This is a genomic window from Pokkaliibacter sp. MBI-7, assembly GCF_029846635.1.
GTDB lineage: Bacteria > Pseudomonadota > Gammaproteobacteria > Pseudomonadales > Balneatricaceae > Pokkaliibacter.
The window spans coordinates 1,247,962-1,305,632 of record NZ_JARVTG010000002.1 but is presented as its reverse complement, the minus strand read 5'-3'; the positions used below and the strand labels follow the sequence as shown (position 1 = coordinate 1,305,632).

Annotated in this window: 48 protein-coding genes (2 of these 48 only partly in view); 28 read left to right on the top strand and 20 right to left on the bottom strand. The window is 53.6% G+C overall.

What is annotated here, in order from left to right:
• A protein-coding gene (locus QCD60_RS25605; RefSeq protein ID WP_279789756.1) for an ABC transporter substrate-binding protein crosses the window boundary here: on the bottom strand, positions 1 to 531 show its 5' portion. It extends 486 nt beyond the left edge of the window; only the first 531 of its 1,017 coding nucleotides appear in the window; its start codon is at positions 529 to 531; its stop codon lies beyond the left edge, outside the window.
• 361 nt (positions 532 to 892) lie between these two features.
• Between QCD60_RS25605 and QCD60_RS25600 the strand changes: the two genes are divergently transcribed.
• A complete protein-coding gene (locus QCD60_RS25600) occupies positions 893 to 2,230 on the top strand; it encodes an aspartate aminotransferase family protein (RefSeq protein WP_279789754.1) in 1,338 nt (445 codons plus the stop codon).
• A gap of 127 nt (positions 2,231 to 2,357) precedes the next feature.
• On the opposite strand, the gene QCD60_RS25595 is transcribed toward QCD60_RS25600, so the two are convergent.
• Together QCD60_RS25595 and QCD60_RS25590 are read right to left on the bottom strand one after the other, a co-directional pair.
• Positions 2,358 to 3,650 (bottom strand): 2-oxo acid dehydrogenase subunit E2, encoded by a 1,293-nt coding sequence (locus QCD60_RS25595; protein WP_279789751.1) that lies wholly within the window; start codon positions 3,648 to 3,650, stop codon positions 2,358 to 2,360.
• 1 nt (position 3,651) lies between these two features.
• Positions 3,652 to 5,760 (bottom strand): transketolase C-terminal domain-containing protein, encoded by a 2,109-nt coding sequence (locus QCD60_RS25590; RefSeq protein WP_279789749.1) that lies wholly within the window; start codon positions 5,758 to 5,760, stop codon positions 3,652 to 3,654.
• A gap of 253 nt (positions 5,761 to 6,013) precedes the next feature.
• Here QCD60_RS25590 and QCD60_RS25585 point away from each other — a divergent pair, with 253 nt between their 5' ends.
• From QCD60_RS25585 to QCD60_RS25575, 3 genes are all read left to right on the top strand, one after another.
• Entirely contained in the window at positions 6,014 to 6,496 is a 483-nt protein-coding gene (locus QCD60_RS25585; RefSeq protein ID WP_104156954.1) for an Lrp/AsnC family transcriptional regulator, read from the top strand.
• 24 nt (positions 6,497 to 6,520) lie between these two features.
• Positions 6,521 to 6,925, top strand: coding sequence for a GFA family protein (locus QCD60_RS25580; RefSeq protein WP_279789746.1), 405 nt, complete (start codon positions 6,521 to 6,523; stop codon positions 6,923 to 6,925).
• Between the two features lie 126 nt (positions 6,926 to 7,051).
• Positions 7,052 to 7,639: a hypothetical protein gene (locus tag QCD60_RS25575; RefSeq protein ID WP_279789744.1), complete on the top strand. Its 588-nt coding sequence runs from the start codon at positions 7,052 to 7,054 to the stop codon at positions 7,637 to 7,639.
• Between the two features lie 53 nt (positions 7,640 to 7,692).
• Here the strand turns inward: QCD60_RS25575 and QCD60_RS25570 are convergent, their stop codons facing one another.
• Positions 7,693 to 9,858 (bottom strand): malate synthase G, encoded by a 2,166-nt coding sequence (locus QCD60_RS25570; RefSeq protein WP_279789742.1) that lies wholly within the window; start codon positions 9,856 to 9,858, stop codon positions 7,693 to 7,695.
• 260 nt (positions 9,859 to 10,118) lie between these two features.
• Here QCD60_RS25570 and QCD60_RS25565 point away from each other — a divergent pair, with 260 nt between their 5' ends.
• A complete protein-coding gene (locus QCD60_RS25565; RefSeq protein WP_279789740.1) occupies positions 10,119 to 10,484 on the top strand; it encodes a CidA/LrgA family protein in 366 nt (121 codons plus the stop codon).
• Positions 10,468 to 11,184 (top strand): LrgB family protein, encoded by a 717-nt coding sequence (locus tag QCD60_RS25560; RefSeq protein WP_279789738.1) that lies wholly within the window; start codon positions 10,468 to 10,470, stop codon positions 11,182 to 11,184. Before QCD60_RS25565 ends, QCD60_RS25560 begins: the two co-directional genes overlap by 17 nt.
• An 84-nt stretch (positions 11,185 to 11,268) precedes the next feature.
• Here the strand turns inward: QCD60_RS25560 and QCD60_RS25555 are convergent, their stop codons facing one another.
• The 4 genes from QCD60_RS25555 to QCD60_RS25540 all read right to left on the bottom strand — a co-directional run bounded on the left by QCD60_RS25555 (position 11,269) and on the right by QCD60_RS25540 (position 16,848).
• Entirely contained in the window at positions 11,269 to 12,168 is a 900-nt protein-coding gene (locus tag QCD60_RS25555; protein ID WP_279789736.1) for a LysR substrate-binding domain-containing protein, read from the bottom strand.
• Positions 12,169 to 12,408: 240 nt separating this feature from the next.
• Entirely contained in the window at positions 12,409 to 13,905 is a 1,497-nt protein-coding gene (locus tag QCD60_RS25550; RefSeq protein ID WP_279789734.1) for a CoA-acylating methylmalonate-semialdehyde dehydrogenase, read from the bottom strand.
• Between the two features lie 74 nt (positions 13,906 to 13,979).
• Complete coding sequence (locus tag QCD60_RS25545) at positions 13,980 to 15,137, bottom strand: iron-containing alcohol dehydrogenase (protein ID WP_279789732.1); 1,158 nt, start codon at positions 15,135 to 15,137, stop codon at positions 13,980 to 13,982.
• 97 nt (positions 15,138 to 15,234) lie between these two features.
• Positions 15,235 to 16,848 (bottom strand): BCCT family transporter, encoded by a 1,614-nt coding sequence (locus tag QCD60_RS25540; protein ID WP_279789730.1) that lies wholly within the window; start codon positions 16,846 to 16,848, stop codon positions 15,235 to 15,237.
• A gap of 786 nt (positions 16,849 to 17,634) precedes the next feature.
• Between QCD60_RS25540 and QCD60_RS25535 the strand changes: the two genes are divergently transcribed.
• Positions 17,635 to 20,148, top strand: a complete 2,514-nt coding sequence (locus tag QCD60_RS25535) for a CoA transferase (protein WP_279789728.1) — start codon at positions 17,635 to 17,637, stop codon at positions 20,146 to 20,148.
• Between the two features lie 169 nt (positions 20,149 to 20,317).
• On the opposite strand, the gene QCD60_RS25530 is transcribed toward QCD60_RS25535, so the two are convergent.
• From QCD60_RS25530 to QCD60_RS25510, 5 genes are all read right to left on the bottom strand, one after another.
• The gene (locus QCD60_RS25530) at positions 20,318 to 20,929 is read right to left on the bottom strand and encodes a hypothetical protein (RefSeq protein ID WP_279789726.1); all 612 of its coding nucleotides are present in this window, start codon (positions 20,927 to 20,929) and stop codon (positions 20,318 to 20,320) included.
• Between the two features lie 241 nt (positions 20,930 to 21,170).
• Positions 21,171 to 21,767 carry a hypothetical protein gene (locus QCD60_RS25525; RefSeq protein WP_279789724.1) on the bottom strand — a complete coding sequence of 199 codons (597 nt, stop codon included), beginning with the start codon at positions 21,765 to 21,767 and terminating at the stop codon, positions 21,171 to 21,173.
• 310 nt (positions 21,768 to 22,077) lie between these two features.
• Complete coding sequence (gene cydX, locus QCD60_RS25520) at positions 22,078 to 22,182, bottom strand: cytochrome bd-I oxidase subunit CydX (RefSeq protein ID WP_104156948.1); 105 nt, start codon at positions 22,180 to 22,182, stop codon at positions 22,078 to 22,080.
• Between the two features lie 60 nt (positions 22,183 to 22,242).
• Positions 22,243 to 23,370 carry a cytochrome d ubiquinol oxidase subunit II gene (cydB, locus tag QCD60_RS25515; RefSeq protein WP_104156947.1) on the bottom strand — a complete coding sequence of 376 codons (1,128 nt, stop codon included), beginning with the start codon at positions 23,368 to 23,370 and terminating at the stop codon, positions 22,243 to 22,245.
• Between the two features lie 11 nt (positions 23,371 to 23,381).
• The gene (locus QCD60_RS25510) at positions 23,382 to 24,965 is read right to left on the bottom strand and encodes a cytochrome ubiquinol oxidase subunit I (protein ID WP_279789721.1); all 1,584 of its coding nucleotides are present in this window, start codon (positions 24,963 to 24,965) and stop codon (positions 23,382 to 23,384) included.
• An 826-nt stretch (positions 24,966 to 25,791) separates the two neighbouring features.
• Here QCD60_RS25510 and QCD60_RS25505 point away from each other — a divergent pair.
• Positions 25,792 to 26,541 (top strand): TIGR00266 family protein, encoded by a 750-nt coding sequence (locus QCD60_RS25505; protein ID WP_279789719.1) that lies wholly within the window; start codon positions 25,792 to 25,794, stop codon positions 26,539 to 26,541.
• Between the two features lie 60 nt (positions 26,542 to 26,601).
• Here the strand turns inward: QCD60_RS25505 and QCD60_RS25500 are convergent, their stop codons facing one another.
• Positions 26,602 to 27,534: a helix-turn-helix domain-containing protein gene (locus QCD60_RS25500; RefSeq protein WP_279789717.1), complete on the bottom strand. Its 933-nt coding sequence runs from the start codon at positions 27,532 to 27,534 to the stop codon at positions 26,602 to 26,604.
• A 414-nt stretch (positions 27,535 to 27,948) separates the two neighbouring features.
• Here QCD60_RS25500 and fabF point away from each other — a divergent pair, with 414 nt between their 5' ends.
• The gene (gene fabF, locus QCD60_RS25495; RefSeq protein WP_279789715.1) at positions 27,949 to 29,187 is read left to right on the top strand and encodes a beta-ketoacyl-ACP synthase II; all 1,239 of its coding nucleotides are present in this window, start codon (positions 27,949 to 27,951) and stop codon (positions 29,185 to 29,187) included.
• Positions 29,188 to 29,282: 95 nt separating this feature from the next.
• On the opposite strand, the gene QCD60_RS25490 is transcribed toward fabF, so the two are convergent.
• From QCD60_RS25490 to QCD60_RS25480, 3 genes are all read right to left on the bottom strand, one after another.
• On the bottom strand, positions 29,283 to 30,425 hold the full coding sequence (locus QCD60_RS25490; RefSeq protein ID WP_279789713.1) for a PQQ-dependent sugar dehydrogenase: 1,143 nt from the start codon (positions 30,423 to 30,425) through the stop codon (positions 29,283 to 29,285).
• Positions 30,426 to 30,529: 104 nt separating this feature from the next.
• Positions 30,530 to 31,594: a succinylglutamate desuccinylase/aspartoacylase family protein gene (locus QCD60_RS25485; RefSeq protein ID WP_104151609.1), complete on the bottom strand. Its 1,065-nt coding sequence runs from the start codon at positions 31,592 to 31,594 to the stop codon at positions 30,530 to 30,532.
• A 114-nt stretch (positions 31,595 to 31,708) separates the two neighbouring features.
• On the bottom strand, positions 31,709 to 32,704 hold the full coding sequence (locus QCD60_RS25480) for an adenosine deaminase (protein ID WP_279789711.1): 996 nt from the start codon (positions 32,702 to 32,704) through the stop codon (positions 31,709 to 31,711).
• Between the two features lie 252 nt (positions 32,705 to 32,956).
• Between QCD60_RS25480 and QCD60_RS25475 the strand changes: the two genes are divergently transcribed.
• The 4 genes from QCD60_RS25475 (at position 32,957) to QCD60_RS25460 (ending at position 35,564) form a co-directional block, all read left to right on the top strand.
• Positions 32,957 to 33,889, top strand: a complete 933-nt coding sequence (locus tag QCD60_RS25475) for an adenosylmethionine decarboxylase (protein ID WP_279789709.1) — start codon at positions 32,957 to 32,959, stop codon at positions 33,887 to 33,889.
• A 110-nt stretch (positions 33,890 to 33,999) separates the two neighbouring features.
• Complete coding sequence (locus QCD60_RS25470; protein ID WP_279789706.1) at positions 34,000 to 34,314, top strand: BolA family transcriptional regulator; 315 nt, start codon at positions 34,000 to 34,002, stop codon at positions 34,312 to 34,314.
• Positions 34,315 to 34,414: 100 nt separating this feature from the next.
• The gene (locus tag QCD60_RS25465; RefSeq protein ID WP_110185511.1) at positions 34,415 to 34,645 is read left to right on the top strand and encodes a DUF465 domain-containing protein; all 231 of its coding nucleotides are present in this window, start codon (positions 34,415 to 34,417) and stop codon (positions 34,643 to 34,645) included.
• 451 nt (positions 34,646 to 35,096) lie between these two features.
• Positions 35,097 to 35,564: a glycine zipper 2TM domain-containing protein gene (locus QCD60_RS25460; RefSeq protein WP_279789703.1), complete on the top strand. Its 468-nt coding sequence runs from the start codon at positions 35,097 to 35,099 to the stop codon at positions 35,562 to 35,564.
• 71 nt (positions 35,565 to 35,635) lie between these two features.
• Here the strand turns inward: QCD60_RS25460 and QCD60_RS25455 are convergent, their stop codons facing one another.
• A complete protein-coding gene (locus QCD60_RS25455) occupies positions 35,636 to 36,229 on the bottom strand; it encodes a YecA family protein (RefSeq protein ID WP_279789701.1) in 594 nt (197 codons plus the stop codon).
• A gap of 91 nt (positions 36,230 to 36,320) precedes the next feature.
• Here QCD60_RS25455 and recQ point away from each other — a divergent pair, with 91 nt between their 5' ends.
• The 5 genes from recQ to QCD60_RS25430 all read left to right on the top strand — a co-directional run bounded on the left by recQ (position 36,321) and on the right by QCD60_RS25430 (position 42,468).
• The gene (gene recQ / locus QCD60_RS25450; protein WP_279789699.1) at positions 36,321 to 38,477 is read left to right on the top strand and encodes a DNA helicase RecQ; all 2,157 of its coding nucleotides are present in this window, start codon (positions 36,321 to 36,323) and stop codon (positions 38,475 to 38,477) included.
• Between the two features lie 48 nt (positions 38,478 to 38,525).
• A complete protein-coding gene (locus tag QCD60_RS25445) occupies positions 38,526 to 38,900 on the top strand; it encodes a DedA family protein (protein ID WP_279789696.1) in 375 nt (124 codons plus the stop codon).
• A gap of 130 nt (positions 38,901 to 39,030) precedes the next feature.
• Positions 39,031 to 40,689 (top strand): pyridoxal-dependent aspartate 1-decarboxylase PanP, encoded by a 1,659-nt coding sequence (gene panP / locus QCD60_RS25440; protein WP_279789694.1) that lies wholly within the window; start codon positions 39,031 to 39,033, stop codon positions 40,687 to 40,689.
• Between the two features lie 205 nt (positions 40,690 to 40,894).
• Complete coding sequence (gene purE, locus QCD60_RS25435; RefSeq protein ID WP_279789692.1) at positions 40,895 to 41,389, top strand: 5-(carboxyamino)imidazole ribonucleotide mutase; 495 nt, start codon at positions 40,895 to 40,897, stop codon at positions 41,387 to 41,389.
• The gene (locus tag QCD60_RS25430; RefSeq protein ID WP_279789690.1) at positions 41,386 to 42,468 is read left to right on the top strand and encodes a 5-(carboxyamino)imidazole ribonucleotide synthase; all 1,083 of its coding nucleotides are present in this window, start codon (positions 41,386 to 41,388) and stop codon (positions 42,466 to 42,468) included. Before purE ends, QCD60_RS25430 begins: the two co-directional genes overlap by 4 nt.
• A gap of 58 nt (positions 42,469 to 42,526) precedes the next feature.
• Here the strand turns inward: QCD60_RS25430 and ttcA are convergent, their stop codons facing one another.
• Together ttcA and gltA are read right to left on the bottom strand one after the other, a co-directional pair.
• Complete coding sequence (gene ttcA / locus QCD60_RS25425) at positions 42,527 to 43,432, bottom strand: tRNA 2-thiocytidine(32) synthetase TtcA (protein ID WP_279789687.1); 906 nt, start codon at positions 43,430 to 43,432, stop codon at positions 42,527 to 42,529.
• Between the two features lie 165 nt (positions 43,433 to 43,597).
• Positions 43,598 to 44,881, bottom strand: coding sequence for a citrate synthase (gene gltA, locus QCD60_RS25420; RefSeq protein WP_104151596.1), 1,284 nt, complete (start codon positions 44,879 to 44,881; stop codon positions 43,598 to 43,600).
• Between the two features lie 519 nt (positions 44,882 to 45,400).
• Between gltA and sdhC the strand changes: the two genes are divergently transcribed.
• The 10 genes from sdhC to hpaD form a co-directional block, all read left to right on the top strand.
• Entirely contained in the window at positions 45,401 to 45,778 is a 378-nt protein-coding gene (gene sdhC, locus QCD60_RS25415) for a succinate dehydrogenase, cytochrome b556 subunit (protein ID WP_104151595.1), read from the top strand.
• On the top strand, positions 45,772 to 46,119 hold the full coding sequence (gene sdhD, locus QCD60_RS25410) for a succinate dehydrogenase, hydrophobic membrane anchor protein (protein ID WP_110185522.1): 348 nt from the start codon (positions 45,772 to 45,774) through the stop codon (positions 46,117 to 46,119). Before sdhC ends, sdhD begins: the two co-directional genes overlap by 7 nt.
• A 3-nt stretch (positions 46,120 to 46,122) precedes the next feature.
• Positions 46,123 to 47,895 (top strand): succinate dehydrogenase flavoprotein subunit, encoded by a 1,773-nt coding sequence (sdhA, locus tag QCD60_RS25405; RefSeq protein WP_279789684.1) that lies wholly within the window; start codon positions 46,123 to 46,125, stop codon positions 47,893 to 47,895.
• 16 nt (positions 47,896 to 47,911) lie between these two features.
• Entirely contained in the window at positions 47,912 to 48,616 is a 705-nt protein-coding gene (locus QCD60_RS25400; RefSeq protein WP_104151628.1) for a succinate dehydrogenase iron-sulfur subunit, read from the top strand.
• A gap of 348 nt (positions 48,617 to 48,964) precedes the next feature.
• A complete protein-coding gene (locus QCD60_RS25395) occupies positions 48,965 to 51,796 on the top strand; it encodes a 2-oxoglutarate dehydrogenase E1 component (protein ID WP_104151592.1) in 2,832 nt (943 codons plus the stop codon).
• 59 nt (positions 51,797 to 51,855) lie between these two features.
• Positions 51,856 to 53,064, top strand: a complete 1,209-nt coding sequence (odhB, locus tag QCD60_RS25390) for a 2-oxoglutarate dehydrogenase complex dihydrolipoyllysine-residue succinyltransferase (RefSeq protein WP_279789679.1) — start codon at positions 51,856 to 51,858, stop codon at positions 53,062 to 53,064.
• 36 nt (positions 53,065 to 53,100) lie between these two features.
• Positions 53,101 to 54,537: a dihydrolipoyl dehydrogenase gene (gene lpdA, locus QCD60_RS25385; RefSeq protein WP_104151590.1), complete on the top strand. Its 1,437-nt coding sequence runs from the start codon at positions 53,101 to 53,103 to the stop codon at positions 54,535 to 54,537.
• Between the two features lie 192 nt (positions 54,538 to 54,729).
• The gene (gene sucC, locus QCD60_RS25380) at positions 54,730 to 55,896 is read left to right on the top strand and encodes an ADP-forming succinate--CoA ligase subunit beta (protein ID WP_104151589.1); all 1,167 of its coding nucleotides are present in this window, start codon (positions 54,730 to 54,732) and stop codon (positions 55,894 to 55,896) included.
• Positions 55,896 to 56,777 carry a succinate--CoA ligase subunit alpha gene (gene sucD / locus QCD60_RS25375; protein ID WP_104151588.1) on the top strand — a complete coding sequence of 294 codons (882 nt, stop codon included), beginning with the start codon at positions 55,896 to 55,898 and terminating at the stop codon, positions 56,775 to 56,777. The genes sucC and sucD overlap by 1 nt, the downstream gene beginning before the upstream one ends.
• A gap of 638 nt (positions 56,778 to 57,415) precedes the next feature.
• Positions 57,416 to 57,671, top strand: partial view of a 3,4-dihydroxyphenylacetate 2,3-dioxygenase gene (gene hpaD, locus QCD60_RS25370; RefSeq protein WP_279789676.1) — the start only. Its footprint extends 749 nt past the window's final position; 256 of the gene's 1,005 nt are visible here — the first part of the coding sequence; its start codon is at positions 57,416 to 57,418; its stop codon lies off the right edge, out of view.

The following is a 57,671-nucleotide window of genomic DNA, read 5'->3' as shown; positions in this document are numbered from 1 at the left end:
CGCGACCTGCAGATAGCCGGTGCCGGAGGAGACCGGGTTGGGCATCACCACTTCGCCCTTGTAGATCGGGTTGGTCAGATCCTGCCAGGAGGTGGGCACGGGCAGGTTCTTCTCTTTTAGCGCTTCGGTATTGACACAGAACGCCGCCATGTAGCCGGTGGCCGCAAACCATTTGCCCTGCGCATCGCGATCACTGGCGGGCAGGGTGTCTTCCCCTTTGGCCTGATAGGGGTCGAGCAGCTTGTTGATGCGCGGGTCCATCATGTTGGTCAGTGCCCAGCCCCAGATCACATCGTTTTGCGGATTACTGGCTTCAGCCAGGATGCGCGGGCCCAGATCACCGGTGGAAAGACGCAGCACATTGACCTTGATGTCAGGCAGATCCTGCTGTGCCTGCTGCAGATACTCCTTGATCTCGTCTTCTTCCAACGCGGTGTACACCGTGATCTCACCCGCGTGGGCCAGTGAAGTCATGCTGCTGACAGAGAGGGCGGTGTACAGGCTCAGACGATGAATGGCACGGCGTTTCATGGTGGTGCTCCTGAGAGTGCTGGGTTGCAGGTATGAGTATTTTAAGTGTGATTTTGCATAAATGTGCTTTTGTGTTTTTGCCTTTGCATGGCGTATGCCAATCTTAGGATTTAACTCGATAAATTAGTTAAATATCAGATTTGTATTGGTTTTATGGTGATTTCGTTGAGTTGTGTCTGTGTGGTTTTGCGTTTTTGTGTGCTCTATTTTGGTGTTTTAGGTGATCTATTTCAGTGCATAAAGTTGCGTATGTGTAAAAAGTTGCTTTTTGTTTGGATGCCTGATTAGACTGGTAGTCATTCGCCAGCGGAGTAACCCGGATGGCCTGCCAATGATTTTCAGAACACAAGGAGATATGCCCGTGGTGACGCGCTCAACCATCATGGATACCAACAGTTTCAGGGCTGAACATGCCGACGCATTGAGCGGAGACATTCGTGCTCTGGTCGAAAAGCGCAGCAGGCTGCTGGGGGATTCGTATCGTCTGTTCTACCGCAACCCGGTGCATCTGGTTCGGGGAGAGCGCCAGTACCTGTGGGATGCTGCGGGGCGTAAGTATCTGGATGTGTACAACAACGTGGCCAGCATCGGGCACTGCCATCCGGCGGTGATTGAGGCCGTGCACCAGCAGATGAGTGCGCTCAACACCCACACCCGCTATCTGCACGAACGCATCGTCAATTACACCGAAGACCTGCTGGCACTGGTGCCTGAACAGATTACCAAGGCCATGTACATGTGCACCGGCAGTGAGGCGAACGATCTGGCCATTCGTGTGGCGCGTGCCTACAGCGGCGGCACCGGCATCATCGTCACCCGCGAGGCTTATCACGGCACCAGTGAGCTGACCTCTGGCGCCTCACCGGCGCTGGGTAGCGGCCAGCCTCTGGCCAGCACCACCCGGCTGGTACCGGCACCGGACCCTTATCGGGTCGATGCGGAAGATCTGGGGGCCTGGTTTGCAGCCCAGATCCAGCTGCAGATTGATGATATGTCCGCACATGGCATCAAGTTCGCTGGCTTTCTGGCAGATTCCATCTTCTCCTCCGATGGTGTTCTGCCCGGCACGTCGGGCTATCTGCAGGCTGCCATTGATGTGGTGCATGCCAATGGCGGTATTTTTATCGCCGATGAAGTGCAGCCGGGCTTTGCCCGTACGGGTGAGGCATTCTGGGGATTTGCCCGACACGGTGTGGTGCCCGACATCATCACCCTGGGCAAGCCCATGGGTAACGGCATTCCCGTGTCTGCCATGCTGGCCCGCCCGGAAGTGCTGGCGGCGTTCAGCGATACCATTCCCTATTTCAACACCTTCGGTGGTAACCCGGTGTCCATTGCTGCGGCGCAGGCCGTGTTGCAGGTCATTCAGGAAGAGCAGCTGCAGGAACACAGCCGGGTGACCGGGGCGAAGCTTCTGAAAGAGCTGACCCTGCTGGGGCAGCGCCATGAGACGGTCGGCGATGTGCGTGGTGCCGGGCTGTTTATCGGCTTTGAGCTGGTCAGTCATCGCGGTGATAAAACGCCGGACAAGGCGCGGGCGCTGAACGTGATTGAACAACTTCGCGAGCAGGGAGTGCTGACCTCTGTGGCCGGGCCTCACGGCAACGTACTGAAGCTGCGGCCAACACTGGCATTTCAGGAGCATGACATCGACTGGCTGGTCGGTGCGCTGGACCGTGCGCTGACCCTGTCGGTATGACGCGGGCGAACACGGAAATAAAAAAGGCCGGTGACAGGACCGGCCAAAGGGAATCACACGCAGACATGCCAAACCTGTTTGCGAGTGAAGTCGTTCGTGAAGCGCCCGGAGTCCGGGCGCTGAATGGCTAAGCCCAGTTCTCCAGCATATCGACCAGCACACTGAGGAAGGTGTTGGTCTGATAACCATCCAGCGCGCGGTGATCAATGGTCAGAGTGACGTAACACATCGGGCGGATCACCATGGTGTCGATACCGTCCAGCTCTTTGACCACGACCCGTTTCTGCATCTTGCCAATACCGAGAATCGCCGTTTGTGGCTGATTGATGATGATCGGCGTGGCGACCAGCGAACCGCTGACGCCATGGTTGGAAATGGTAAAGGTGCCACCTTTCATGTCTGCCGGTTTCAGGCTGCCATCGTATGCGGCCTGGGTCAGCTGCTGCAGACGCCGGGCAATCCCCAGCAGGTTCAGATCCTGTGCCTGCCGGATAACCGGCACCACCAGACCGTCATTACCCAGTGCGGTACCGACGCCAATATTGCAGTCATGGAACAGCTCCAGCCCGTGAGGGTGAAACTGGCTGTTGACCTCGGGTACCTGCTGCAGGGCTTTAACGGCCGCGGCGACAAAGTAGGGGGTGAAGCTTAGCTTCACATCATGCCGGGCGAATTCGTCTTTGTGGGCGGCGCGGTGCCGCTGAATCGCCGTCATATCCAGCTCGAAAATACTGGTGACGTGCGGCGCGGTATGTAACAGGCTGTCAACCATATGCTCCGCGATGCGTTTGCGCATCGGTGTATGCGGACGCAGGCTGGAGGCATTGCCGGTCGCGGCAGGCTGATCCAGCGCAGCATGGGTTGCCGCGCGCTGTGGTGCAGTTTGCTGCACGGGTTGAGTCAGTGCAGGCATGGCCTGCTGCGGTGCGCTGGCGGCTGCAGAAGGTTGAGCCTGTGCGCTACTCAGGTAGTTCAGTACGTCACTCTTGGTGATCCGACCCCCTTTGCCGGAGCCGGACAGCTGATGCAGATCGAGCTGGTGCTGCTTGGCCAGCCTGCGCACGGCGGGGCTGAGCAGCGGGTGGCTGGTCGACGGCTCGACTACGCTGGCGACCAGCGTATCTGCCACAGCGGGTTGTGCTGCTGTCGGCGTTTCTGCAGCGAAGTCGTCCGCGTGCTGATCACTGAGAATGGCCAGAATACTTTCCATGGTGACTTCTGCACCGGCATCCAGCAGTAGTTGATCAACGAAACCGTCAGCGGGTGAAGCGACTTCCATGGTGACCTTGTCGGTCTCCAGCTCCACCAGTGGCTGATCCTTCTGCACTTTTTCACCGGGGCGAACCAGCCAGTTGAGCAGGGTGGCCGCGGTGCCTTCCAGCTGACCGGCAGGCAGCCTGACGTTAATCATCGAGCCCATCTCACACCTCCACCAGCTGCTGGATAGCAGCACAAATCACTTCGGGTGTCGGCACTACCGCATTGAGCAATGCCGGATGATGGGGGCTGGGAATGTCTGGCATGGTCAGGCGTCTGACCGGTGCATCCAGATCGAAGAAGCAGTCGTTGGCCAGCGTCGCGGCGATTTCAGCGCCGAACCCGGCGGTGAAGTTGTCTTCATGGACGATCAGGCAGCGGCCGGTCTTTTTTACCGATGTCAGCACGGCTTCTTTATCCCAGGGAGACAGGGTGCGCAGATCCAGTACCTCGACGCTGACGCCACTCATTTCGGCGGCTTTCAGGCAGCGGGGTACCATGCCACCCCAGGTGACCAGTGTCAGCCGCTCGCCCTGCAGCAGGGTGGCGGCCTTGCCAAAGGGAATGACGTACTGGTCGCCAGGGTACGGACGACGGGCGGACACATCATCGAGCAGGTTGCGATGCTCGAAGAAAATGGTTGGGTTGTTGTCGCGCAGGGCAAAACGCAGCAGGCCCACCGCATCCGCCGCGTTGGACGGCATGGCCACCTGCCAGCCGATGGCATGGGTCCATTTCACTTCGGCGGTCTGGCTGTGCCAGGGGTCGCCGCATTTGAAGAATCCACCGGGAATGCGCACCACCATGGGCGCGGCAAAACGGTTGTTGGTGCGCCAGCGCAGGGTGCCGCAGTCATTGAGCTGCTCTTCGGCAGGGTCGGCGTATTTGCGGAACTGGATTTCCGGCACCGGCAGCAATCCTGCCTGTGCCATGCCCAGTGCCCGGCCGATGATGCCTTCTTCCGACAGGCTGGTGTCGAAGACCCGTTCTTTACCGTACTTGTCCTGCAGGCCAAGGGTGACGGCATGGACGCCGCCTTTGGGGCCGACATCTTCACCAAACACCACCATGCGTGGATTGACGGACAGCTCGTTGTCCAGCGTACGGCGAATGGCGGTCACCATATTGATGCGCTGACCTTCTACCGCTGCAATGGTGCTGGCGGCCGGATAGCTCAGCTGGAACGGCGCAACACCCCCCTGACGTTGCACTTCGGGGATGCCCTGACAGTCGGCTTCAGCGAAGACGTGACGGGTAATCTGGGCAGCAGATGGTTGCGGACGGGCACGCGCGGCGCTCAGGGCTGTCGCCACATCGGCCTGAGCCTGCTGCTCCAGCTTCTGCCAGTCAGCCTCGGACAGAGTACCCGGCACCAGAAAGTGTTTGAGTTTGGGCAGGGGGTCGCGGGCCTGTTCGGCCTCGATGCGGGCTTCGCTTTTATAGCTCTGGGTATCCTGCGCAGAGTGCCCGCACAGACGGGGCACCGTCAGGCGGATCAGCGCCGGGGAATGGCCTTCACGTACCCAGCTGACGGCCGACTCAATCAGCTCAGCGGCGCCTTGAGGGTCAGTGCCATCGCCGGAGAAAATGCGCAGCTGTTTGAAGGATGCCAGATTGGCTGCGATATCGGCACCGGGAGTCTGATAGTCGGAGGTAGTGGAGATGCCATAGCCGTTGTCTTCGATGTAGAACAGCATCGGCAGTTTCTGCGTGGTGGCGATGGTCAGGGCTGACCAGAAACCGTTGGTGGCGCAGGAGGCTTCACCCCCGTGGGCTACGCCGATGCTGCCCTCGTAACGGCTGTCCTTGAGGACGCTGGCATGATAACGCAGTGCCTGTGCCCAGCCAGCAATGGGCGTGTACTGGGCGCCAACGCCACCGCTCATGGGCAGTCCGCAGGGGCCATCGAGATTGGGGAAGTTGTGTACCACGCCAATATCACGACCATCGCTGTAGCCACCGGCTTTCATCAGCGGACCACCAAGGGCGTCTTCAAGGCTCAGGCCCAGCGACAGCATCAGCGGGCGGGAACGGTAATAGCCGCTGACCGCATCGCGGGGATGTTTGAGCAGTTGGCCAAGAATGATTTGGCTGAGGTCATGACCACGGGCGGAGAACTGGTACAGCACTTCTTTGGCCGGTACCAGCGTCCCTTCTTCAAGATCATCCAGTGCCCGGGATACCAGTAGCTGATAAGCCACCTGATACCAGTCGATATGGGCCTGCGGGTGGAGGTCGGACGCAGCCACGCGGGCGGCATTGGATCGCGACATGGGATAACTCCTGCTCATCAAGCACCGCGTGGGCCGGGGTGCTGCTGTTGTTCTTATAAAGGCGTCGTCTATCCAGGCAGGGTGAGGGTGAACTCTAAAGTGTTACGTAAATCCTGCCTTGTGTGCGAAAAATTGTATTAGGTTGCGTTGGAAATGTGCTTGCTTTTGCAGGTCGGTTGGCGGATAAAACGAAAGGATTTTTGACCGGTCCGTCATTTAAAGAAAAATAATTTAGCGTTGCTGGAATCTCGTCATGTTTGATTCGTATGACCGCCATATTCTTAATCTGTTACAGGAAGATGGCCGTATTACCAACCTGGAGTTAGCCGAACGTGTCGGTTTGTCTTCCGCTGCTGCCTGGCGCAGGGTAAAAGCCCTCGAAGAGGCAGGCGTCATCCGCAAATACACGGCCTTACTGGACGCTAACAAGATTGCACGCGGTTTGCGGGCGATGCTCTCCGTGTCTCTGGTGCGTCACATGCCTGAGTGCAAGCAGGCCTTTGAGGACGCCGTCCGTTCCTATCCTGAAGTGCTGCAGTGTTTCGCCGTCACTGGTAGTGCTGACTTCATGCTGCTGGTCGCGGTGGAGGACATGACGGTCTATGACGCCTTCCTCAACGAAAAGATCTTTACGCTGGAAGGGGTGGGGCAGGCACATACCCATTTCGCCCTGCGTGAGATCAAGAACGATACGGTGTTTGCACTGGACGCCCGTCGGCAGGCGGGTGAGAAGTGATGCTGGCTGCCAGCAGGGGGGACTATGGGCATCAAACAGATAGGTGAAACGATCATTGCACCACGGCACAGGGCAAGCTGCCATTGCGGCGCCGTGGTGCTTGAGCTGGAACTTCCGGACGGCATCGAGCGGCCGATACGCTGCGACTGCTCCCTCTGCCGGCGCAAGGGAGCCATCATGGGGGCGATTCCCGTCCATCGGCTGCACGTTGTGCAGGGGCAGGAGGTGTTGCGCCTGTATCAGTTCCACAGTCACACCGCGAAGCACTATTTCTGCTCTGTCTGTGGTGTGTATACCCATCATCAGCGCCGCTCAGACCCCACTGAGTGTGGCTACAACATCGGTTGTCTGGACGGCGTGAATCCGTTTGAGCTGGGCGATGTGCCGGTCGCCAACGGGACTCATCATCCTTCTGATCTCAAGGGCTGAGAGAACACGTTCCCAACGCCATGGGCGACAGGGATGATGTCGCAAACGGCGATTTAACTCGCCTGCAGGCGTGTTACTCTGCTGCACTGTTTCCCTCTGAATACCACGGATTCCATGGAGCCCATCATGAGCCTCAAGGTGTTTTACAGCGCCCTGGCGATTGCCCTGACCTTTATTGCGTATCTTCCCTATATCCGCTCCATCCACGATGGCCGCACCAAACCCCATGTATTCAGTTGGATCATCTGGGGGATGACCACACTGGTGGTGGGGGTGGCGCAGTGGGTCGATAACGGCGGGGCCGGTTCATGGCCGATTGTCATTTCTGGCCTGCTGACACTCTATGTGGCGGTACTGGCCTTCACGAAGCGGGGGGATTTTTCGGTCAGTCGCAGTGACTGGGTGTATTTCTGGCTGGCGATGTCGTCGTTGCCGCTGTGGTATCTCACCGCTGACCCGTTAATTGCGGTCATCATCCTGACGGTGGTGGAAATCTTTGGCTTTATGCCGTCCTTCCGGAAGGCCTATTTGCTGCCCCATGAAGAACGTTTGAGCTTTTTCATGATTCTGGCGATTCGTAATGGCATCTCGTTACTGGCTCTGGAGCATTACTCACTGGTGACGATCCTGTTCCCGCTGGTGTCTGGCGCGCTGTGTGTGGCATTTTTTGCGCTGGTGGTAATGCGACGGCGTGAGCTGTCCCTGCCTCAGTGAAGACAAAACAGCCCGGATAATCCGGGCTGTTTTGTTTCCGTCAATCGCCGAACTCAGGCATTGCCTTTGAGCTGTTTGCGATAAGCATGCAATAGAGGCTCGGTGTAACCATTGGGCTGTGCGCATCCTTTGAATACCAGATCAGACGCGGCTTTGAAGGCAATGCCGTCATAGCCCGGTGCCATGGGCACATAGGCGCTGTCGTCTGCATTCTGCTGATCCACAATGGTAGCCATACGCTGCAGGGTTTCGACCACCTGCGCTTCATTGCAGATGCCGTGGCGCAGCCAGTTAGCCATATGCTGGCTGGAAATACGCAGGGTGGCGCGGTCTTCCATCAGGCCGACATTGTTGATGTCAGGCACTTTCGAGCAGCCTACGCCCTGATCCACCCAGCGCACCACATAACCGAGCAGGCCCTGCGCGTTGTTGTCCAGCTCTGCCTGAATGGCGTCGGCACTGAGCTGATAATTGCCCAGCAGGGGGGGGGTGAGGATGTCATCCAGACTGGCTATCGGCCGGCTTTTCAGCTGCTCCTGACGGGCTGCGACCGACACCTGATGATAATGGGTGGCGTGCAGAGTCGCGGCGGTCGGCGAGGGCACCCAGGCACAGCTGGCGCCTGCTTCAGGGTGCGCCTGCTTGCTGGCCAGCATGTCTGCCATGCTGTCGGGTTTGGCCCACATGCCTTTGCCGATCTGGGCTTTGCCCTGCAGGCCGCAGGCCAGGCCGACATCGACGTTGCGATTTTCGTAAGCCTTGATCCAGGGTTCAGCCTTGATCAGCTCCTTGGGCAGGAAGGGGCCTGCTTCCATGCTGGTATGAATTTCATCGCCGGTGCGATCAAGAAAACCGGTATTGATAAACACCAGGCGCTCTTTGACGGCGCGGATACATTCCGCCAGATTGGCTGTGGTACGGCGCTCCTCATCCATCACCCCGACCTTGACGGTATAGGCGGGCAGGCCCAGCGCGTCTTCGACCAGCGAGAACAGATCATTGGTCAGGGCGGCTTCGGCAGGGCCATGCATCTTGGGCTTCACCACGTAGATGCTGCCACTGCGGCTGTTACTCACCCGGCCCAGACCTTTGAGGTCATGCATGGCGCTGGCGACGGTGACCATGGCATCGAGCATGCCTTCAAAAATGTCATTGCCATCGGCGTCCAGCACGGCATCTGTGGTCATCAGGTGGCCCACATTACGCACCAGCAGCAGGCTGCGACCGTGCAGGGTGAGGGTGGAACCATCGACGGCGGTGAACTGACGGTCGCTGTTCATGCGTCGTGTCATGTCCTTGCCACCCTTGCTGAAGGTTTCCTCCAGATCACCTTTCATCAGTCCCAGCCAGTTGCGGTAGACCAGCACCTTGTCAGCTGCATCGACAGCGGCAACGGAGTCTTCGCAGTCCTGAATGGTGGAGATGGCTGATTCCAGCACGATGTCCTTGATGCCCGCATCACTGAGACGACCAACAGGATTGAGCGGGTCAATCTTCAGCTCGATGTGCAGGCCGTTGTTCTGGAACAGGAAGCTGTTGTCACCGTAACCGACCCATTGAGTGGGCGTTGCGAGCTTCGTCTGCTGGCCATTCTTCAGGGTGATCAGTAGCTGAGCGGTTCCGTCCGCATCAGTGCGGCTGTAGCTTTTGACATCCGCATGGCTGCCTTCTGCCAGTGGCAGGGCGGTATCAAGGAAGGCGTGAGTCCACTCAATCACGCGACGGGCGCGGACGGGGTTGAAGCCCTGATTACGTTCGCAACCCTGACCTTCATCGATCACGTCAGTGCCGTACAGGGCATCGTACAGGCTACCCCAGCGGGCATTGGCTGCATTCAGGGAAAAGCGGGCATTGCTGAGGGGGACCACCAGTTGCGGACCAGCAATAGTGGCGATTTCAGCATCTACCTGAGTCGTGCTGATACTGAACGGAGCACCGGCTTCGACCAGATAGCCAATCTCCTGCAGGAAGCTGCGGTAGGCTGCCAGATCAAATGGCTGGCCTGAACGAGCCTGCCACCAGGCATCAAGCCTGGCCTGAATATCATCACGCTGTTGCAGCAGATGGCGATTGACCGGACCCAGCGTGGTCACAATTCGCTCCAGCCCTGCCCAGAATTGCTCCTCGCTGACCCCGGTGCCTGGCAGTACTTCTGTGGCGATCAGGTCATCCAAAATAGCAGCGACCTGCAGGCCGCCCCGCTGAACCCGGTTATTCATACTCACCTCATGCTGATTGCCCGTAGCCTCTGTTCTGCTACTGCCCGGTCGCGACAGCGAGCGACTGGCAAAACAAAGGCGGTGGGCGATGGTTCGAGTCTGTCTGGATAAAATTTGTGCAGTTGCACCATACATATCTAGACCATGATCTACTTATCGTGCGAGGTGTAAATACGACATTATTGTCAGTCAGTGATAAGCAGGGCTGCGCTGATGCCCTGAAAGTTTTGCGCAAGCGTTGATAGCGGGGAGTGCTTCAGGTGCTGGGTGGATTTGTTATTTTGCTGGGGTGTCAGCTGATCGGGGAGTTGCTGGTGCGCTCGCTGGACCTGCCTTTCCCCAGTCCGGTGGTCGGGATGATCCTGCTGCTGGTAGGGTTGATGATCAATGGCGAGGTGCCGTCCGGGTTAAGACTGGTGGCGGAAGGGCTGCTGAAGCACCTGTCGCTGCTGTTTGTTCCCGCTGGTGTGGGGCTGATGGTGCATTTCAGGCTGATTCAGGCGGACTGGCTGAGCATTGCTCTGGCGCTGGTGATCAGCTCTGTGCTGACCATTGTCATCGCCTCACTGGTGATGGGGCGGATGATGGGTAAGGGTGAGGAGGGCAAACATGGACCGGCTGACTGATCTGTGGCTGTATCTGGCAGCCAGCCCGCTGCTGTGGCTGACCTTAACCCTGATCGTGTTTATGTTTGCACTGTGGCTGAACCGGCTGGCTAAGGGGTCTCCTTTACTGCACCCGGTGCTGGTGTCCATGGCGATCATCATCAGCATTCTGACCCTGACCGGTATCAGCTATAACCAGTATTTCGAGGGGGCGCAGTTTGTGCACTTCCTGCTCGGGCCAGCAACGGTCGCGCTTGCCGTACCCTTGTATGACCATCTGGCCAGAGTCAGAGAAATACTGGCCCTGCTGCTGGTAACCTGTGTCAGTGGCGCGCTGGTAGCCGCCATGAGTGCAGCCGGGGTGGCGCTGCTGATGGGCAGCATGCCGGAAACGGTGATGTCGATCATGCCCAAGTCGGTAACGTCGCCCATTGCTATGGGTATATCAGAAAAAATTGGTGGCTATCCGTCGCTGACCTCTGGTCTGGTGCTGATTACCGGAACGTTAGGGTGCTTTGTTGCTCCTCCTTTGTTCAGGTTGATGAACATTGAAGACCACAAGATAAGAGGCTTTGTACTAGGCGTCTCGTCCCATGGCATTGGCACGGCCCTGGCTTTTGAAATCAGTGCTCTGGCAGGGGCCTTTGCGGGGCTGGCCATCGGCATGACGGGCGTAGTGAGTGCGATTCTTATCCCTCTGATGGCTAGAATGCTGTCGTGACCCTGGCGGGATGAATGGCCATCGAACTGCAGAGTGCATTGATCTTCTGTCCGTTCCTTCTTGCCGTGGTGGCTGTTCAGCTGTTCAGCTGTTCAGGTGAGCATCGATGGCTTCCTGTACTAGCCAGGCTCTGAACTTCTCCGCATTGTGGGAAATACTGTGCTGTGAGGGATAAACCAGATAAAACGCCTCTTGCGTTGCAAACTGTTCTGCAAAGGGAGCAATCAGAAGCTGGCTCTGCAGCAGGTTGCTGATAAGTGATGTCCTGCCGAGAGCAATGCCATGGCCGAGCGAGGCCATCTGCAGTGCCGAAATGAGAGTGTCAAAATGGACATGGCTGGCTATAACGAGGTCGTCATTGCCAGACTGACTCAGCCAGTATCCCCAGCCTTCCTTGTACCCCGCAACATGCAGCAATGTGTAGTCTGCTAACTGCCCGATGTGTGCAGGTGGTGCTTTGCCGTTGACGTTGTGGCCACAGACCGGGACCAGATGATCCCACGTCAGGCGTTCTGATGTCAGTCCTTGCCAGTTACCAAGGCCATGACGGATATCCATATCAGAGTCCCATTTCCGTTCTTCAATCCAGATACTGCTGGGAAAGTTCAACCGCACATCTGGGTGCAACGCATAAAAGCGATGCAGACGGGGTGCCAGCCAGTGCGTAAAGAACACCAGATTGACTTTGACCGTGACAGCCTTGGCAACGCCCTGCCCGAATATTTCATCGGTGACTGCGGCCAGGCGTTCGATGGCGTCTCGTACAGGAGGGAGATAGGACTTTCCTGCATCCGTTAGTTCGAGCCCACGCGGCAAGCGTTTGAATAAGGTCGCGCCAAGTTGTGTTTCCAGCCCCTTCACTTGCTGGCTGATGGCGGCCTGCGTCAGGTTAAGCTCTGTGGCGGCGAGGGTGAAGTTGAGGTGGCGTGCGGAAGCTTCAAAAGAGCGTAGCCAATTAAGCGGCGGGAGGCGTTTTTTACTCACTTAAATACTCAACTGCTATGGCGGGTGCTGAAAAAATCAAGCGCCATATATCGCAATATGGCTGTGCTCAGGCGTGATTGTGACTGTCATTGACTGGTGCGCAAGGGCTGGATGAAACGAACGGCCGAGAAGCTGCTCATCCTGACACCACTTGAGTCGTGTAAGGCTGATCTGACTGCCAGCCAGATTCACTCTCGCGAAAGAGTTTTCTATCTGTCTGGCAGTCAAACTTCAATCTGCTTATTTCATGGTCGGCATGGAAAACTCAACACCCTCGCGAACGCCTGCACTGGGCCAACGCTGTGTAATGGTTTTACGTCGGGTATAGAAACGAACGGCATCGGGTCCATAAGCTGACAGGTCACCAAACAGTGAGCGTTTCCAACCGCCAAAACTGTGGTAAGCCACAGGGACAGGTAGAGGCACGTTGATGCCAACCATACCCACCAAAATGTGATCAGAGAAATAACGGGCCGCTTCACCATCACGGGTGAAAATACAGGTGCCGTTACCGTACTCATGGGCATTGATCAGATCCATTGCTTCCTGCATGGTCTTGACCCGAACGACCTGCAACACAGGGCCGAAAATTTCGTTTTTGTAGCTGTGCATTTCTGGAGAAACATGGTCGATCAGGGTGCCGCCGACAAAGAACCCCTGTTCATGATCACAGACCTCAATGTGCCGCCCATCGACGACAACATGAGCTCCCTGCTGCTCGGCGCTATCGATAAATCCCAGTACTTTTTGTTGATGCTCACGGGTTATCACCGGGCCAAAGTCATTGTGGCTGTCAGTATAGGCGCCGACCTTCAGGCTGCTCATAGCCGTCTGCATCCCGGCAATAAGCTTGTCGGCAGTGGCATCGCCCACGGCAACCGCCACAGACAAGGCCATGCAGCGCTCACCCGAGGAGCCAAAAGCAGCACCAATCAGCTGATTGACGGTGTTGTCCATGTCGGCATCAGGCATGACGATAGCATGGTTTTTAGCACCGCCTAATGCCTGGCAACGCTTACCATTGGCAGTGGCCGTTGCATAGATGTATTCGGCGATCGGGGTTGAGCCAACGAAGCTCACAGCCTGTACTCGTTTGTCGTGCAGCAAGGTGTCCACGGCTTCTTTATCACCGTTGACAACGTTCATGACGCCGTCCGGCAGCCCGGCTTCCTGCAGCAACTGCGCAATAAATAGTGTAGAAGAAGGGTCGCGCTCTGATGGCTTGAGAACAAAGGTGTTACCGCATACCAATGCCATGGGGAACATCCACAGCGGCACCATCACAGGGAAATTGAAAGGTGTAATCCCTGCCACTACGCCCAGTGGCTGAAACTCGCTCCAGGAGTCAATGTTGGGGCCGACATGACGGCTGTGCTCACCTTTGAGCAGTTCAGGGGCACCGCAGGCGTATTCCACATTCTCGATACCACGTTGTAACTCACCCATCGCGTCGTGGCTGATTTTGCCATGCTCTTCGCCGATCAGTTCAGCAATTCTGGTGGCGTTCTGCTCGAGCAGTTCCTTGAAACGAAACATGATACGAGCGCGTTTGATTGCAGGGGTATTGCGCCAGGCGGGATAGGCCTGATGGGCGGCTGCGATAGCGCTCTCGACGGTCGCCACGGAGGCCAGACTTACCTGTCGCGCGACTGCGCCGGTTGCTGGATTGTAGATGCTTTGCTGGCGCTGGCCTTCGTGCACCATGTGTCCATTGATCAAATGACCCAAGGTTTCCATTGTTATTTTCCTCAAGAGGGGTTGTTGTGCTGATTAATGCGCAGTGAACAGGTACTAACTGCTTCGCTTGTGACTCACCAAAGTTCGCTATAGAGAGCAATGATTTCTTCTGCACTCGGTACACGAGGGTTGTTGCCCGGAGAGCCAGATGCCAGAGCCTGCTCCGCCATGGTGGGCATCAGTTCAAAGAACTTATGCCGATCGATACCGAAGGCTTCGGGGCTTGGCACATGCAACTCACGATTCAGGGCGACCAGTTCATCAAGGAGCTTTTGATTGGCGGTACTGTCATCGTCATTGCTATCAGCAACGCCAATGGCGCGAGCACAGTCAGCGTAACGATCAGCCGCGGCGGGTATGGAATAGGCGGTCACACAGGGCAGCAGCATGGCGTTGGACAGGCCATGGGGCACATGGAAGAAAGCTCCAATAGGACGACTCATGCCATGCACGAGCGCTACAGAGGCATTGGAGAAGGCGACACCAGCCAGTGTAGAGCCAAGCATCATCGCCTCACGTGCTGTTGCATTGTTACCGTCATGATAAGCCTTGCGCAGATTGGGGCCGATCAAGCGCATGGCTGCCAGAGCCTGGGCGTCGCTGAAGGGATTGGCCTTTTTACTCACGTAGGCTTCCATGGCATGGGTCAGTGCATCAATACCTGTATCCGCCGTGATTCTGGGTGGCAGGCTCAGAGTGAGCTCGTAGTCCACAAGTGCTGCCATTGGCATAAAGCCAAGACCGACACAGAGCATTTTTTCATCTTTGGTTTCATCGGTAATGATGGTGAACCGGGTGACCTCTGAACCCGTTCCTGCCGTTGTTGGAATAGCTATGACTGGCAATCCTGCTTCATTGACAATACGGGGGAATTTGTAGTCCCGCATTCCTCCACCAAATTTGGCGAGAATGGCAATTGCTTTGGCGCTATCAATAGGACTGCCACCACCTAAAGCAATGATGCTGTCGTAATCACCTGATTTGGCTTTTTCTACACCAGCAAGAATAGATGCCATCGTAGGTTCGGGGACGGTGTCTGAAAATACATCAGCTGTAATATCGTGCTCTGTGAGTAGCCTCTCGATATGTGCCGCATATTCAAGTTTAACCATCATATTGTCAGTCACAATAAGAGGTCTGGAACAGTTTAATGAGTGGAGCGTGGATGCTATTTGCTGAATCGCTCCACCACCGATCTGCATAAGGCGCGGAAGAACTATTTGTGAGGACATGACCATTCCTTATAAGTGGATACGGCTAGTAGGTATAAGGTGCTGAAAAAATGCTGGTATTGTCAGGATGGATAAAACCATCCTGACACAACGTTCTTTATGCCGATGTCGTATTGATAGATTTGATTGATACGTCCTGGCTATCGCGTGCAGCTCTTTCGTTTTGAATACTTTCTTTCCTGGTCTGGCTGGTTTCTTCGTGTAGCGATTTCAACAAGCCATAGATAGCCAGAAGTAGCACCACTGAGAACGGTAATGCAGCAACAATAGAAGCCGTCTGCAAGGCGCTTAATCCTCCCGCCGCCAACAATACAGCTGCGACGGCACCGACCAGCGCACCCCAGATAATCCGGTAGTGAGAGGGAGGATTTTCATCACCCATACAAACCAGGGTGCAGATAACCAGCGTTGCCGAGTCAGCAGAGGTAACAAAGTAAGTCACTAGCAATACGGTGCAGATACTGGCCATTACAACGGTCATGACATGGCCGATATTCATCAGCTCGATAGTCTTGAATAACGACATGGTGACATCGCTGTTGACGGCTTCGACGATGCCTCTAGCCCCAAACAGCTGAATATGCATGGCGGTATTGCCAAAAATGGTGATCCAGAAAGCGGCGAGCAGAGTAGGGGCAATCAGTACGCCAATGACAAACTCTCTGATTGTTCTTCCTTTGGAAATTCTGGCGATAAAAATGCCACAGAAAGGTGCCCAGGCAATCCACCAGCCCCAGTAGAAAATGGTCCAGTCACCTTGCCATGTGTCTTTAGGATTGGGATTGACCCAGAAGCCGAGATTGACTGCATGGGTAATGTAATCGCCCAGATTGGTGAAGAAAGCACCGAGCAGATATACCGTAGGGCCAAAAACAATGAAGAGCGCCAGAATAACCACCGTCAGGTGCATATTCCATTCGCTGAGAAGACGAATGCCTTTGTTGACACCTGATAATACTGAGGCCGTTGCAATAGCGGATATCACAACAATCAGAACAATCTGGACTGGAGTAGATACTTCCAGGCCGAAAAGGTAATGCAGTCCGGTGTTCATTTGTTTGGCGCCCAGTCCTAGCGACGTGGCAATTCCAAATACAGTGCCAAATACCGAAAGCAAGTCGGCTGCATGGCCAATCGGACCGTAGATACGCTCACCGAAAATGGGATAGAGGCTGGAGCGAATAGAGAGGGGCAACCCTTTACGGTAGGAAAAATAAGCAAGAAGCATCCCGATGACTGCAAATAGTCCCCAGCCATGCAGACCCCAGTGGAAGATGGCAATACGCATCGCAACCTGAGCAGCCTCAACGGTTCCTTTCTGCGCATCAGTAATAAATGGATTTCCCTGAAGATGATAGATTGGTTCGGCAATACTCCAGAATAGGATGCCTATTCCAATTCCGGCGCCGAATAACATGGAAAACCAGGAAAAATTACTGAACTCAGGACGGTCCTCATCTTTACCAAGACGAATGCTGCCATAAGGGCTAATGATTAGCCAAAGAGAAAGTATAAGACAAAAACATATTATACCAATGTAGTACCAGGATAGCTCATTGGCAATGAATGCCTTCATTGAATTAAACAGCGATGAGGCATAGGTAGTGTTGATTATGGTAAATAGCACAAATGCCACTATTAGTGCTACCGACCCATATATCATTGTAGCAGAGTTGTTTTTTTGACTATGACGGCTGATATGAGAGCTCATTTATAGGCCTCCATCAACAAAATATGCGATTGTATTTGCGCACATAGTGAGTTAGCCGGTAAGTCAGTATAAAAACAGCACTGGTGAGGATTGCAGCCTCGATTACTTTTCATGATGTAGGCCTTTTGCTTTCATTTGACCTGGGAGTGGTCAAACGGGTTTGTTTTTATAGGAGGACCTTGTAGCGGAATGGTGGTAGTGCTTTCGCCCTATCTAGTGATTCACCCTCCGTACCAAAGCCATTGTTGGTAGATATCGTCCGTTTGGAAAGCAATAAAAAAGTGGTCTTAGGGTTGAAAATAATTATGGCTAGCTTGTCTCTGGGTATGACGATGGCGAGTTTTAGGTGAGTATTGCAATGCCTGAACCAGGCTTATTCTGATTACTCTGAGCCTTTTCAATACCGGTTTTTCTGCGCTTGCATGCAGTTGAAAAGGACTGCTGTGACGTATCTGTAGCGACAAGTCAGCACGACCTCCCCGGTACTATTATTTTTCTTTGCTTCAGCATACTAGGTAATGAGCTATTTCTTGGTATTTGGTAATAAGCATAGCTATAAAAAAAATTAGGCCTCAGGCATGTTTTAAATTGCTGGTCAATTTTCTGATGAGGCTTACTATTGAGCTAAATGCAGGGCTGTATGATTTTTATTTAATCTTTATTAGAAATGCACAATTCGTGGCTTCTTATTTAGGCGGCGTCTTATGAGCCTTCCGAAAAGAAAATAAGAATACAATGCTGTCTATTGAATCGTTGGCAGTATTAATTTGGAAAGGATGAGTCTATATGATTACTCGTAATCATTTACCCTTGGCTGGCGTAAGAGTTGTTGATTTTGGCCAGCAGATCGCGGGTCCGGCTGTTGCAATGGCAATGGCTGATCAGGGCGCTACTGTTATTCATATTGATCCGCCAGAAGGTCCATTCTGGAATGACCCTGCGAATGCGGTATTAAATAGAAATAAGATTTGTATCCGTCTGGATTTGAAGCAGGAAGAAGGACTGAATCAGGCCCTGGCATTGATTGCACAGGCCGATGTGGTTATCGAGAGCTTCCGCCCCGGAGTCATACAGCGACTGGGGATTGATTTCACTGCTCTACGTCAGGAGCGCCCTGAACTGATTACGCTGTCCATGCCAGGTTTTGCCAGCAATGACGCGTTGCGTCGTGACTGGAAAGCTACTGAGGCTGTGGTGGCCGCAACCTCTGGAGTCTTCACCGATATGGGATTTAATCGTGTGCTGATGGGGCTGAATCCCAGCTTTTCACCATTACCTTTGGGTTCTTCTTACGCTATTTCTTTGGGGGCAGCCGCCGTCGCTCTGGCACTGTACAGTCGTGAGAAGTCCGGCCGTGGCGACGCCATAGAGGTGCCCATTTCCAGTTCCTTGATGGAAGGGCTCTGCTATAACTCGATAGTTATTGATGAGATGCCCGAGCGATACAGGACAATGCGTGAACAGGAAATCGCCTACCGTAAGGCCAGTAACCTGCCTCTGGATATGTCCTACAGTGATTTGCAGGAGTTTCTCGATCCTTTCTACCGCACTTATGAGTGTGCTGATGGACGCATGTTCTATTGCGTTTGTCCTTCCCATCGCAACCACGCTCGACGTTGTCTGCAGGTGCTTGGCATCTACGATGAGCTGGTGGCAGAAGGCTTGCCTGATGTTAAGAATCTGTACCTGCCCGTGGATCAGTGGGATGGAGAAACGTCCATTGGGGTCTACCCGCTGCCTAAAGTATGGGCGGATAAGATCGCCGCAAAGATGAAAAAGGCGTTTTTACTCAAGACGTCTGATGAGTGGGGGCGTATTTTCGGTGAAGGGCAGATCCCGGGGGCAGCTCACAAAACGACCGAGGAATGGGTTCAACTGGAGCACACTAATAGCAGTGGTCTGATCGTCGAAGTGAATGATCCGGAGTATGGCCTCATGAAGCAGCCGGGACCATTGGCCTGGTTGGAAGGGTTAACAGACCCACTGCTGCACCCGCAAGCCCGTACGCTGGCGAGCGTAGATGAGGCGTTCGATGCGTTTAGTGCAGTGGATCGCAGTCTGACGTCAGACTTTGCTGCATTGCAAATGGTAGCCCCAGAGGGAACAAAAGGATGGCTTGACGGGCTTAAAGTACTGGATTTGACCAATGTCATCGCCGGCCCACATTCTGCCGCCTTCCTGACTCGCTTTGGTGCAGAGGTGATCAAACTGGATCCGGTGACACCGCTGTATGATCCATTAATAGGTACCATGTATACCTTCCAATGTGGCATGGGCAAGAAAAGTGCTCTGGTCGACATCACCACGGCACAGGGCAGAGAAGTATTTAACCGGCTTGTCCGTAGTGTTGATCTGGTGGTCATCAACGCGCCAGAGCGGCAAATTAGACAGCTGAAGCTGGACCATGAAACCTTACAGGCTATCAACCCTGGCGTGTTGTTCTGCCGACTCGATTGCCTGGGCGGGCCTGATCGGGGGCCGATGAGCGATTACATTGGCTATGACGACATTATTCAGGCGGTCAGTGGCATCATGAGTCGATTTGGCGGCATAGCCACTCCTGAAGAACATGCCCATATCGGCACGCTTGATGTGAATTGTGGCTTTGCTGCGGGATTTTCTATCGCGTTGGCGCTGTATCTGAAACATAAGACGGGGCAGGTGACCCGCGCCCGTACTTCACTCTCTGCGGTAACGAATATGGCGCAGTTGCCCTATGCCTACGATTTCAACGGGCGCGCTCCTTTCAATGAACCATCCGGCCGCAATGCATTGGGTAATCACCCACTGTCGTATTTTTATCCGACACAGGATGGTTGGATCTTTATTGATGCTTCGCCTGCTGAACTGGACAAGCTGCAAAGCATTGAAGGCATGAAGGGCATTTCGCAGGCTTCAGACCGGCATGCGTTTTTACAGGCCAGCTTTAAGTCAGCGACGACGAACTATTGGGTGGACGTTTTGCATTCGGCTGATATTGCTGCGGCTGAGCCACTTTCCATGCAGCAGCTGCGTGACAAGTACAGCCGTGTTGCAGACGGTGCGGTAGGTATCGACAAAGGAAGCTACGCCTTCTCTATCTACCCTGATCATCCCAGCGGCCACCGGGTAACTCAGATTGACCATTTTGCTATCCGCCCCAGTGAGGCAAAGATCAGAGCGGTGACTCCGGTTGAACGCTTCGGGCACTCAACCAGAGACGTACTTCTGAGTGTTGGCTATAGCATTGCAGACATTGAGGAAATGGAATCGTCGGGTATAGCAAGTATGGGATGGTGTGATCGACTACTGCCCAACTAATGATGGATGTCTGATGCTAGCTGCCTGTTGGAACTGATACTGGGATGCAGATGCCGTTCAGGCTGTGTCCTGAATTAATGCCCCGCATTGAGTAAATCACTCCAGACGGCTGCTAGATCTTTGGGCGCTCTCGAATTGAGATGCGCCCTTTTTTATTGCTACAGGGTGATCAGCGAACAATGATGATGGGGTCATCACCACCCACTTCGTGCAATTCACCTGAGCCGGTGTAGCCCGGCAGCCCCTGTGGCGCGCCATGGAAAGCTTCTCCGCGGCTGGCTACAAACTGGCCACGACAGCCAACGGTTTCATCCACTGGCGTGGTCTTGATGTAGCCACTGACGTGGTTGGAAGCGCTGTTGAATATACCGCTGATAACCAGATGCCGCTTGCTGGTAAAGATAGGCAGGCTGCCATCGACAAACCACTTACCTCCTGTGACATCCACTGCGCCATAGAACTCGCCAGTTGTGCTGACGGGCACCCTGAAGGTGAGTGGCTGAGCAGTGCGCATGGTCGCCGTTACCCAGCCGTTGCTGACGTTGAGGCTAAGGTCGTCAGCGAAGCGATCACAATAGGTTCTGACCGTTGAACCCATGTTCATATGCTGGATATCGGAGCTGCTGGTTGACCAGGCCTGACCCAGCCATTGGCCGTCGAACTGGCCAGAGTTGTCACGCATGTCTTCAGCGACGGGTTTGGTTAGTTGCTGCTGGCAGCCTGTCAGCGCAAGAAGGCTGGCAGCGAGACACGCGGTGATGAGTGAGTGGCGGTAACGCATAGATGTGTCCTTAGAGGGAGTAAGGTCGCCAGATGCAAAGTTCGTTGCTTCACTGTGCTGGTTAAGTATTGCCATGGTAAATGTCTGGGGATGGTAACCTGCAGTCACAACAAAGGAATGAAAGAAAGTTTATGGCTTTCTGCCAGCTGCAGGGGTGATGCACATCAGAAGTAGGCGTCATCAGTGAATGTAAAAACGGCCGGTGATGATACCGGCCGTTTGCGCTGTATTTTCGTGGGGGTCAGTAAGGTGACATTGCACTGTCACCGGAGTAGGGCGGCAGGTCGGGGTAGCCGGTGATGGTGCCGTCTTTGGCCATCGCAAAATCTCCCTCGCAGCCAGCCTTGTCATTCATCGGTGCGGTGCGGATCGAGCCATGGGCCATGCTGGTTTTTGGATCAAGAATGCCGCTGATGATCACGCGCTTCTGGTAGTCGAAAATGGGTAGGTGGCGGCTTACTCCCAGACTGCCCTGCACGGGTACCGAGGCATAGAAACGGCCTTCGCTGTCAACGGGGACGCGGAAGGTGACCGGTTCGTTGGCTTTGAAGCTTCCATCGGCCCAGCCTTTGATCACAGATAACTTGAGATCATCGGTAAAAGGGGCACAGTTGGAGATGGCACGGTCGTTGAGGCTGGTCGGTGTGACCTGAGGCGTCTTGGTCAGCCAGGCCTTACCTTCCCAGTTGCCATCGAATTGTCCGCTGGTATCCCGTTCGGTTGGATTCAATGGGTCGGTCAACGGTGTCGTACAACCGGTCAGACCCGCCGCTGCTAACACTCCAACCAACAGAATAACGTGACGCTGCATGTGTAATCCCTCTATCAACTTGATCATTCCACCCACATGGCGATGTATGGGCTTTCCTGTATCTACCAGTCCTACTCTGTGATTTGAAACGCAAATCCTGCATAGCGTAACAGTGTGCTTACAAGCAAAGCCTATCGTTTCAAAGTGTAGTCAATGACATGCTGAATCGGCACCGAAGATTTGCAACTTTTAGTAAAGCGTGTTTTGCGCTGTGTATATCCGAGAGGGGGCGGGCGATGATTTCGAGAGAGATGGGTGAGGCGAGCTGATACGCAGACAGCACAACGCCGGCACAGGGCCGGCGTTGTGCAGAGAGCGAGTAGCACGCTGCTGAATATCAGTCTTCTTCGTTGCCGTTGAAGTGGCTTTCCAGCCACATGGCATTGATGATGCCGAAGCTGCAGGCAAGCAACACGCCGAGGATCCAGGCGAAGTACCACATTTCTAGCTCCTTCTGTCTTATGACAGGGTTGGGATGTCAGTCTCTGGTGTTCAGCACAACTCAGTAGCGGCTGTGGCTGTAGGCCTGAATATCCTTGACGGTGACGGTTCCCCACATTTTCCAGTAACACCACAGGGTGTAGCACAGGATGATCGGTACGAAGATCAGTGCAGCGATCAGCATGATGCCGAGGGTTTTCTCACTGGAGGTGGCATCCCATACGGTCAGACTGTGGCTGGGCGCCAGGCTGGACGGCATGATGAAGGGGAACAGGGCCAGACCAACAGTCAGCAGTACGCCGATGATAGCCAGGCTGCTGCCCAGGAAGCCTGTCCAGCGACCGCCACGGCTGGCGAAGAAGCTCAGCACCAGGCCTGCGTAGGCAACGATAGGTGCTAACCAGGCCATGGGATTGGCTTTGTAGAAGTCCTGCCAGCCCAGGTTGTTCATGGCAACGGTCTTGATCAGCGGGTTACCTGCCTGAGGAGAGCTGGTGATGCTCATGCCCATGATGCCCATGGTCAGCCACAGGCCAGCCAGGGTGAAGCAGACGATAACCACCACGGACAGGATGCCTTGCACCTTGCGGCAACGAGCCAGAATGTCACCTTCAGTACGCATGACCAGCCAGCTGGCACCGTGCAGGGTCAGCATGGACAGGCTAATCACACCACACAGCAAGGCGAAGGGGTTCAGCAGTGCCCAGAAACTACCGTGGTAGGACACCCGCAGGAACTCATCCAGATCAAAAGGCACGCCTTGCAGCAGGTTACCGAAGGCTACGCCGAACACCAGTGCAGGCACCAGACTACCGACGAACAGGCCCCAGTCCCAGGCATTGCGCCATTGGGGATTATCAAGCTTGCTGCGGTAGTCGAAACCGACAGGGCGCAGGAACAGGGCAAACAGCACCAGCAGCATGGCCCAGTAGAAGCCGGAAAACGCGGCAGCGTAAACGGGTGGCCAGGCGGCGAACAGCGCACCACCGGCGGTGATCAGCCATACCTGGTTACCGTCCCAGTGTGGGCCAAGGGTATTGATAACCACACGGCGCTCGCCGTCTGTTCTGCCGACCCAGGGCAGCAGAATGGCTGCACCCATGTCGAAACCGTCGGTGAGGGCAAAGCCAATCAGCAGGACTGCAACCAGTACCCACCAGATCAGTTGTAACTCTTCATAACTTGGCATGGTGTCTCTCCTTACTTAGCGACAGCGCCATGTTGGTGTTCGATGCCAGACTGCTCAGCATGGTAGCGGCCGGTGTGCAGGCTGCTTGGACCTTGTTTGGCGAAGCGAATCATCAGGTACATCTCAATAACCAGCAGTACGGTGTAGATGGCAATCATGGCAATCAGACTCCCCATCACATCGCCAGCAGTCAGGCTGGAGGCCGCGAGGTGAGTTGGCAGAATTTCACCAATGGCCCAGGGCTGACGGCCGTACTCTGCGACAAACCAGCCGGTTTCAACCGCGATCCATGGCAGCGGCAGGCTGAATACTGCGAATTTGAGCAGCCATTTTTTCTGGTATTCCTGACGTTTTGCGCAGTAGTAGAAGCTGCACAGGAACAGCACCAGCATCAGGAAGCCACAGACCACCATGATGCGGAAGCTGAAGAACAGGGGAGCCACGCGAGGAATCGAGTCGATGGCAGCCTGTTTGATCTGTGCATCGGTAGCGTTGGCGATGTCGTCGGTGTATTGCTGCAGCAGCAGGCCATAGCCCAGATCGACTTTGATTGCGTTGAAGGCTGCAACGGTATCGGGGTTTTTGTCGCCACTGCGCAGTTGTAACAGCAAGGCGTAGGCTTTCAGGCCGTTACGGATACGCTGTTCGTGGTCAGCACGCAGTTCGCTGATGCCCTTGATCTGCTCATCCAGTGAGCGGGTCGCAATCAGACCCAAAGCGTAGGGGATCTTGATGGCGTAGTCGGTACGCATTTCCTCTTCGTTGGGGATGCCGATCAGGGTAAAGGCCGCTGGGGCTTCATCGGTGTGCCATTCGGCCTCGATAGCCGCCAGTTTGGCTTTCTGCACGTCACCAATTTCGTAACCTGATTCGTCACCCAGAATGATGACAGACAGGGTAGCTGCAGTGCCGAAGGCTGCTGCAATAGCGAACGAGCGGCGGGCAAAGGCCAGATCACGTCCCTTCAGGATGTACCAGGCGCTGATCGCCAGGACGAAGATGGAGCCAGTGACATAACCGGCAGACACGGTGTGAACGAACTTGACCTGAGCAACAGGGTTGAAGATCAGGGCGCCGAAGCTTTCCATCTCCATGCGCATGGATTCGAAGTTGAACTCCGCACCCACAGGGTTCTGCATCCAGCCGTTGGCCACCAGAATCCACAGTGCGGACATGTTGGAGCCGATAGCGACCAGCCAGGTGACCAGCAGGTGAGCACGCTTGCTCAGACGCTCCCAGCCAAGGAAGAACATGCCGACAAAGGTGGATTCGAGGAAGAACGCCATCAGGCCTTCAATCGCCAGTGGCGCGCCGAAGATATCTCCGACGTAGTGAGAGTAGTAGGACCAGTTGGTACCGAACTGAAACTCCATGGTCAGACCGGTGGTCACCCCAAGGGCAAAGTTGATACCAAACAGCTTGCCCCAGAATTTGACCATGTCTTTGTACACTTCCTTGCCGGTCATGACATAGACCGATTCCATGATGGCCAGCAGGAAGGACATACCCAGGGTCAGGGGCACGAACAGGAAGTGATAGAGCGCCGTCATGGCGAACTGTAGTCGTGATAACTCAACGACTGACTCACTGATCATGGTTGGACTCCTCAAGAAGAGTAAGTTGAGATGAAAGGAAAAGCGAAATCGTCATAAGCCGCGGATGGCCTTCAGCTGATAGGGCTGGTAAGTGTCGACGTTGCTGGTGTTCGCTGGCCGGGAGCGTGGTGAGGCGATGAACAGACTCCGGGTGCGGTTGGTATGGCGAGAGGCCAGCTTTGTTCACGCGGCACAGTCCATGCTGCGCAGCGTGGCAGGGTAAGTTGTCTGGTTATCATGGTTGGCTCCTGATAAACCCGATAGACCTGAGTGAGGAACTGGATTGGCTCTGCGGCGGTTAACGAAACAGTGGCCAGTCAGCTCCGGTTCGTAATGTGGCTTGGTGTCAGGCGGTTTCTCCCAGTCGTCGTCCTGAGGTGTGCTTTCGTTCCCGTTAGTTCTGGTTATACGAACTGCAGCGGGGAGGTCGTCCATTTGAGCTTAGGAAAGCAACATAGTGCTCGCTACATTAGATGATGCTCATTTTGCACTGCTCTCATGGAAACGCCTTGACGGACATCAACAGAAACAAAGACAACCTGCTGTTTCAGTTCATCAGGGTGGCGAAATTCATTATTCAGGCACCGGCTTGCATATTTATTGAACAATTTGAGGGTGTGTGACGGTGGATCGCCCTGAAAGCGTGTGCGGAATACAAGGATAAATTTGAGGCGGGCCGGGGAAGTGTGCCGGGTGGTGATGACTGGAAGCGATCTGTTGCTTGTCAGGCAGGCGCAATGGCTGCACCCTTGCTGCTGATTGTTTGTATGGACTCCAGCTGATGATCAGTCTGGAAGAGGCTTTTTAGTGCTGAAGGAGAATGCCCATGCGATCCCACGATATTGACTACCGTATTCTTGGTAACGCCATGCAGTTGCTGGAGATTGAGCTGGATCCGGGGGAAACGGTGATTGCCGAGGCGGGCAATATGACCTTTATGGAAGAAGGTATCCGGTTTGAGACCCGCATGGGGGATGGCTCAGACCCTGATCAGGGATTGTTTGGCAAGTTGTTTTCTGCAGGCAAGCGCTGGATGACGGGCGAGTCGATCTTCATGACCCATTTCACCCATGAAGGCAAAGGCAAGGCTCAGGTGGCCTTCGCTGCCCCTTATCCCGGTTCTATCGAAGCCGTGCATCTGGGAGATATTGGTGGCGGCTTGATCTGCCAGAAGGATGCCTTCCTTGCTGCGGCACTGGGTACCAGCATTGATGTGGTGTTCAGTCGCCGGCTCGGCGCGGGTTTCTTTGGTGGCGAAGGCTTTATTCTGCAGAAGCTGAAAGGGGATGGTCTGGCATTCATTCACGCGGGCGGTACTCTGGTCCGGCGTCGCCTCAATAACCAGACGCTGCGTGTCGACACCGGCTGTCTGGTGGCGTTCACACCGGGGCTGGACTACGACATCGAGCTGTCTCGTGGATTAAAAACCATGCTGTTTGGTGGTGAAGGGCTATTTTTGACGACCTTGAGTGGAACCGGTGAGGTGTGGCTGCAAAGCCTGCCGTTCTCCCGTCTGGCAGATCGCATCATTGCTCATGCACCCGCGCTGGGTGGTAAAGAGCAGGGTGAAGACTGATCGCTGAGTCGTCACACCGGGTACTGTTGCCACGTTAAGGCATGGCAACAGTACATCACTTTATTTATCGGTGAATTGCCGGCGGTATTCGCTGGGAGACACCTGACAGGTTTTCTTGAATAGTTTCCGCAGGGCGCTTTCATCGCTGTAACCACAGCGGTCCACAATCTGTGAGAACTTGAGGCTGGTGGTGGCCAGCAGCAATTTGCATTTCTCAATGCGCAGCTGCTGGATATAGCCCTGAGGCGTCTGATTGATCTGCTCCTGAAAGTGGCGAATCAGCGTGCGCGTGCTGACCGCCATTTGCTGGGCCACATCTTCTACTTTTACTTCCCGTGAAAGGTTGGCCTGAATCCATGCTTCAGCGCGGCTGACCAGTGAGTTGGCATTGCCGACCAGACTGCTACCCAGAATGTTACGGCTGAGAAAACCATCTGCCGGTGACAGGGGGTAGTCCACGGCCATCTCGCGGGCCACATTGCGGGCGAAGTTGCTGCCGCTAAAGCGTGCGACAACGGACATGCACAAATCCACGAAGCTGGTATTCAAAGGAACGCAGAGCACGTTTTCGGCCTGAATCCCCATCACTGAACTACTGCTGTTGTCCTTGAACATATCCATCAGACGCTGGCGAATGCTGGGTGGCGATGCTTGCCACAGTCCCTGCTCACCCAGCAGCTGACTGCCGCTGTAATTACAGGCGAACAGGCGGAGTTGTGGCAGATTGGCCTGCAGCCAGCAGGTCAGACTAGGCCAGCGGCGTAAGGCCTGCCGGGTTTGTTCCTCGTCAGCCAGAGGCGTGCCATGAAAGAGTGCGATATCACCGGGCTGGATCAGACTGAGGTCACCATCAACAGGCAAGGGATAGCCATTACTACTGCGCACCGAAGCGCCATCCTGTGTGACCAGCTGGACATGGAAGGGTTTTTCCATCTGCGGATCAAGAGACTGGGCCAGCAGATTGGCATGGCTGAACACGTCGGCAGCGCTCATCAGCACGCCTGCGGAACAACCTTCGTAAGCGATAATGGCGACTCTGCATGTCATGGTCTTTTTATCTCGCTCATATCTGGCTCAGGGGTTGACTGGCGGTAACAAGGTTAGCAGAGGAAGTTGTCGATACTTTGACACTACCGTTACTTTCATACCGGAGTGTAAATGGACAATCAGTTGTGTTGAATGCCCGCATCCTGACTTGACCTGTCTCTTTCTTTATCACTGCCTGTCGCATTTTGCCCTTTTTTCGTCAGGAATGCCGCTCTCAATTCGACGTATATCAGCGCATAGTGATCATCCTAGAGAGTACGTCGCGTGTAATGCGCCTCGATAACTCGTTGATATGTCAGGAGTGATAGCGTGCTCACTGCGCTATCGGGCAGCAAGATTGGAAAGTTACGGAGTTTTTCTATGCGCAAGCGCGTTGTGGTGACAGGTCTGGGTATTGTGTCTCCCCTTGGTAATGACCTGGAAACTGCCTGGACAGCCTGTCGCAGCGGTCGTTCCGGCATTGGTCTTATCACTCGCTTTGATGCTTCAGACCTTAAAACCCATATCGCCGGAGAAGTGCGGAACTTTGAAATTCCCAGCGTTATTCCGGCTAAAGATGCCAAGAAAATGGATGTGCTGGATCTCTATGCCATCGCGGCAACCCAGCAGGCACTGGATGATGCCGGGCTGAAGATCACTGATGACATCGCCGACGATGTTGGTGTCTCCCTCGGGGTGGGTATCGGTGGCGAAGTGACTCTGGAAAAAAATGTGCTACTGATGGAAGAGAAGGGGCCAGGGCGAATTTCACCTTTCTTTGTACCGATGATTCTGCCCAATATGGCGGCAGGCTATGTCTCTCTTACCTTCGGTACGCGCAATTACAATGCGGTGACTCTGTCGGCCTGTGCTTCTTCAAGCCACGCCATCGGCGATGCTTTCCGCCATATTGAGCGCGGTGATGCCAAGGCGATGATTGTCGGCGGATCGGAAGGCGCATTGACCAAGCTGTGTATGGGTGGCTTTGCTGCCATGAAAGCGCTGAGTACCCGCAATGATGCACCGGAAAAAGCCAGCCGTCCCTATGATCGAGATCGCGACGGTTTTGTATTTTCAGAGGGTGCCGCCATCCTGATTCTGGAAGAGCTGGAGTTCGCGCAGGCACGTGGTGCGCGTATCTATTGTGAGCTGGCGGGGTATGGCGTCAGCTCTGATGCTCACCATATCAGTGCGCCTACTGTGGAAGGGCCTGCCCGCTCAATTCGACTGGCTATCAAGGATGCTGGCGCGACGCCAGATCAGCTGGACTACATCAATGCTCATGCGACCTCGACGCCGGTGGGCGACATCAATGAGCTGCGCGCCATTCAGACGGTGCTGCAAGACCATGCCAGCAAGATATCTGTCAGCGCGACCAAATCCATGACGGGTCACATGCTGGGAGCGGCTGGGGCGATTGAGGCAGTGCTGACGGTGATGGCGATGCAGGATAATTTCGTACCCCCGAGCATCAATATCGATAACCTCGACCCTGATTGTGAGCTGGATGTCACACCTAACGAGGGCCGTGAACGCTCGATTGATCTGGCACTGTCCAACTCATTTGGCTTCGGTGGTACCAATGCGTCATTGGTGTTCCGTCGCCTCAAAGACGTGTAAGTCTGTTCTCGGTAAACACCACTTCACCATCGCTGACTCCAGCCAGAATCAGCGATGGTCTCAGATTGTGTCCGCGCGCCTACACACGGCAGGTCTTATAAAGGTGAAAGACGTATAAGCTGCGCATTGGCACCATCGGTCAGCAGATAGATCAATCCGTCAGGCCCGACACGTACATCTCGCACTCGTTGATGCAGGTTTTGCTGCTGATAGCGATCTTCCTGAATCACCTGATCTTCATTCATCTCCAGTTGGACCAGCAGTTGCCCGGCCAGACCGCCGAGCAGCAGGTCGCCTTGCCAGTCAGGAAAGGCCTTGCCGCGATAAACCGCCAGACCCGAAGGGGCAATCGACGGCACCCATACCCAGCGTGGAGGCTCGATGCCGGGCCGGGTGGTTTCGCTGGTAATGCTCAGGCCGGAATATTCGCGTCCGAAAGTCACCAGAGGCCAGCCGTAGTTGGCGCCTTTGACCAGCAGATTGACTTCGTCACCGCCTCGTGGGCCATGCTCATGGGACCACATGCGATCCGTTTTGGGGTCATAAGCCAGCCCCTGTGGGTTGCGATGTCCATAGGAGTAAATTTCCGGTAGAGCATCTGTCAGGCCAGCAAGCGGGTTGTCAGGAGGTACGCTACCATCGTCGCGCAGGCGTAGTATCTTGCCCGCGTGGTTAGTCAGCATCTGTGCATTGTGCCTGTCGCCGCGTTCGCCCACGCTCATATAGAGGTAGCCATGTTTATCGAACGCCAGCCGGGAGCCGAAATGGTGGCCGGTGTCCGATGCAGCTTTGCTGATCAACAGTTCTTTGACATCGGTGAGGGTATTGCCACTCAGACGACCTCTGGCCAGTGCCGTAGTGAACTGCCTGCCAACCTGTCGGGTGTAAGTGAGATAGAGCCAGTGGTTTGTATTGAAGTCAGGGTGCAGCGCGACATCCAGCAACCCACCCTGACCATGCACCGTACTTGTGGGCAGTCCGCTGATGTGCTGACGCTGACGGGTTTGCAGGTTGACTCGCAGTAAGGCGCCGCCTTTCTCGGTAATCAGCACTTCCTGCTCAGACAGAAAGGCCAAAGACCAGGGTTGGTTGAGCCTTTCCAGCAGAACCTGCTGGGAGAACGAGGTGCTGGCCATTGCCTTGCAGGACAGCAATAGCAGTAAAGCGGCAGTGAGGACGATGCCTGCAGTCATAGGGTGGCGTAATAACGCCATCAAAACGGTCGGCTTTCTGATCATTCCCTTTCTCTCTGGTCAATGACGATGAATCAATGAGTCATGGCAACTAGAGTTCTTGGGAGAAATGTCTCCGATATCAACTGATCGTGAGGTGGTGCAGAGGGCTAGCTGTATATCTCTTCGTCGAAGAAGGGATCGTCCTGAATATCCTGATGGAAAATCGAAATGGCTTCACCAGTCTCCTCCGACTCACCCCCCGGCAGGATAGCCAGGTTGAACAGGGCTTCCCCTTCATGCACCAGTGGCAGATGACAGCGGCCTATGATGACCCCGGAGCGATGACTGCGAATTTCATGCTCATCTTCACCGTAGGGGCTGGATATCACCCCCAATACATCACCTTTGCGAACTTCCTTACCGAGTGGTACCAGCGCACGAAAGATGCCACTGTCTGCCGCCCGAACCCAGCTGGTGTTTTTGGCTATCAGCGGGGGGACGCGGGGTGTGACCATCTTGCCTCTGATCATCTTCAGTGCGCGCATCACATTGAGAATGCCCCGTACTCCGGCACGTATGGCAATTTCATCAAAACGCAGTGCCTCGCCCCCTTCATAGAGCAGTACGGGGACACCCAGCTCTGATGCCGCATGGCGCAGTGAACCATCGCGCACATTGGCATTGAGCATGATAGGGACGCCAAAGGCATTGGCGAGGTGCAGTGTCTGGGCGTCATCCAGATCAGCGCGAATTTGCGGCAGGTTGGAGCGATACCGGGCGCCGGTATGGAGGTCGATACCATGAGTGCAGTGGCTGACAATTTCACTGAGAAAGAGGTTGGCCAGACGACCTGCCAGAGAGCTCTTTTCGCTTCCCGGAAAGCTGCGATTCAGGTCGCGCCGGTCGGGAAGGTAACGCGAGCGGTTAACCAGGCCATGGACATTGACGATGGGAATCGCGATGAGAGTGCCAGCAATGTTGTTCAGTGCAGGTTGTTTCAGCAGACGGCGAATGATCTCCACACCGTTCAGTTCATCGCCATGAATGGCTGCGCTGACAAACAGACACGGCCCTGTCCTGCGGCCGTGTACTACCTGAATGGGCATAGCAATTTCTTCGCGGGTGTAGAGCCTTGCCACAGGCAGCGCAATACTGCTGCGAGTGCCGGGTCTGACCTGCTGACCCCCTATGGTCAGGATGCTCTGCCTGTCGGTCGAAGAATGCGTTGCCATGTCGCCTCCTGGCGTTGAAGACCCTCATACGTGGTCGTGGGTTGAGGGCACATCAGTGCAACGTGCTGGTCAGTACCGCTGTGACGCGGTCAGTCCATGCTGAAAGAAGCCTGCTTACAGCAGGCTGTCCACTTGTGCCATTAGGGCTTGTTTGCGTTGCTCCGTCATAAAGGACGCCTCTATGCCATTGCGAGCCAGCTGCACCAGCTGCGGTTTGGTTAAGCCGAGAGCGGATTGGATGGCGAGATAGTTCTCTTCCATATAACCGCCAAAATAGGCCGGGTCATCGGAGTTAACGGTTACGCACAGACCCTGGTCCAGTAACTTGCCAATGTTGTGTTCACTCATCTCGCTGAACACGCACAGTTTGGTGTTGGACAATGGGCAGACCGTCAGCGGCACACGGGTCTGACGCAGGTGCTCAACTAACGCAGGATCATCTACACAGCGTACACCGTGATCAATGCGAGCTACCTGCAGGTCTTTCAGTGCTGTCCAGATGTACTCGGCTGGGCCTTCTTCGCCAGCGTGAGCGACGACTTTGAAGCCTAGTTCACGCACCCTGGCGAAAACGCGGGAGAACTTCTCAGGAGGATTACCTTTCTCCGATGAATCCAGACCAATACCCACAAACAGATCCCGGTAGGGAAGCGCCTGTTCAAGCGTGGCAAAAGCGGCCTCTTCACTCAGATGGCGCAGAAAGCTCAGTATCAGTGCGCTGGTGATACCCAGTTTGGATTCGCCATCGGCCAGTGCCCGGCTGATGCCGCCAATCACATCAGCGAAAGGAATGCCCCGATCCGTGTGGGTTTGAGGGTCAAAAAAGATCTCGGTGTGAACAACATTTTGCTGATGACATTTCTGCAGGTAGGCCCAGGTCAGATCGTAAAAATCCTGTTCCCTGATCAGGACATTGGCGCCCTGATAATAGATGTCGAGAAACGACTGCAGATTGGTGAATTGATAAGCGGCGCGCAGAGACTCGACATCTGCATAGGGCAGTGGAATCTGATTGCGCTCAGCCAGTGCGAATAGCAGTTCGGGCTCCAGTGATCCTTCGATATGCAAATGCAGTTCCACTTTGGGAAGGGCGTGAATAAAGGTCTCCATAGCTGAGCTCCGTCATAGGGAAATCGAAGAATATCAACAGTCTACATCGATGCTTATGCAGCTGTTGTGCCATGGTAACAAGTAATACAAAACGCGCCACGCGGTTTTTATGGCTGTCATACTCCCGTCGCAGAGCCGTCATAATTTCGCCCATGACTTCCTGTTAATCTCCGGTGGATGGTGGCTATAATGCGCGATTTAAAGCGAAACATGGGTTTTATAGTTCCCTGAACGGGTGGGAGGTGACGAAAATTGTTTTTTGAAGGGTCTGAAAAGAAGGTTGAAGTGGTCGTTAAAGCAGGGGGACGCTCTCTGCGTGATCTGGGCAAGCCCTTTTGGGAGGTGATTGTCGCGGAGTCACAGGCAACCATTTTGTCCACGCTTTCAAACGAGGTTTGCGATGCGTATCTGTTGTCTGAATCCAGCCTCTTTGTATGGGAAGATCGATTCCTGATGCTGACCTGTGGCACCACTACTCTGGTGAATGCCATTACCAAATTCCTTGAATCCTATGGGCGCGATAACGTGACCATGGTGGTTTTTCAGCGTAAGAATGAATACCAGTCACACTTGCAGAAGACCTGTGTCGAGGATGATATCGAGGCGCTGGAGCAGTTTATTTCCGGTACAGCGTATCGGCTTGGTCATCTCGATGCCCATCACAACTATGTTTACCATCTGAATAATCATTTTGAGCCAGAAGCTGACGATTTCACCGCTGAGTTGCTGATGTATCACATCAGTGGTCCTGTTGCCGATTATCTGCGGTCGGAAGGGCAAACCGCTGAGGGTATTCGTTCACGTTTACAGCTGTCTGAGTTATTGCCCGGCTTTACCATTGATGACTTCGTGTTTGAGCCCTACGGCTACTCGCTGAATGCCATCAAGGATGGCTACTATGCGACCTTTCACATCACGCCACAGGAGCGCAGCTCCTATGTCAGTTTTGAGACCAATCTGGATGTTGAGCATGAACATGCAGAGCTGTTTGATCGCATACTGGCCATTTTCCAGCCCAAGAGCTATGACGTCATCAGCTTTGATATAACGCCAGCGTTGACTGTACCTGATCAGGTGGTGTGTATCAGTCACTATGAACAGTCTTTGGCCTGTGGTTATCAGATGACATTCCGTCATTTTCTGGAAGTGGTAACGGAACCTGCCGTAGCCGAGCGTATCATCTAGTACCTGTTGAATATGGTCGCGGTACATCACAATTAATAAGGCATTAGTTCAAGCTAGGCTCCTGAGCTTCTTGTGAGTCTCGGGGGCTTTCTGCCTATGGGAGTCTCTCCATGAGTGTAGCCAGTAAACTCGAGTCTCTGTTGACTGAGGAGTTCGCTCCCCAGTTTCTGACTATCGACAATGAAAGCCATATGCATAGTGGCCCAGCCACTGAGTCTCACTTCAAAGTGACTCTGGTCAGTGCCCGATTTGACGGGATGCGTGCCGTTGCCCGGCATCAGGCAGTCTATCGTAGTGTCGCTGAACTTATGCAGAATCCTATCCATGCTCTGGCGTTGCATTTGTATACCGAGCAGGAGTGGCAGGAAAAAGGGCAGGTCAGTCCTGCATCGCCCACCTGTCGTGGTGGTAGTAAAGCAAGTTGATTCAGGTACTTATGACAAGGTCTTGACGGGTGTCAATTCGTTAACTGCACGGCTGAGGATAATGGAGGTCGAACAATGATACGACCTCAGGAGTCATAACATGCAACAGCACGACCTGGTACATGAGTTCCCCGAACTGCGCGAAAAGATCCATGAGCTGAAAACATCGGATGCCCATTTCCTGCGGTTATTCGATGAGTACCACGAAGTGAACCGTCAGGTTGGCAATATGGAAGGTGAGGTGACTCCGGTTGCGACTGCAACTGAAGAGGAGTTCAAGCTGAAACGCCTGCGCCTGAAAGACGAGCTGTACGCAATGCTCACTGCCTAAGGCAAACGCCAGAGAGCACCTGAGTCGGTGCTCTCTGTGTATACCTCAAGAACTATCCCTTTCCAGCTTTACCTCTCCCTGTCAGAAAACCTCTGTCTTTTACGTGCTACCCTCTATCCGGTACGGCTACGTAAATACTTTCTGGGCTATTTACCTTGCCCTGAAAATTTCTGCGCTGATTGAAACTGTGCCGAGCTTGCGTGGCTGTAAATAGTGCTTATAAATTCACTATGCTGAAACAAGCTGTTCAAAACTGGCGGTTATATCCTGCTAGAATCTGCGTGCCCTTCAGTACAGATGTGACGTGTCTGTAGGAAATGCGAAGTGAATCCGTCCCTTATCTGATTTACCTGACTCCAAGACAATAGTGAGGCAAGGGGGGAGCAGGGCGGTGGAAGGTCAGCCTGATTTTTCTGTCGGCTTAAATGCTGTCAACCAAGGGATACGTGTTATGGGAAAGATTTTTATTGCTAGCGCACTCGTGGCTTCCACGCTGATCATGTCTGGTTGCGCTTCAACGTTGACCGGTGATACCTACAGCCGTAATGAGGCGCGCCAGGTACAGAATGTGCAGTATGGCACGATCACTAACATGCGGTTTGTGAAAATCGAAGGCAATCAGTCCGGTCTGGGTGCTGTTCCCGGTGCGGTAGTCGGTGGTATTGCGGGTAGCGCTATCGGCGGCGGTCGTGGTCAGGGCCTTGCCACTGTTATCGGTGCGGTTGGTGGTGCAATTGCGGGTTCAGCGATCGAGAAGCAGGCAACCACTGCGCAAGGTATCAATATGACCATCCGTATGGACAATGGCCAGTCTATCGCCATCGTTCAGGAAGTGGATCCGAATGCTCCTCTTAACGTGGGTGATCGTGTGCAGGTGCTGACCGGTCAGGACGGTTCTGCCCGCGCGACTCGTATCTGATTAATGCCCTGCGGGGCTGGTATACCAAAAAGCGAGGCAGATGCCTCGCTTTTTGGTTGGTGCGTTAGCGCTCAGTGACGCTTACCCTGGCCGCCTTCGGCCGGTGCACGGAACAGCAGATAGATGTCTGTGAGGATGTCAGGGATTTCGCTGCAGAACTGTTCGGTCAGTTGTTTGTTCTTACGGATTGCCTGCATATCGGGATCGTCAAACAGATCGGAGGCAACCATGATGGGGAGCATCAGCTCTGCCACTTCTGCTTCGTGATCGTTGAACCAGGCTGCTTCTTCCAGATAAACGCCTTCAATAAATGCCTGGCACCAGCTGGTCAACAGGCCATCTTCGTCTTCCAGAGTGAGGTCGCAGGGCAGTTCAACAGGCTCTTCACCTTCCAGCTCTTCAAGAATGCAGGCCAGCTCACGATCAAGCAGACCTTCAACAAACGCTTGCTGTTCTGCACTTTCCCATTTGGGGGCTTCAACGAAAATGCTTTCCATCCATGTTGTTTTGCTGATGGGCTTGGGGCAGATTGCAACGGCAGTTAACAAGGCATGGATACCGATATAGTCCATGGCTTCTTCACTGACAGCAGGTGAAAACAGGAAGTCCTCCAGCTTTTCAAACTCTTCATCGGTGAGGGGGCGGGCATTAAAAGATTGAGTCATTGATATATCCTCAAAAAGACGATCCCATTCTACTCTCTCGAACCCGAATGAGCGATGACAGAGCATTTGGTTTGCAGCATAATGCGCCCCCATGATCGCACAGGCTCGACAGCTATTAAAACGCCTTTATGGCTACGATGATTTCATTGGCTTACAGGAACAGGTGGTGTCATCTGTGCTGTCCGGCCAGTCAGCGCTGGTATTGATGCCCACCGGTGGTGGTAAGTCGATGTGCTACCAGTTGCCCGCAATGGTGCGTGAAGGTGTAGGGATTGTCATTTCGCCGCTGATTGCCCTGATGCAGGACCAGGTGGAAGGGCTGAAACAGGTAGGTGTCCGTGCAGCCTGTTTTCACAATGGGCTTGATCCCAGTGCTAACAGCGAGATTATCCGGCAGCTGCTGAATAACGAGCTCGATCTGCTCTATGTGTCGCCAGAACGTTTGGTTCTTGGAGGCATGATTGAATTATTTTCCCGCCTCACGATATCTCTTTTTGCCATTGATGAAGCGCACTGTGTTTCGCAGTGGGGGCATGATTTTCGCCCTGAATATATGCAGTTGGGTCAGCTGGCCAGCCGTTTCCCGACGGTGCCCAGACTGGCACTGACTGCCACCGCCGATGAACAGACCCGAAACGAAATCAGGCAGCAGCTGGGGTTACTGGATGCGCCGGTATTCCTGAGCAGCTTCGATCGCCCAAATATTCGTTATCGCGTGCTGCCCAAACAAGGCGCCAAAGAACAGCTGTTGAATTTCATCAAGCGTGAACATCGGCACAATAGCGGTGTGGTTTATTGTCTTTCGCGTAAGCGGGTGGAGGAGGTGGCAGCCTTCCTGCGGGAAAAAGGGCTGCCTGCCTTGCCTTATCATGCAGGGTTGCCTGCTGATATCCGTGAACAACATCAACGCACTTTTATTCAGGCGTCACACTCCATCATTGTTGCCACTGTTGCTTTTGGCATGGGGATCAACAAGCCGGATGTGCGCTTTGTTGCACATCTTGATCTGCCAAAAAATCTTGAAGCCTATTATCAGGAAACCGGGCGTGCTGGACGTGATGGTCTGCCCGCTGATGCCTGGATGGTATACGGGCTGCAGGACGTACTGATGCAACGCATGCGCATTCAGGAGGCCAATGTACCTGCCGATGTGCGTCAACGGGACTGGGCTCGTTTAGAGGCGTTGCTGGCGTTTACTGAAGCATCTGGCTGTCGTCGACAACTGTTACTGTCGTATTTTGCTGAGACTTCTGAACCTTGTGGCAATTGCGATAATTGCCTGCATCCCCCGCGAACCTGGGATGCCACCGAGGCTGCACGTAAGGCACTCTCTTGTGTCTATCGCACTGGGGGTTATGGAGTGAGCCATCAGATTGATGTACTGCTTGGCAAAGTGACGGAGAAAGTGCGGCGTGCAAACCATCAGCAACTGTCCACTTTCGGTATTGGTAAAGAACTGTCGCTCAATCAATGGCGGGCGGTGTATCGGCAGTTACTGGCTGCTGGCTATATGGAGTGGCATGGTGAGGACGGTGAGGGCTTGCGCTTGCATGAGCGCTGTCGGCCTTTGCTGAAAGGTGAACAATCCATCGCACTGAAGCAGGATCAGCCTGCAGGCCAGTGGAAGGAAGAGCGAGAGCGCGGGCAGACGAGACTTCAGGGTGGACAGAAACAGCTCTGGGAAGCATTGCGTCAGGAGCGCAGGCGTCTTGCAGGGGAGAAAGGCATTGCCGCCTTTATGATTTTCCATGATGTCACCCTGATGGAGATGATCGAGCGCTTGCCTGTAAGTCTGGATGAAATGGCCAGGTTGCCCGGCGTTGGCAGAGAAAAGCTGAGTGCCTACGGTAAACTTTTCCTGAATATCATTGATCATCACCGTAGCGAAGCGGGTGCTACCCGTCTGATTGACGACGACGCTCACGAGACCCTTGCGCTGTTCAGAGTCGGTATGGAGCCCAGAATGATTGCACGTCAACGCAATCGCCCGGAAAACCGGATCTACGCGGATCTGGCTGAAGCAATAAGAGCAGGGCAGCTGGCGTTGACGGAAGTGGTTAGCCTGCCCGGATGGCAGGTCAGGGATGTACAGCGAGAGTTCGTTCGTCTGGAAGCAGATGGTCAGGGTGCCGTCTTGAAGCGAGCGTTTGATGCTTTTGGCGGTGCAATCGCCTGGGGTGACTTACGCTGTATCAGAGCATCTGTCGGCAGCTCTGCTGCAGCAGAAGACATATCGTTAGCTGGATAGCCCGTTTTGCTTGGTCCGGCATTGTTTGGCCTGTTCTGGGGCGGTCTATTGTCAGCGACTTTGCTGCCCGGTGGTTCCGAGCTGGCGTTTGTCGCTTTTCTCAAAACGTTCCCCGAATCTGCTTTTTCTGCCTGGGTGCTGGTGTCTGTAGGTAACAGCATTGGTGGTGTCATTACTATGGTGATGGGGCGTGGAGTAGCGCACTGGCGCAAAGCCCAGCCATCGATAAGTGATAAATGGTTAAAACGGTTAGAACGTTATGGCACACCATTGCTGTTGCTATCCTGGGCGCCAGTTATTGGAGACGGTCTGTGTCTGGCTGCCGGCTGGTTGCGGCTGCCATGGGTCGCTTCAGTAACCATGATCTGCCTGGGGAAGGCTGCCAGATATGCCCTGCTATGGTGGCTGCTCAGTCAGGTATAGCTTCTGTCACCAGTTGTTTGTCATCTTTCCGCTTATTCGCACACAGGTTAGCTTTGCCATCTTCACTGTAGTGGTTGGCTTCGCCTCTTTATTTGGTTCGACATCGTAAATGCGCATTAAGGAGTTCTACTTGAGTGACAGCCAGACTCTGACGGATGTCAGTATTGATAGCTTGTTGCGGGTGTTTACGGTGCCCGAGAATGCAGAGGCGACCTTAAATCAGGTAGATCGTGAACTGTCACTCGACATTGCTACTTTTCTTAATACCCGTGTTGTTGCAAGCGAGAAGGGTCTTGCAGAGATTGAGGCAGAGTTTGCAGCAGCAGTCATACCTGAGGAGCCAGTGAGAGTCGCCCATCATGTAGATCATCTGATGGAAAAGCTGGTTGCTCATTCCGTCAATACCTATGCACCCGGCTTTATCGGGCATATGACCTCGGCATTACCCTATTTCATGCTGCCGCTCAGCAAGATCATGGTGGCGTTGAATCAGAACGTGGTGAAAACCGAAACGTCCAAAGCGTTTACGCCTATGGAGAGGCAGGTGCTGGGCATGATGCATCATCTGGTTTTTGCCAGCTCAGAGGCATTCTATCGACACTGGTTGCACCATGCCGATGGTCAGCTAGGTGCCATGTGCTCTGGTGGCACGGTAGCCAATATCACTGCGTTATGGGTGGCACGTAACCGCTGTTATGGCCCCAAGCCCGGTTTCGCCGGGATTGCCAAAGCTGGCTGGAGTCAGGCTCTGGCGGCTTATGGGGATCGTGGTGCCGTAGTATTGGTTTCCGAGCGTGGCCACTACTCCTTGTCTAAAGCCGCGGATGTGCTCGGTATTGGCCGTGACAACATACGCAGCGTTCCTTGCACAGACAGCGGATCAATTGATATTCAACAGCTGTCAGGCATGATTGCCAGCTGCCACGCCAGAAGGGAGAGAGTTATCAGCCTGGTCGCTGTGGCAGGTTCGACAGAGACGGGCTGTATTGATGCTCTGGAAGAGATGGCAGTGATCGCAGAAAGAGAGGGTATCTGGCTGCACGTTGATGCGGCGTGGGGTGGGCCGGCGCTGTTTTCTGAAAAACATCGTTCGTTACTGAAAGGTATTGAACGTGCAGACTCGGTAACCATCGATGCCCATAAGCAGATGTATGTCCCCATGGGGGTGGGAATGGTGCTGTTCAGGGATCCTGAGTCGCAGTCGAGCATTCGGCATCATGCTAATTACATTATTCGTCAGGGCTCGAAAGATTTGGGTAGCTCAACGCTGGAAGGGTCGCGCCCCGCGATGTCCATGCTGGTACATGCCGGGTTGCACATCTTTGGGCGTCGTGGATATGGGTTGCTGGTTGAAAACAATATTCAGCGCTGCAAGCATTTTTCTACTCTGATCGATATGGCAGCAGATTTTGAGCTGGTGTCAGCCCCTGTGCTCAATATCCTCACTTATCGCTACGTCCCGGCACCACTGCAGTGCTGGCTAGAGTGCCCTGAAAACGTTGCGTCGGAAGTATCAGTGCGAGTGGAGCTGCTGCTAAATCAGGTTATCCAGATACTGCAACGAGTTCAGCGTGAAAGAGGTCAATATTTTGTCTCTCGCACGAGCTTGCCACATGCTCGCCAGCGAGGATTACTGAAGACGGTATTTCGTGTGGTATTAGCGAATCCTTTGACGACCGATGAGATATTAACGGCGATATTGCAGGAGCAGAGAGAGCTCGCTGCTGGTCCTGCAGTTAAGGTGTTGTGGCAGGAAATTGAACAGCTGACCGGACTGGTTCTGGTATAAAACAATGCGTTCGGTTTAGTTTGTTGGCATCGTAACCAGGTGTGTCAGATTTAATGGGGCAATTATCCAAAACCATGGAAAAGAACAGCACAGACAGCTGACAGGTGCGCTAAAATGCAGCCCTGTCGCCACAGTTGCTGTGGTATCCATTCAGCGCACGGCGTACGCCGTCGCATTCAACCTGATGTGAAGAATACGTAAGCATATGAAACCCTTGGTAGGCATCATCATGGGCTCTAAGTCCGACTGGGAAACCATGAGCCATGCAGCAGACATGCTGGAGCAGCTGGGTGTACCTTTCGAGGTGCGCGTCGTATCCGCTCACCGTACACCAGACCTGTTATTCAGCTACGCAGAACAGGCGCGTGAACGCGGGATCGAAGTGATTATCGCAGGCGCAGGCGGTGCTGCCCACTTGCCGGGAATGGTGGCTGCTAAAACCAGCCTGCCCGTGTTGGGTGTGCCAGTGCAGTCCAAAGCGCTGAATGGAATGGACTCTTTGCTGTCTATTGTGCAAATGCCAGCAGGTATTCCGGTAGGAACACTGGCAATTGGTCGTGCTGGTGCCGCCAACGCAGGACTGATGGCTGCCAGTATTCTGGGTAACAAGTATGAGCAGTTCTATCTGGCGCTGGAGGCATTCCGTGCCAAACAGACTGAAACCGTTCTGTCTCAGCCTGATCCGCGGGAGGCTCTGTGAAACTAGGTATACTCGGTGCCGGGCAGTTGGCTCGGATGCTGGCACTGGCTGGTTATCCGCTCGGATTGCGCTTTACTGCGTTTGATCCAGCAAAGGAAGCCTGTGCCAGTGACGTGTGTCCTGTCGTCTGTGCAGCCTATGAAGATGAAGCAGCTCTCAAGGCGTTTGCTGAGTCGGTCGATTGCGTCACATTTGAGTTTGAAAATGTGGCGCTCGAAAGCGCACGCTATCTTGAGCAATTCGTGCCGGTATTTCCCTCATCCAGAGCGCTCGAGGCGACACAGGACCGTCTGGATGAAAAGAACATGTTCCGCGGTTTGGGTGTGGAAACACCGGGGTTTGAACCGATCAATGCCAAAGAGGACATCCTGAAGGCGGCGGAGTCCTTGGGCTTGCCGCTGGTTGTGAAAACACGGCGCTTTGGTTATGACGGTAAAGGTCAGTTTGTGCTGCGCTCGCTTGATCAGGCTGAACAGCTGTGGGCTGAGCTGGGTAGTGTGCCTCTTATTGCTGAAGCGTTTGTCCCCTTTGATCGTGAGGTTTCTATTGTTGCTGTCCGCTCGCAACAGGGTGACATGCGTTTCTATCCATTGACAGAAAACGAACATCGCAACGGTATTTTGCACAAGTCTGTACCGCTTGTTGATGATCCAATGACGGCGCAGGCTCAGCAGTATGCTGCGACGTTAATGGAGTCGCTGGGTTATGTGGGTACGCTGGCGCTTGAGTTGTTTCAGGTGGGTAATCGTCTGCTCGCCAATGAGTTTGCACCGCGCGTGCACAACTCGGGTCACTGGACAATTGAAGGTGCTGAGACAAGTCAGTTTGAAAATCATGTCCGTGCTGTGGCGGGAATTCCACTGGGCGATACGCGCGCGGTAGAGTTCAGCACTATGATCAATCTGATTGGCGATTTCCCGGATCGTGGTGTAATCCAGAATGTTGATGGTGCTCATTTTCATGACTATGGAAAGTCACCGCGCGCTGGCAGAAAAATTGGCCATATCACTATTACCGCTAATTCCACTGAATTGCTGAGTGAGCGAGTTAGTGCTGTTGTCGATGTAATGAAAGTCTGATTGCATAAATAATGATCGAATAAAAAACCAGGATTAATTCCTGGTTTTTTATTGGTGATTAAATCGCCACTATATTTAATAAATCAGCTTCGTTAAATTCATTTCCGCTGGCATCTAATGGCGGAAATTCGGGTGGGTCAAAGGCTTTATCACCATCTTCACGGGGGGTGCCGTCAGCTTTAATGTTCTTGAAATCGAACAGATTAATGTCTGTCATGTGTGATGGGACGATATTGGCCATTGAACGATAAATGCTCTCAACCCTTCCAGGGAACTGCTTGTCCCAGTTCTGAAGCATTTCCTTGATGGACTGGCGCTGAAGGTTCTCCTGCGAGCCGCAGAGATTGCAGGGGATGATCGGGAACTCCTTAAGCGTGGCGAAGCGAGCGATGTCCTTTTCACGGCAATAAGCGAGGGGGCGGATGACGATATTCTCGCCATCATCGCTTACCAGCTTTGGTGGCATGGCCTTCATTTTTCCACCGAAGAACATATTGAGAAACATGGTCTCAATAATGTCGTCTCTATGATGGCCCAGGGCCACTTTAGTGCAGCTCAATTCTTTGGCGGTGCGATAAAGAATGCCGCGACGCAAACGTGAGCAAAGTGCACACGTGGTTTTGCCTGCCGGGATCTTTTCTTTGACGATGCTATAAGTGTCTTCCTCAACAATGCGGTGCTCGATACCCAGCCCCTGCAAGTAAGTTGGCAGTACTGTCTCCGGGAAGCCGGGCTGTTTCTGATCAAGATTGACCGCAATCAGCTCATATTTGACTGAGGAGTAATTTTGCAGGGTAAGCAGCAGATTAAGCAGTGTATAGCTGTCTTTACCACCGGACAGGCAGACCATGATACGGTCGCCTTCTTCGATCATATTGAAGTCAGTAATTGCCTGGCCCATGGAACGAAGCAGGCGCTTCTGCAGTTTGTTGAAGTTGGTTGTCTGGGATTTACTGAGTTCCATTAGGAATATGGCCCGGTGGCAGCAAAAAAGATGAGGCGCATTATACTCAGCTGTCCCGCCGTGTCAGCTGTGATTGGATGTAAAAACAAAAACCACCCGAAGGTGGTTTTTGTTATGAGTGATAGGCTTGTGCCTGCTTAGGCAAAGCAAGCTTCACTATCGGTATTACTTCTCGGGATAGTCGCGCTTTTTCTCGCCAAGATAGAGTTGGCGTGGGCGCCCGATACGAGCGATTGGGCTTGAGTGGTGTTCATGCCAGTGAGCAATCCAGCCAATGGTGCGTGACAGGGCAAAAATCACTGTAAACATATTGGTGGGGATGCCAATCGCTTTGAGGATGATGCCTGAGTAGAAGTCGACGTTCGGGTACAGTTTGCGCTCAACGAAGTAGGGGTCTTCCAGAGCAATCTGCTCCAGGCGCTTGGCGATACGTAACAGTGGATCATTATCAAGACCCAGTTCGCCCAGTACTTCATCACAGGTCTGCTTCATGACTTTGGCGCGTGGGTCAAAGTTCTTGTAGACGCGGTGACCGAAGCCCATCAGGCGGAATGGATCGTCCTTGTCTTTAGCGCGCTCGATGAACTCTGGAATACGTTCTTCGTCACCGATCTGCTCCAGCATGCTCAGTACGGCTTCGTTAGCACCGCCGTGAGCGGGTCCCCACAGTGCTGCAATACCAGAGGCCACGCAGGCGAAGGGGTTGGCGCCAGAAGAGCCAGCCAGACGTACAGTGGAGGTGGATGCATTCTGTTCATGGTCAGCATGCAACAAGAAGATGCGATCCATGGCGTTGGCAAGGATTGGATTAGGCTTATATTCCTCGCAAGGAGTGCCAAACATCATATGCAGGAAGTTTTCTGCATAGGTCAGGTCGTTGCGTGGGAACATGAAAGGCTGGCCAGTGGAGTACTTGTAGCACATGGCTGCCAGTGTCGGCATCTTGGAGATCAGGCGGAACGCCGCAATTTCACGGTGCTGAGAGTCGTTGATGTCCAGCGAATCGTGATAGAAAGCTGACAGAGCGCCGACTACACCACACATGATGGCCATAGGGTGTGCATCGCGACGGAAGCCACGATAGAAGAAGCTTAGCTGTTCGTGCACCATGGTGTGCTTTTTAACGGTGCGAACAAAATGCTCTTTCTCTTCTGCTGAGGGTAGTTCCCCGTACATCAGCAGGTAGCAGACTTCCAGGTAGTCAGACTTTTCTGCAAGCTGTTCGATAGGGTAGCCACGGTGCAGCAGGATACCTTTGTCACCATCGATAAAAGTGATCTGCGAGTCACAAGACGCAGTTGACATGAAGCCAGGGTCGTAGGTAAACAGCCCTTTGGCGGTCAGGCCACGAATGTCGACCACATCGGGTCCCATGGTGCCTGAGTAGACGGGAAGTTCAATAGTCTCGTCTATGCCGTCAACCTTCAGATATGCTTTTTTGTCAGCCATCGGTGGCTCCTGTGAGTGTTAAATGGAATCTGTCACCGGCAGGCTGGCGATGTTCTGCCGGGCCGGTATGGCTTTGTCTGGACGGCCCTGAGTTGAGGACGGTCCTCACTATATTTGCTAAAACCGCTTTGTCAATTCCTCGGGATAGCAGACAAAAGCACAAAACAGAGCTCAATGACAAAACGATAACTAGTAATAGCTATTCCTTAACCGATTCTCAATCATGATTTAGTCGCAGTGCGGAATAAAAAATAATAGCGGTAATAGTTCGATGCTATGGGAACAGTCTTTTTACCTTTTGCCTAGGCGCGATGCCTCATGGTTCGTTGTCAAGGTTAGGGGTAATGACTATACTGTCGCCCCGAAAGTTTTTGTTTGCGCTTGCAACATTGGTGCTTTTCATCAGGTCGGTGAATTAGTGATCAAGGCGTGGAAGTGCAAATAGGAATTTCCCTGAAAGTGCATTGCGCTTCCCTTAATAATCCTACCCTTTGGGGTAGTCATAAGGTGTAGAGAGCCGTGAATAAAAAACGACCAGTCAACCTAGATCTGACGACTATCAAGCAACCCCTTCCGGCTATATCTTCGATACTGCACCGCATAACAGGCGTAGCCCTGTTTGTCGGCCTGGTATTCATGATGTATGCCTTGGACCAATCGCTGACGTCTGAAGAGAGCTTTAACTCGATCTCCGCCACCATGCAGCACAGCTTCTTCGCGAAGTTGATTGCCTGGGGTCTCCTGACGGCACTCTTCTATCATCTGTGTGCGGGCATCAAACACCTGCTGCAGGACTTCGGTTATTGCGAAGAACTTGAATCCGGCCACCTTGCCGCCAAAGTAACCCTGGCTGCTGGTGTTGTGTTCTCTCTGCTGATGGGGATCTGGGTATGGTAACAGCAGTTACGAGTTTTGGCCGTAGTGGCCTGTACGACTGGATGATGCAGCGCATTACTGCGGTGGTGCTGGCTGCATATACCCTGTTGATTGTTGGTTATCTGATTACTACTCCTGACCTGACCTATGCTCAATGGAGCGGTTTCTTCGGTCATACCTGGGTGCGAGTTTTCAGTCTGCTGACCCTTCTGTCTATCGGTGCGCATTCGTGGATCGGTTTGTGGCAGGTGTCTACTGACTATATCAAGCAAACTGGCCTGCGTTTTGTGTTTCAGGCAGTCTGCGGCACCCTGATGTTTGTCTATGTGGTCTGGGGTATTCAGGTAATCTGGGGTCTATAAACAATGTCTAATCTGCGAACTATCAGCTTTGATGCAGTTGTAATCGGTGGCGGTGGTGCAGGTATGCGCGCTGCACTGCAGCTGACCCAATCCGGTCTGAAAACTGCCTGTATCACTAAAGTATTTCCTACACGCTCTCACACCGTATCTGCACAGGGTGGTATTACCTGCGCTATCGCCAGTTCAGATCCTAACGATGACTGGCGCTGGCACATGTACGATACCGTAAAGGGGTCGGATTATATCGGTGACCAGGACGCCATTGAGTACATGTGCTCAGTAGGTCCTCAGGCTGTGTTTGAACTTGATCACATGGGTCTGCCATTTTCTCGTACTGAAGCTGGGCGTATCTATCAGCGTCCGTTTGGTGGTCAGTCCAAGGACTATGGTCGTGGTGGTCAGGCTGCTCGTACCTGTGCGGCTGCTGACCGTACTGGTCACGCTTTGCTTCACACTCTGTATCAGGCCAACCTCAAGGGCGGTACTACCTTCTTCAATGAGTGGTATGCCGTAGATCTGGTGCGCAACTCAGCTGATGCCGTTGTAGGTGTCATTGCCATCTGCATCGAAACCGGTGAAGTGGTGTTCATCAGGGCCAAGGCATCTGTTCTGGCTACTGGCGGTGCGGGTCGTATTTATCAGTCCACTACCAATGCTCACATCAACACTGGTGACGGTGTTGGCATGGCGCTGCGCCTTGGCCTGCCAATGCAGGACATGGAAATGTGGCAGTTCCATCCCACTGGTATCGCTGGCGCGGGCGTGCTGGTAACCGAAGGTTGCCGTGGTGAGGGTGGTTATCTGGTGAATAAGGACGGCGAGCGTTTCATGGAGCGCTATGCACCAAACGCCAAAGACCTTGCTTCTCGTGACGTAGTTGCACGTTCAATGGTCATGGAAATTCTGGAAGGTCGTGGCTGTGGCCCGAATGCAGATCACGTATACCTGAAGCTGGATCACCTGGGCGAAGAGGTTTTGCACAGTCGTCTGCCCGGTATCTGTGAGCTGTCCAAGACCTTTGCTCACGCTGACCCCGTTAAAGAGCCCGTTCCTGTTGTACCTACCTGTCACTACATGATGGGTGGTGTGCCTACTAACGTGGGTGGTCAGGCAATTACTATTGATGCCAACGGTAACGATCATTTTGTGGATGGATTGTTCGCCTGTGGCGAAGTTGCCTGTGTGTCCGTTCACGGTGCGAACCGTCTGGGTGGCAACTCTCTGCTCGATCTGGTTGTCTTTGGTCGTGCCGCTGGTCTGCATATTGAAAAGCTCGTGGCTGACGGCTATGAAACTGCCGAACCAAGCGATGCTGATATCGAGCGCGCTATGGCTCGTCTGAACCGTCTGAACAATTCGAAGAGCGGTGACAGTGCACCGGCCGTTCGTGCTGAACTGCAGAAAATCATGCAGCTCTATTTCGGCGTGTTCCGCGACGGTGAGAACATGAAGAAAGGTCTGCAGTTGCTTGAAGAGCTGCGTCCTCGTGTTGAGAACGTCTATCTGGAAGATAAGAGTAACGCGTTCAACACTGCGCGTATCGAAGCTCTGGAGCTGGATAACCTGTTCGAGGTTGCGGTGGCTACCGCTTATGCAGCTGAAGCGCGTAAAGAGAGTCGTGGTGCTCACGCTCGTTATGACTTCCCTGACCGTGATGATGAAAACTGGCTGAAGCACTCACTGTTCTTCCCGGTTGATAAGCGTGTCGGAAAACGTGAAGTTAACTTTGCGCCTAAGACTGTAGAAGCCTTCCCGCCCAAGGCAAGAACATATTGAGGTCTCATCCATGACTATGCTTCAAGTCAGCGTATATCGTTACAACCCTGAGACAGATAACGCTCCCTACATGCAGGAAATGCAGGTTGATACTGGCGGCCGTGATCTGATGGTGCTGGATGTTCTGCATTTGTTGAAAGAGCAGGACTCGTCACTGGTATTCCGTCGTTCCTGCCGTGAGGGCGTATGTGGCTCTGATGGCATGAACATCAACGGCAAGAACGGTCTGGCCTGTATCAAGCCGCTGTCTGAGTGTGTTGAGAACAACCGGCTGGTACTGCGTCCGCTGCCTGGTCTGCCAGTGATTCGGGACCTTGTTGTCGATATGACTCAGTTCTATCGTCAATACGAGAAGATCAAGCCCTTCCTGATCAACGATACACCAGCACCAGCGATTGAACGTCTGCAGTCTCCTGAGGAGCGTGAAAAGCTGGATGGCCTGTACGAGTGTATTCTTTGTGCATGCTGCTCAACGGCTTGTCCTTCCTTCTGGTGGAATCCAGATAAGTTCATCGGTCCGTCTGGTCTGTTGCAGGCATACCGATTCCTGGCCGACAGCCGTGATACAGCGACTCGTCAGCGTCTGGCTGAACTGGACGATCCGTTCAGTGTGTTCCGTTGCCACGGTATCATGAACTGTGTCAACGTTTGCCCTAAAGGCCTGAATCCAACCAAGGCCATTGGCAAAATCAGAACAATGCTGTTGCAGCAAGCGACCTGATAAAAGAAACAACAAATCGGCCGGCTTAATCCGGCCGATTTGCTTATGAAAGTGCTGTATTGTCGGGTGTCACTTCCTGTAGAATGTTGCGTCGTCTAATAATGCAATGTGATTATGGGGTTCTGATTGATAGTTAAACACTATTAATTGTCGCATGACGGCAGATAGGGTTCGGCTAGAGAAAAGACTCACATTTGACAGACCGCCAGTTAGACGCTTTTCAATAAAATCTAGAACGACTGCTAACCACCAAAAGCAAGGGGAACGGGGAAAGCCCATTATTGCTAACTCGGTTATCGCACACTGACCGGGCTAGCAGTTGAATCCCCGCAGACAGGGTGATCAAGAATGCATGAAAGCATAATGGAGCTCATGTGGCGTACATCTCACCTCTCAGGGGGAAATGTTGCCTACGTTGAGCAAATGTACGAAGACTACCTTCGTGATCCAAATTCAGTACCCGATCAGTGGCGTCAAGAGTTTGACCGTCTTCCAAGAGCCACTGAACAAGTAATTCAAGATATTCCTCATTCCGCTATCCGTGATCACTTCCTACTGCTTTCTAAGAATAAAAAGCGCAGCATTCCTGTGGCGACCAGCTCGGTCAGCACAGAGCACGAGCGCAAGCAGGTTCGCGTACTTAAGCTGATCGAAGCTTATCGTGTACGTGGTCATCAGGCTGCTGTTCTTGACCCGTTGGGCCTGAAACAACGTGAGCCTGTGCCTGATCTTGATCTGCGCTATCACGAACTCTCAGAAGCGGATCTGGATACCACTTTCCAGATTGGCTCCTTGTTCTTCGGCAAGGCCGAAGCGCCACTAAAAGACATCATTGCAGACCTCAAGCAGACCTACTGTACGACTGTAGGTGCTGAGTACATGCACATTGTTGATACTCAGGAAAAACTCTGGCTGCAACAGCGTCTGGAGTCGGTGCGTTGCCATCCTGTCTATGACGCTGCTTTCCGTAAGCATATTCTTGAGCGTCTGAGTGCAGCTGAAGGCCTGGAAAAATATCTTGGCTCGCGCTATGCCGGTGCCAAGCGTTTCGGTCTGGAAGGTGGCGAAGCTCTGATTCCTATGATGGACGAGCTGATTCAGCGCGCCGGTAAACTGGGTGTCAAAGAAGTTGTGATCGGCATGGCTCACCGTGGCCGCCTCAACTGCCTGGTTAACATCCTGGGTAAGAACCCCTCCGATCTGTTCCATGAGTTTGATGGCAAGCGTTCTGTGGAGGGTTCCGGTGATGTGAAATACCACCAGGGCTTCTCTTCAAACGTAATGACTACCGGTGGCGAAGTTCACCTGGCCATGGCGTTCAACCCTTCTCACCTTGAGATTGTTTCTCCGGTGGTTGAAGGTTCTGTGCGTGCTCGCCAGGATCGTCGTGGTGACGTGGATGGTGAGCAGGTTCTGCCTATCAACATTCATGGTGATGCCGCATTCGCTGGTCAGGGCGTGGTTATGGAGACATTCCAGATGTCTCAGACTCGTGCCTACAAGACCGGCGGTACCGTACATATCATCATCAATAACCAGGTAGGTTTTACTACCAGTAACCGCGAAGACTCACGCTCTACCGAGTATTGCACCGACGTTGCCAAGATGGTCCATGCGCCAATCTTCCACGTTAACGGTGATGATCCGGAAGCTGTGGCTTTCGTTACCCAGGTTGCAATTGACTACCGTAACGAATTCCATCGTGACGTGGTTATCGATCTGGTTTGCTACCGTCGTCGTGGTCACAACGAAGCGGATGAACCAAGCGCGACCCAGCCGTTGATGTATGAAAAAATTCGTAAGCATCCAACTACGCGTGAAATCTACGCTCAGCGTCTGATCAACGAGTCTGTGGTCTCTGCCGAAGAGTCCAAGCAGATTGAAGATGAATATCGTGATGCACTGGATAACGGTCAGCACGTTGTCAAATCTTTGGTACTGGAACCCAACACGGCACTGTTCGTGGACTGGAAACCTTACCTGGGCCACAAGTGGACAGCCAAGTGCGATACCACTGTAGACATTAACCTGCTGCACGAATTAGGTGAGAAGGTTTGTGATCTGCCCGAAGGCTTCGTTGTTCAGCGTCAGGTCGGCAAGATCATTGAAGACCGTAAGCTGATGAGCCGTGGTGCAATGCCTCTGAACTGGGGCCATGCAGAACTGCTTGCCTACGCTACGCTGATCAAACAAGGCCATCCGATTCGTCTGACCGGACAGGATGTGGGCCGTGGTACGTTCTCACACCGTCATGCGGTACTGCACAACCAGAAAGATGGCACTGCCTTCAACTCGCTGCAGAACCTGTACGAAGGTCAGCCTGAGTGCGTCATTCGCGATTCCCTGCTCTCTGAGGAAGCTGTGCTGGCGTTTGAGTACGGTTACTCAACGACAACTCCCAATGCCCTTGTTATCTGGGAAGCACAATTTGGTGACTTCGCTAACGGCGCGCAGGTAGTTATCGACCAGTTCATCACCAGTGGTGAAACCAAGTGGGGCCGTCTGTGTGGTCTGACCATGTTGCTGCCACACGGTTATGAAGGTCAGGGTCCTGAGCACTCATCAGCTCGCCTGGAACGTTATCTGCAGATGTGTGCTGAGCACAACATTCAGGTATGCGTACCGACTACTCCTGCTCAGGTCTACCATATGCTGCGTCGTCAGGTGATTCGTCCCCTGCGTAAGCCGCTGGTAGTTATGACACCGAAGAGTCTGCTGCGTCATAAACAGGCAATCTCCAGCCTGGAAGAGTTGGCTACCGGCTCCTTCCAGACCGTTATTCCTGAAGTCGTTGAGCAGAACAAAGCCGAAGTCAAACGACTGGTTATGTGCTCCGGCAAGGTGTACTACGATCTGCTGAACAAGCGCGATGCGGATAATTGCCCGGATGTGGCGATCGTTCGTATCGAGCAGCTCTATCCGTTCCCCGAAGACGATCTGGAAGAGGTACTGCGTCAGTATCCAAATCTTCAGTCTGTCGTCTGGTGTCAGGAAGAGCCAATGAACCAGGGCGCCTGGTACTGTTCGCAGCATCATATGCGCAATGCTATTCGCAAGTGTTTCCCCAACATCGAGTTGGTGGGTGTAGGTCGTCAGCACTCTGCTTCACCAGCAGTAGGCTACACTTCCGTGCACTTGGAAGAGCAAGAGAAAGTAGTTAACGACGCCATCTATGGGTAACAGGCTTAAGCCTGTCAATTAGACTTAAGCTTGTATAAAAAGAGCAGAAAGGAATAGCCATGACTATTGAAATCAAGGCACCTACGTTTCCAGAATCCGTAGCTGACGGCACCGTCGCTACTTGGCACAAACAACCAGGTCAGGCGGTAGCCCGCGATGAACTGATTGTCGATATCGAGACCGACAAAGTGGTTCTTGAAGTGGTTGCGCCTGCTGATGGCGTAATCAAGGAAATCTTCAAAGGCGAGGGCGACACTGTCCTCAGCGCTGAAGTGATTGCGATTTTCGAAGAAGGCGCCGCTGCGTCTGCCGCACCTGCTGCAGCTACTCCTGCTGAGGCATCTGCACCTGCTGCTGCCGCTGAAGAAGTCAGTGACGAATCAGGTTTCGGTCCTGCAGTACGTAAGCTGCTGGATGAGAACAACCTGAAAGCTGCTGATATCAAGGGCACTGGCAAGGGTGGTCGCATCACCAAGGAAGATGTACTGAACCATCTGAAGAACAAGCCAGCTGCACCTGCTGCCGCTGCTGTACCTGCCGCTGTTGTTGAAGTCGCCGCCGGTCCTCGCGTTGAGAAACGTGTACCGATGACCCGCCTGCGTGCCACCATCGCCAAGCGTCTGGTGGAAGCACAGCAGAGCGCCGCCATGTTGACTACCTATAACGAAGTCAACATGAAGCCGGTCATGGAGCTGCGTAGCCGATACAAAGACCTGTTCGAGAAAACCCACAATGGCGTGCGTCTGGGCTTCATGTCCTTCTTCGTCAAAGCGGCAACTGAAGCGCTGAAGCGTTTCCCTGCGGTTAACGCCTCTCTGGATGGCAATGACATCGTGTACCACGGTTATCAGGACATCGGCGTTGCCGTATCGACTGAGCGTGGCCTGGTCGTACCTGTACTGCGTGATACTGATGACATGGGCCTGGCTGATGTTGAACGTACCATCAATGACTTCGCCAAGCGCGGCCGTGAAGGCAAGCTGGGCATGGAAGACATGCAGGGCGGCACCTTCACTATCACCAACGGTGGTGTGTTCGGTTCATTGATGTCTACTCCCATCCTGAACCCGCCACAGACCGCTATCCTGGGTATGCACAAGATCCAGGAACGCCCAATGGCCGTTAATGGTCAGGTCGTTATTCTGCCGATGATGTATCTGGCACTGTCTTACGATCACCGTCTGATCGATGGTAAAGAAGCAGTACAGTTCCTGGTGACCATCAAAGACCTGCTGGAAGATCCCGCTCGTCTGCTGCTGGACATCTGATCCGTTACACACATTGACTAATACAGGAATGAAATGATGTCAGAGAAATTTGACGTAGTTGTCATTGGTGCTGGCCCTGGTGGATATGTTGCTGCCATTCGTGCTGCCCAGTTGGGTCTGAAGACCGCATGTGTGGAAAAGTGGATCGACGCCAGTGGTAAGCCCAAACTGGGTGGTACCTGCCTGAACGTTGGCTGTATTCCTTCCAAAGCGCTGCTGGATTCTACTCACAAGTTTGAGGAAGCCAGTCACGGCTTTGATGTTCACGGTATTTCCGTGGGCGAAGTGAAAATGGACGTTCCTGCGATGGTTAAGCGCAAGAACCAGATCGTTGACAATCTGACAGGCGGTATCGCTGGCCTGTTCAAGGCCAACGGTGTGACCTCCATCCAGGGTACCGGTAAGCTGCTGTCTGGCAAGAAAGTCGAAGTGACTGACAAAGACGGTAAAGTGACCGTAGTTGAAGCTGGTAGCGTTATCCTGGCTTCTGGTTCGGTCCCTGTGAACATTCCTCCTGCGCCCATGAACGGCGACACCATCGTCGACAACGTTGGCGCACTGGATTTCCAGGAAGTACCTAAGCGTCTGGGCGTGATTGGTGCTGGTGTTATCGGTCTGGAGCTGGGTTCTGTATGGCGCCGTCTGGGCTCTGAAGTCATCGTACTGGAAGCTATGAATGACTTCCTGTCTCTGTGCGATGTCGACATGAGCAAAGAAGCCATGAAGCTGTTCAAGAAGCAGGGGCTGGACGTACGTCTGGGTGCCCGTGTGACTGGCAGCGAAGTGAACGGCAGCGAAGTAACCGTCAAGTACACCGACGCTAATGGTGAGCAGTCTGTTGTAGTGGACAAACTGATTGTCGCTGTTGGCCGTCGTCCTTACACCGAAGGCCTGCTGGCAGGTGATGCTGGTGTGGTGCTGGATGAGCGCGGCTTCATCAAGGTTGATGATCAGTGTGCTACCAGCGTGCCTGGCGTATTCGCCATCGGTGATATCGTTCGCGGCCCGATGCTGGCTCACAAAGCGTCCGAAGAGGGCATCATGGTTGCAGACATCATCGCTGGCCATAAAGCCCAGATGAACTATGACCTGATCCCCTCTGTTATCTACACTCACCCTGAGCTGGCGTGGGTTGGTAAGAACGAGCAGCAGCTGAAAGCTGAAGGCGTTAAGTTCAAAGTCGGTAAATTCCCCTTCGCTGCCTCTGGTCGTGCGATGGCTGCGAATGATACCGATGGTTTCGTCAAACTGATCGCTGACGAAGAAACCGACCGCATTCTGGGTTGCCACATCATCGGCGGTCACGCCGCTGACCTGATTGCTCAGGCTGTGGTTGCCATGGAGTTCGGTTCAAGCGCGGAAGACATCGCTCTGACTGTCTTCGCTCACCCAACCGTGAGTGAAGCAGTTCATGAAGCAGCGCTGGCTGTTGACGGTCACGCGATTCACATCGCCAACCGCAAGCGTAAGTAATACAGGAGCTGGCATATGCCAGTTCGGGATCAGATCCCGTTTTCGGCTGGTGGCAACATCAGCCGATCACCAGAAAGAGGAATGGCAGAGCAGGGCAATTGCCTTGTGAGCCATCCTCTTGCTGGGACAAGCCAGGTAGCAGACATCAGATCTGCTGTATCTAGGACAGTACACACTTAAACGGTAGCAAGCATGAATCTTCACGAGTACCAGGCAAAACAATTGTTTGCCGAATACGGCCTGCCGGTATCCAAGGGTTTCGCCGTGGATACACCGGAAGCGGCTGCAGAAGCCTGCCAGAAAATTGGCGGAGATATGTGGGTAGTGAAAGCACAGGTGCACGCTGGTGGCCGCGGTAAGGCCGGTGGTGTGAAACTGATCAAGTCTCCTGCTGAAGCTCAGGAGTTCGCTGCCAAATGGTTGGGCCAGCGTTTGGTTACTTACCAAACAGACGAAAAAGGTCAGCCTGTTTCCAAGATTCTGGTAGAAAACTGCACCGATATCGCCAGAGAACTGTATCTGGGCGCGGTGGTAGACCGTTCTACTCGTCGCATCGTCTTCATGGCTTCCACTGAAGGTGGTGTGGAAATCGAGAAAGTTGCTGAAGAAACTCCCGAAAAGATTCTGAAAGCAACCATCGATCCTCTGGTAGGCGCTCAGCCTTATCAGGCGCGTGAACTGGCTTTCCAACTGGGCCTCGAAGGCGACCAGATCAAGCAGTTCACCAAAGTATTCATGGGTCTGGCCAAAATGTTCCAGGACTATGACTTTGCTCTGCTGGAGATCAACCCTCTGGTTATCACCGAGCAAGGCAACCTGCACTGCCTGGACGGCAAGATCAACATCGACAGCAACGCTGTATACCGTCAGCCCAAACTGCAGGCTTTCCACGATCCTTCACAGGAAGATGCTCGTGAAGCTCACGCTGCTGAATGGCAGCTGAACTATGTTGCTCTGGACGGCAACATTGGCTGTATGGTTAACGGTGCTGGCCTGGCCATGGGTACCATGGACATCGTCAAACTGCACGGTGGCTTCCCAGCCAACTTCCTGGACGTAGGTGGTGGCGCGACTAAAGAGCGTGTAACCGAAGCGTTCAAGATCATCCTGTCTGACGAAAATGTTAAAGCCGTTCTGGTCAACATCTTCGGTGGTATTGTACGTTGCGACCTGATCGCTGACGGTATTATGGCCGCTGTTAAAGAAGTTGGCGTGAAGATCCCTGTCGTTGTTCGCCTGGAAGGTAACAATGCAGAACTGGGTGCACAGAAACTGGCCGAAAGTGGTATGAACATCATCGCTGCTACCAGCCTGACCGATGCTGCTCAGCAAGTAGTTAAAGCAGCGGAGGGTAAATAATGAGCGTTTTGATCAATAAAGACACCAAAGTGATCTGCCAGGGTTTCACTGGTAGTCAGGGTACTTTCCACTCTGAGCAGGCTCTGGCCTACGGTACTCAGATGGTGGGTGGTGTTACTCCCGGTAAAGGTGGTCAGACTCACCTGGGCCTGCCAGTGTTCAACACTGTCAAGGAAGCAGTGGAAGCCACTGGCGCTGAAGCTTCAGTTATCTACGTTCCTGCTCCTTTCTGCAAAGACTCCATCCTGGAAGCTGCTAACGCTGGTATCAAACTGATCGTTTGTATCACCGAAGGTATTCCTACTCTGGATATGCTGGACGTTAAAGTGAAGTGTGACGAACTGGGTGTGCGCCTGATCGGCCCCAACTGCCCAGGCGTTATCACTCCCGGAGAGTGCAAAATTGGTATCATGCCTGGTCATATCCACCTGCCAGGTAAAGTCGGTATCGTATCTCGCTCCGGCACTCTGACTTATGAAGCAGTCAAGCAGACTACTGACGCTGGTTTCGGTCAGTCTACCTGCGTAGGTATCGGTGGTGACCCCATCCCCGGTTCTAACTTCATCGACATCCTGAAACTGTTCCAGGAAGACCCACAGACCGAAGCGATCGTGATGATCGGTGAAATCGGTGGTACTGCTGAAGAAGAAGCGGCTGCGTTCATCAAAGCCAACGTTACCAAGCCTGTTGTTTCCTATATCGCTGGTGTTACCGCTCCTGCTGGTAAGCGTATGGGTCACGCTGGTGCAATCATCTCTGGCGGCAAAGGTACTGCTGACGAGAAGTTTGCTGCTCTGGAAGACGCTGGTGTTAAAACTGTTCGCTCCCTGGCCGACATCGGCAAGGCGCTGGCTGAACTGACTGGCTGGGCAATGAAGTAATCCTTCTCCACCAGTAAGAACAGCGAGCCCTGTGCTCAGATGCCAGTCAGCATTGCTGACTGGCATTTTTGTTTTCTGAGAGGGTGCTTTTGTCTGGGCTCATGCAAGAGTACAGCACTCGTTCATTTCCCGTTGTGAATGGCCCATCAACCTGTCTGTGTCGTGACAGGGTTGGAACGTCTTCCGCTTCACAAAGGCGTTTGCTGGTTAGTTAGATTGCCTGACCCTGAGCGCTTTCCGGATACTATCCCTCCGTTGCTAGATACCTGTACCCCTTTCAACCTTCCCAATGCCTTTCGTGAGCCGTGCTCGTAGTCAACACTGATCGCAGTGCTCTCATCTGATTCTCACAAGTCATCGCGCAAAGCGCACCTTGTCTAAGCCTGCCTCGCCTTATCACAAATACTTCTCATTTATTTCGGTGCTGAATCGATTCGATCAGACGTTAGTCTAATGGTTGGTAGTTTCTTTGAGATATATCGTAAAACAAGATATATCGTTAAATGGGTTGAGATACTTCAGCACATACCTCTGGCAGTGATCAACACGCTGTTCCCTTTGTTGATGTTCAGTTTGCAGACGCCAGCGAAGCGGGACTTCCAAACTTCAGGAAAGGTACAAAAATAATGAAAATAAACATGAATGACTTTGTCCTACACCCTCCCTTCAACATTACACGTGCCAGTCATGTCGTGCTCAACGTTCGTGATCTGGAGGCCAGCAAGCACTTCTATACTGAGCTGGTTGGACTGGCCATCAGTGATGAGGACACCAGCGCTGTTTACCTCCGGGGCATGGAAGAAAACTGCCACCATAGTCTGGTATTGCGTAAAAGCAGCGAAGCCACCTGCTCACGTATTGGGCTGCGTGTGCAAAGTGCTGATGACATTTACG

Coding starts and splice junctions, on each gene's coding strand:
- odhB (WP_279789679.1), top strand. CDS start 51,856: ATGACTATTGAAATCAAGGCACCTACGTTTCCAGAATCCGTAGCTGAC.
- QCD60_RS25505 (WP_279789719.1), top strand. CDS start 25,792: ATGCGATCCCACGATATTGACTACCGTATTCTTGGTAACGCCATGCAG.
- QCD60_RS25545 (WP_279789732.1), bottom strand. CDS start 15,137: ATGTCCTCACAAATAGTTCTTCCGCGCCTTATGCAGATCGGTGGTGGA.
- gltA (WP_104151596.1), bottom strand. CDS start 44,881: ATGGCTGACAAAAAAGCATATCTGAAGGTTGACGGCATAGACGAGACT.
- sdhA (WP_279789684.1), top strand. CDS start 46,123: ATGTCTAATCTGCGAACTATCAGCTTTGATGCAGTTGTAATCGGTGGC.
- fabF (WP_279789715.1), top strand. CDS start 27,949: ATGCGCAAGCGCGTTGTGGTGACAGGTCTGGGTATTGTGTCTCCCCTT.
- QCD60_RS25585 (WP_104156954.1), top strand. CDS start 6,014: ATGTTTGATTCGTATGACCGCCATATTCTTAATCTGTTACAGGAAGAT.
- sucD (WP_104151588.1), top strand. CDS start 55,896: ATGAGCGTTTTGATCAATAAAGACACCAAAGTGATCTGCCAGGGTTTC.
- cydB (WP_104156947.1), bottom strand. CDS start 23,370: ATGCCAAGTTATGAAGAGTTACAACTGATCTGGTGGGTACTGGTTGCA.
- QCD60_RS25540 (WP_279789730.1), bottom strand. CDS start 16,848: ATGAGCTCTCATATCAGCCGTCATAGTCAAAAAAACAACTCTGCTACA.
- QCD60_RS25465 (WP_110185511.1), top strand. CDS start 34,415: ATGCAACAGCACGACCTGGTACATGAGTTCCCCGAACTGCGCGAAAAG.
- QCD60_RS25580 (WP_279789746.1), top strand. CDS start 6,521: ATGGGCATCAAACAGATAGGTGAAACGATCATTGCACCACGGCACAGG.
- QCD60_RS25470 (WP_279789706.1), top strand. CDS start 34,000: ATGAGTGTAGCCAGTAAACTCGAGTCTCTGTTGACTGAGGAGTTCGCT.
- QCD60_RS25560 (WP_279789738.1), top strand. CDS start 10,468: ATGGACCGGCTGACTGATCTGTGGCTGTATCTGGCAGCCAGCCCGCTG.
- QCD60_RS25570 (WP_279789742.1), bottom strand. CDS start 9,858: ATGAATAACCGGGTTCAGCGGGGCGGCCTGCAGGTCGCTGCTATTTTG.
- QCD60_RS25480 (WP_279789711.1), bottom strand. CDS start 32,704: ATGGAGACCTTTATTCACGCCCTTCCCAAAGTGGAACTGCATTTGCAT.
- QCD60_RS25395 (WP_104151592.1), top strand. CDS start 48,965: ATGCATGAAAGCATAATGGAGCTCATGTGGCGTACATCTCACCTCTCA.
- lpdA (WP_104151590.1), top strand. CDS start 53,101: ATGTCAGAGAAATTTGACGTAGTTGTCATTGGTGCTGGCCCTGGTGGA.
- cydX (WP_104156948.1), bottom strand. CDS start 22,182: ATGTGGTACTTCGCCTGGATCCTCGGCGTGTTGCTTGCCTGCAGCTTC.
- QCD60_RS25595 (WP_279789751.1), bottom strand. CDS start 3,650: ATGGGCTCGATGATTAACGTCAGGCTGCCTGCCGGTCAGCTGGAAGGC.
- QCD60_RS25575 (WP_279789744.1), top strand. CDS start 7,052: ATGAGCCTCAAGGTGTTTTACAGCGCCCTGGCGATTGCCCTGACCTTT.
- QCD60_RS25460 (WP_279789703.1), top strand. CDS start 35,097: ATGGGAAAGATTTTTATTGCTAGCGCACTCGTGGCTTCCACGCTGATC.
- purE (WP_279789692.1), top strand. CDS start 40,895: ATGAAACCCTTGGTAGGCATCATCATGGGCTCTAAGTCCGACTGGGAA.
- sucC (WP_104151589.1), top strand. CDS start 54,730: ATGAATCTTCACGAGTACCAGGCAAAACAATTGTTTGCCGAATACGGC.
- QCD60_RS25485 (WP_104151609.1), bottom strand. CDS start 31,594: ATGGCAACGCATTCTTCGACCGACAGGCAGAGCATCCTGACCATAGGG.
- QCD60_RS25400 (WP_104151628.1), top strand. CDS start 47,912: ATGCTTCAAGTCAGCGTATATCGTTACAACCCTGAGACAGATAACGCT.
- QCD60_RS25510 (WP_279789721.1), bottom strand. CDS start 24,965: ATGATCAGTGAGTCAGTCGTTGAGTTATCACGACTACAGTTCGCCATG.
- ttcA (WP_279789687.1), bottom strand. CDS start 43,432: ATGGAACTCAGTAAATCCCAGACAACCAACTTCAACAAACTGCAGAAG.
- QCD60_RS25490 (WP_279789713.1), bottom strand. CDS start 30,425: ATGATCAGAAAGCCGACCGTTTTGATGGCGTTATTACGCCACCCTATG.
- QCD60_RS25535 (WP_279789728.1), top strand. CDS start 17,635: ATGATTACTCGTAATCATTTACCCTTGGCTGGCGTAAGAGTTGTTGAT.
- sdhD (WP_110185522.1), top strand. CDS start 45,772: ATGGTAACAGCAGTTACGAGTTTTGGCCGTAGTGGCCTGTACGACTGG.
- QCD60_RS25525 (WP_279789724.1), bottom strand. CDS start 21,767: ATGATCAAGTTGATAGAGGGATTACACATGCAGCGTCACGTTATTCTG.
- QCD60_RS25590 (WP_279789749.1), bottom strand. CDS start 5,760: ATGTCGCGATCCAATGCCGCCCGCGTGGCTGCGTCCGACCTCCACCCG.
- QCD60_RS25455 (WP_279789701.1), bottom strand. CDS start 36,229: ATGACTCAATCTTTTAATGCCCGCCCCCTCACCGATGAAGAGTTTGAA.
- QCD60_RS25550 (WP_279789734.1), bottom strand. CDS start 13,905: ATGGAAACCTTGGGTCATTTGATCAATGGACACATGGTGCACGAAGGC.
- QCD60_RS25530 (WP_279789726.1), bottom strand. CDS start 20,929: ATGCGTTACCGCCACTCACTCATCACCGCGTGTCTCGCTGCCAGCCTT.
- recQ (WP_279789699.1), top strand. CDS start 36,321: ATGATCGCACAGGCTCGACAGCTATTAAAACGCCTTTATGGCTACGAT.
- QCD60_RS25500 (WP_279789717.1), bottom strand. CDS start 27,534: ATGAGCGCTGCCGACGTGTTCAGCCATGCCAATCTGCTGGCCCAGTCT.